The sequence below is a fragment of the Streptomyces sp. NPDC001889 genome (genome assembly GCF_053594535.1).
In genome coordinates, this window is the sequence record NZ_JBSFER010000005.1 from 127,598 (window position 1) to 185,268 (window position 57,671).

The window sequence follows — 57,671 nt, forward strand, 5'->3', positions numbered from 1 at the left end:
GGTGCTGCTGCTGGGCGATCCGGACGACGGCGGGTCCTGGGGCGGGGCCGCCGCCGGGGTGGGGCTGCTCGGGGTCGCGGCGCTGGTGTGGCGGCGGGTGCCGCTGCTCTCCCTGGGGATCGCCCTCGCGCTGACCGCCGCGCGGAACACGGAGCTGTTCGCCTCCGAGTACGTGCTGTCCATGGCCGCGTTCGGCTACCTCGCCGGCCGGCGCTCCCCCCGCGCCCGGCCCGCGCTCGTCTTCTTCGGGAGCGTCGCGGCGGCGGGTCTGGTGGCGCTGCTCCTCCTCGACCGCGACCCCTGGGCCTGGCCCGCGCAGCTCGGCTCGCTGCTCTTCACCGTCGTCGTCCCCTGGCTGGTGGGACGGTATGTCCTCCAGTACGCGGAGCTGATCCGCACTGGCTGGCAGCTGGCGGAGCGGATGGAGCGCGAGCAGCGGGCCGTCGCCGACCGGGAGCGGATGCGGGAGCGGTCCCGGATCGCCGGGGACATGCACGACTCGCTCGGCCACGATCTGTCGCTGATCGCGGTGCGGGCCGCCGCCCTGGAGGTGGACCCGGCGCTGAGCGAGAGCCGGCGGGCCGCCGCCGGGGAGCTGCGGCGGGCGGCGGCCGACGCCACCGCCCGGCTGCGGGACATCGTGGGGGTGCTGCGCGCCGACGACGAGCGGGCGCCGACCGCGCCGGCGGACGAGAGCGTGCGGGAGCTGGTGGAGCGGGCCCGGGAGTCCGGGATCGCGGTGCGGCTGCGGGAGGACGGCGTACCGCGGGCGCTGCCGGGGATGACGGACCGGGCGGTGCACCGCGTCGTCCAGGAGTCCCTGACCAACGCGGCGAAGCACGCGCCCGGCGCGGCCGTGGTGGTGGGGGTGGAGCGGGCGGCCGGTTGGGTGCTGGTCGTGGTGGAGAGCGGGCGGGCCGAGGGGCCGCCGTCGGGGCAGGCGAGCGGCGGCAGCGGGCTGGTCGGGCTGGACGAACGGGTCCGGCTCGCGGGCGGCACCCTGGACCACGGGCCGCGCCCGGACGGTGGGTTCACCGTCACCGCCCGCCTCCCGGTGACGGCCGGCGCGACGCCCCCGCCGCCGGAGCCGAGGGTCCCGTCGACCGCCTCCGGCCGGGCCCTGCGCCAGGCGCGCGGACGGGTGCGGCGCGGTCTGGCGCAGGCGATCGTGATCCCGGTGGCGGGGGTGGGGGTTCTGGCGGTGCTGCTCTTCGCGGCCGACCAGTACACCCGCGCCCGGTCCGTGCCGGACCGGGCGCAGTACGAGCGGATCGGCGTCGGCGACACCCGTGCCGAGGTGTCGGCGCGACTGCCGGAGCACGCCCTGGACGGCCGCCCCGCCGGGGTCGACCCGGAGCCGGCGGGCGCCGGCTCCTGCGTCTACTACCGGGTCGGCCGGTTCAGCGACGCGCCCGCCTACCGGCTCTGTTTCCGGGACGGCCGGCTGGCGTCCAAGGCGGTGGTGACCGATGTGGCCAACGAGGAGGACCGGCCCTGACGCCGGCCGTGTCCCTCATCGGCGCGGCACCCCCGCCCTCTCCCCCGCCGCCCCGGCGGGCAGGGTCACCAGGCCCGGGTCCGTGCCGGTCGCCAGGAGCGGATGGGCGGGCAGCACCCGGACGGTGTAGCCGAAGGGGCCCGTGCGGTCGAGGGCGAGGGTGCCCTCGAAGGTCCAGCGGCCGTCCAGGTCGGGGCCGCCGACGGGCTTGAGGGCGAAGGCGCGGGCGCCGGAGAGGGTGTCGTCCGCGTCGACCGGGCCGGCCACCGCCTGGACCTCGATGTCCTCGGGGGTCAGCTCGCCGAGCGCCACCCGGGCCCGCAGGGCGAGGTTCGCGCCCAGCTCGGCCGTACCGCGCGGCGCGAACTGTTCCGCCGTCTCGACATGGTCGACGGCCACCCGGGGCCAGACGGCGCGCACCCGCGCCTTCCAGGAGGCGAGTTCCCGGGCGGTGGCGGGGTCCAGCGCCCGGTGGGCGCCGGCGGCGGGGGCGTACAGCCGCTCCACGTACTCCCGGACCATCCGGCCCGCGAGCACCTTGGGCCCCAGCGACGCCAGGGTGCGGCGGACCATCTCGATCCAGCGCTGGGGCAGTTCCTGGGCGTCCCGCTCGTAGAAGCGGGGGGCGACCCGGTTCTCGATCAGCTCGTACAGGGCCGCCGCCTCCAGGTCGTCGCGGCGCTCCTCGTCGGTGGCGGAGCCGTCGGCGGTGGGGATCGCCCAGCCGAAGTCGGGCTCGTACCACTCGTCCCACCAGCCGTCGAGCACGGAGAGGTTGAGTCCGCCGTTGAGCGCGGCCTTCATGCCGCTGGTGCCGCAGGCCTCCAGGGGGCGCAGGGGGTTGTTGAGCCAGACGTCGCAGCCGGGGTAGAGCTTCTGCGCCATGCCCATGCCGTAGTCGGGGAGGAAGACGATCCGGTGGCGCACCCGGGGGTCGTCGGTGAACCGGACCAGCTCCTGGACCAGGCGCTTGCCGCCGTCGTCGGCGGGGTGGGCCTTGCCGGCGACGACGATCTGCACCGGGCGGGTGGGGTGGAGCAGCAGTTCGGTGAGGCGGTCGCGGTCGCGGAGCATGAGGGTGAGGCGTTTGTACGAGGGGACCCGGCGGGCGAAGCCGATGGTGAGGACGGAGGGGTCGAGGACGCCGTCGACCCAGCCCAGTTCGGCGGCGCCCGCGCCGCGCTGCCGCCAGGAGGCGCGCAGCCGCCGTCTGACCTCGTCCACGAGCTGTTCGCGCAGCTCGCGGCGGAGCTGCCAGAGGTCGGCGTCCGGGATGTCCACGACCGCGTTCCACAGTGCGGAGCCGCCGACGGTGAGGGCCTCCTCGGCGCGGCCCGCGCCGATCCGGCGGGCGCCCAGGCGCAGCACCTCGGGGGCGATCCAGGTGGGGGCGTGGACGCCGTTGGTGATGGAGGTGATCGGCACCTCCTCGGCGTCGAAGCCGGGCCACAGACCGGAGAACATGCCCCGGCTGACCGCCCCGTGGAGGGTGGAGACGCCGTTGGCGCGCTGGGCGAGCCGCAGGCCCATCACGGCCATGTTGAAGAGGTGGGGCTCGCCGCCGGGGTAGGTCTCGGCGCCGAGCCGCAGGATCTTCTCGACGGGGAGGGAGGGGAGTTCGGCGCGCTCGCCGAAGTGGCGGCCGACGAGTTCGCGGTCGAAGCGGTCGATACCGGCGGGGACGGGGGTGTGGGTGGTGAAGACCGTCCCGGCGCGGACCGCTTCGAGCGCGGCGTCGAAGTCCAGGCCGGGGCCGTCGGCGCGCTCGCCCAGTTCGCGGATGCGCTCCAGGCCGAGGAAGCCGGCGTGGCCCTCGTTGGTGTGGAAGACCTCGGGCGCGGGGTGGCCGGTGAGCCGGCAGTACGTCCGTACCGCGCGCACTCCGCCGATGCCGAGCAGCATCTCCTGGAGCAGCCGGTGCTCGCTGCCGCCGCCGTAGAGCCGGTCGGTGACCTCGCGTTCGCCCGGTCCGTTCTCCTCGACGTCGGAGTCGAGCATCAGCAGGGGTACGCGGCCGACGCGGGCGATCCAGATCCGGGCGTGCAGGGTGCGGCCGGCGGGCAGCGCCAGGGTGACCTGGGCGGGGGTGTCGTCCGCCTCCCTGAGGAGGGTGACGGGGAGTTCGTTGGGGTCGAGCACCGGATAGTGCTCCAGCTGCCAGCCCTCGGGGGAGAGGGACTGGCGGAAGTAGCCGTGGCGGTAGAGCAGGCCCACGCCGATGAGGGGGACGCCGAGGTCGCTGGCGGCCTTGAGGTGGTCCCCGGCGAGGATGCCGAGGCCGCCGGAGTACTGCGGGAGGGCGGCGGTGACGCCGAACTCGGGGGAGAAGTAGGCGATGGCGTCGGGGAAGGGCGGGTCGCCGGGCCGGCGGCTCTGGTACCAGCGGTCGCCGTGGAGGTAGTCGTGCAGGTCGGCGGCGGCGGCGGTCAGCCGGCGCAGGAAGTGCCGGTCCTCGGCGAGTTCCGCGAGCCGGGCGGCGGGGACGGAGCCGAGCAGCCGGACCGGGTCGGCGCCCGCGGCCCGCCATCCCCCGGGGTCGACGGCCTGGAAGAGGTCACGGGTCTCGGTGTGCCAGGACCAGCGGAGGTTGCGGGCGAGGGGGGTGAGGGGGTGGAGGGGTTCGGGGAGGACGGGGCGGACGGTGAATCGACGAATGGCCTTCACGGGTTCCACCTTCGCAGGGGAGGGAGGCATTCGAGGGGACGCACGGCGGTGTGTGCGTCTCCCCGTCACTGGAGGACGTTAGTGGGAGGGGGTGGGGTGCGGCCACGGCGCGCGCCGGTGCGGCGTGTGCTCCCACCGCCTCGCATGCGGGCGCGCCGCCCGTGCCCACCTGCGCTTTCCCGAGCGCCCCCCTCCGGCGCGGAGCCCCTCCGCTCCCTCCCCCGACCGCCTCCCTCACCCTCCCCGAGGCACGGCGTCCACGTCCCGGAGGGGTCTCCCTGCCGGGGGGCTCGGGCGCGGCTGGAGGCGCCGTACGGGGCCCTGCGGCACAGGGTCCGTCCTCAAGCGCCGGAGGGGCTGGGTCTGCTCGGGCTACCCATAGCGCGGGGTCCGTCCTCAAACTCCCCCAGAGCTGCCTCCGGGAGGTGCCCCCAGACCGGCTGAGCGGTCCAGCCCCTCCGGCGAACTGAGCCGCACCACCCAGCCCCTCCGGCGAACTGAGCCGCACCACTCAGCCCCTCCGGCGATTGAGGAGCGGGGGCTCGGGGGCCGGCCCCCGACCGAGGCCCGCACCATGCGGGGTCCCGTCGCACAGGGTCCGCCCTCAAACGCCGGACGGGCTGGGTGTGCTCGGGCTCGGGCACCCCGGTGCGGGGGCCGTACTCAGGTGCCGGACGGGCGGAAACGCACAGGCTCGGGGGGCTTCAGGGGGCGGGAGCGGAGGGGATCGAGGTGGAGCGGTACTCCCCGGGGGTCATCCCATACCACTTGCGGAACGCCAGATGAAACCCCACCGTGCTCTGATACCCCACCCTCCCCGGCACCGCCGACTGCGGCAACGACGTCTCCCCCAGCAACCGCGCCGCCTCCTGCATCCGGCGCCCCGTCAGATGCCGCGCGGGCGCCTCCCCGACCAGCTCCCGGAAAGCCGCCGTGAACGCCGACCGCGACATCCCCACCTCGCGGGCGAGCGACTCGATCGTCCACGACTCGGCGAACCGCGTCGCGATGATCACCATCGCCCGGCGCACCCCGGGGTGCCGCAGCACCGGCAGCGACGACGGGTCGGCCACCAGGTCCCGCAGCAGATTGCGCATGGCGAGCACCAGCGCCATCTCGAAGGCCCGCAGCGTCACCAGCCGGTCCCCCGGCCCGGCCGGCCGGTCCTCGGCGGTGGCGAGCAGCCGCAGGGTGTCCCGGAGCAGCGGCTCCTGGTCGACCTGGGCGCGGTCGAGCACCAGGGCCCAGGGCAGCGCCTGGTAGAGGCCGGTCGCCGCGGACTCGTCGTAGTGCAGCCCGGCACAGAGCAGCCCGCTCTCCACCCCGCCGTCGCCGCCGACCACCGCCCCGCCGGGATTCCCCTGGCCGGCACGCGGCCGTACGGCCCCGAGGACGACGCCCCCGCGCCGCTCGGGGTGGTCCGCGAGCCGGTGGGCCGCCCCGGTGGGTAAGACGGCGAGGTCCCCGGCGCGCAGCCGGATCGGGGTGCGGCCCTCGGCCGTGAGCCAGCCCCCGCCCCGGGTGACGAAGTGCAGCACCGCGCACCGCTGATCCGCGCCGCCCTCGATCGCCCAGGGCGCCCGGACATGCCAGCGGCTGTCGAAGACACCGGTCAGCCGCAGCGGCTTGAGCAGCTCGCTGAGCAGGTCGTCGGCGCCGGGCACGGGTGTGCGCGGCGTCACCACCGGGGCGGGTGCGGCAGTGGTCACAGCGGCATCAGTGGTCATAGCGGTCACAGCGGTCACAGGGATGCCAACGGGGGTGATGGTTCATGGACGATCCTTCAACCTCCGACCCGGTTTGTTAATTGATCGGCCGAAGCCGTCGGGGCAAGCCTTGAAGAGCCGTATCCGGCAGCCAGCACACCCTATCGAAGGGCTCTTCAGACATATGTCCGATCACATTCCGATGCGCGTGGCGGTCGTGGGGGCGACCGGCTTCCAGGGAGGTGCCACGGCCCGTCTGCTGGTCGAACGCGGCCACCGCGTCCGCTCCCTGAGCCGCAGACCCGCCGCGGACCGCCCGGAGCTGCCCGGCGTCTCGTTCGGGACCGGGGATCTGGGCCGGTACGGCGATGTGCGGCGGCTCTTCGACGGGATGACGCACGCCGCGGTCGCGCTGCCGCTGGTGTACCGGGCGGAGCGGGTGCTGCGGTACGCCCAGCATCTGACGAAGGCGGCGGCCGAGACGGGGCTGCGCCGGGTCGTTCTCAACACGGGCACCCGGATTCCCGTGGAGACCACCGGTGTCGCGGCCTTCGAGACCCGCCGGCTGGCCGAGACGGTCTTCCGCGAGGGGCTCGCGCACAGCGGCGTGGAGCTGGTGGTGGTGCGTCCGCCGGTCTATCTGGACAGCCTGTTCACCGCCTGGACCGCGCCCGGCCTGGTCGACGAGGGGGTGCTCGCCCACCCGCTGCCCGAGGGGACCGGGGCCGCCTGGATATCGCACCGGGATCTCGCCGAGGCCGTCCACGCGGCGCTCACCACGCCCGGTGCCGCCGGCCGCCGCTTCGACATCGGCGGCGCCCGGACGCTGACCGGACCGGCGCTGGCCGCCGCCGTCGGCCGGGGGCTCGGCTGCCCGGTGCGGTACGCACCGCTGGGGACCGGGGTGTTCGAACGGGAGCTGGCGCGGACCCTGGGACCGGAGTCCGCCGCCGGGCTGACCGGGATCTTCCAGTACCTGGCCACCGGCTCCGGCGCCGGGCTGCTGGCCGGCGACGGCGGCGTATCGGCCTCGGCGCTGTCGCTGACGCCCGCGCCGGTGGAGGAGTGGGTGGCGCGACAGCCGTGGCAGCTGTGGTCGGGGGCGCTGGCATGAGCGCGGCCCGAGGCACATCCGGGAACCGGTCCGAGGACGAGCCGAGCTGGGGCGCGTAGGGGGCGCGAACCGCGGCGAGCGGGAGCACAGGAGTCATCGAGGGCGTGGGCCCCGGCGCGCGGCGCGCCGGGGCCCACGCCCTCGCCCGGCCCCGCACCGGGACGGCCCGCCCGTGGCCGCCGGGCGCCGCCCGGCCGCGCGGACCAGCGGCGCGGACCGCCGAGCGCCCGGCCCCGCCGCCGCCCCCGGAGTGCCGGACCCCTATGCCACCGGCATAAGGCCCCGCCCCGTGCCGTGGCCCTGTGCCACCGTGCCGTGCCGGTCCCGCGCGCCGCCCTCGCGTACCGGCGCAACTCTTGTGCGCACAGCGGCGCCCCAGTAGGCAGGAATACACCGGATTGCCCGCCCGGAGGGCAGGGGAAGGCTCCCCCGGTACGCGTCCTCACCCGCGTCCCGGGATGTCCGCGCCGACCGGCCCGACCCGGCCCGACCCGGCCCGGCCGGCCACCCGCTCTCCGCCGGCCGCCCGGCCGCCGTCGCGCCAGCTGTTCCGCCCGTACCGCCAGCCGTCATCCGCCCACCCGAGTGAACGCGGACAGGAGCGGTCATGCCCCCAGCCCGCCAGCCTTCGACCAAACCGTCACAAATATCAGGTAAAACTTTCAAAGCATCACCTTTGTCTCAACCTGCCCTGCCCGCACAGCCCTCAGGTGAGCCCATGATCGGTCGCATTCCCGTCCTGGACGTCCGCCCCCGAATCGACTGCGGAAGGAGGCCGGCGAAAGCTGTCGTCGGCGAGACCTTCGAGGTCAGCGCCACTGTCTTCGGCGAGGGACACGATCCTGTCGCCGCCAATGTCGTCCTGCGGGACCCCAGCGGCCGGCCCGGCCCCTGGACCCCCATGCGGGAACGGGACCCCGGCACCGACCGCTGGAGCGCGGAGATCACCCCCGGCGCGGAGGGCCACTGGAGCTTCGCCGTCGAGGCGTGGAGCGACCCGGTCGCCGGCTGGCTCCGCACCGCCCGGCTCAAGATCCCGGCGGGCATCGACACCGCGCTCGTCCTCGCCGAGGGCGCGGGGCTGTACGAGCGGGCGGCCGAGGGCGTCCCCAAGAGCGACGGCCGGGAGGCGGTGCTCGCGGTGGTGGACGCGCTGCGCGACCCCGGCCGCCCCCCGGCCGCCCGGCTGGCCGCCGCGCTCGCCCCTGACGCGACCGAGGCGCTCGACCGCCATCCGCTGCGGGAGCGGGTCACCCTCTCGCGCCCGCTGCCGCTCCTGGTGGAGCGCGGCCGGGCGCTCTTCGGATCGTGGTACGAGCTGTTCCCGCGCTCCGAGGGTGCCGTGGTCACCCCGGGCGCCCCGCCCGTCTCCGGCACCTTCCGCACCGCCGCCCGGCGGCTGCCCGCCGTGGCCGCGATGGGCTTCGACGTGGTCTATCTGCCGCCGGTCCACCCCATCGGCACCACCTTCCGCAAGGGCCCCGACAACTCCCTCTCCCCCGGCCCCCACGATGTCGGCGTGCCCTGGGCGATCGGCTCCCCGGACGGCGGCCACGACGCCCTCCACCCGGATCTCGGCACCTTCGAGGACTTCGACCACTTCGTGGCGACCGCCCGCTCCCTGCGGATGGAGGTCGCCCTCGACTTCGCGCTCCAGTGCTCCCCCGACCACCCCTGGGTGAGCGAGCACCCCGAGTGGTTCCGCCGGCGCCCCGACGGCACGGTCGCGTACGCCGAGAACCCGCCCAAGAAGTACCAGGACATCTACCCCCTCGCCTTCGACCGGGACATGCGGGGCCTGGTGCGCGAGTCGGTGCGGCTGCTGCGGTTCTGGATGGACCGGGGGGTGCGGATCTTCCGGGTGGACAATCCGCACACCAAGCCGGTGGTCTTCTGGGAGCAGGTCCTCGCGGACATCGCCCGCACCGACCCGGATGTGATCTTCCTGGCGGAGGCGTTCACCCGGCCGGCCATGATGCGGACGCTGGCCGCCGTCGGCTTCCAGCAGTCGTACACCTACTTCACCTGGCGCAACGGCAAGCGGGAGCTGACGGAGTACCTCACCGAGCTGTCCGGCGAGACCGCCGCGTACCTGCGCCCCAACCTCTTCGTGAACACGCCCGACATCCTGCACGGCTATCTCCAGCACGGCGGCCGGCCGGCGTTCGAGGCGCGCGCGGTCCTGGCCGCCACCCTGTCCCCCAGCTGGGGGGTGTACGCCGGTTACGAACTGTGCGAGAACACCGCGCCCCGGCCGGGCAGCGAGGAGTATCTGCACTCGGAGAAGTACGAGCTGCGCCCGCGCGACTGGGAGGCCGCCGAGCGGACCGGACGCACCATCGCGCCCCTGATCACCGCCCTCAACCGGATCAGAAGGCGGCACCCCGCGCTCCAGCAGCTCCGCTCGCTGCACTTCCACCACACCGACAACGACGCGGTCATCGCGTATTCGAAACGTTCCTCCTCGAACACGGTCATCGTCGTCGTGAACCTCGACCCCCACCACACCCAGGAGGCGACGGTCTCGTTGGACATGCCGCGACTCGGCCTCGCTTGGCACGAGACCGCCCCGGTGCGCGACGAGCTCACCGGCGAGACCTATCACTGGGGCAGATCCGCGTATGTGCGTCTGGAGCCGGGCCGTACGCCCGCGCACATCGTGGTTCTGCGACCGTCCCCGCCGATCGGAGGGTCACCCACATCATGATCGTCAATGAGCCCGTCCACGACCTGTTCGAGGACACCCCCGCCAAGGACCGCGATCCCGACTGGTTCAAGCGGGCGGTCTTCTACGAGGTCCTCGTGCGGTCCTTCCAGGACAGCAACGGGGACGGCGTCGGAGACCTCAAGGGCATCACCGCCAAGCTCGACTACCTCCAGTGGCTGGGGGTGGACTGCCTCTGGCTGCCGCCGTTCTTCAAGTCACCCCTGCGGGACGGGGGTTACGACGTGGCGGACTACACCTCCGTACTGCCGGAGTTCGGCGATCTCGCCGACTTCGTGGAGTTCGTCGACGCCGCCCACCAGCGCGGGATGCGCGTGATCATCGACTTTGTCATGAACCATACGAGCGATCAGCACGAGTGGTTCCTCCAGTCGCGCGGCAACCCCGAGGGCCCCTATGGCGACTACTACGTCTGGGCCGACGACGACAAGCAGTACCAGGACGCCCGGATCATCTTCGTCGACACGGAGACCTCCAACTGGACCTTCGACCCGGTGCGCAAGCAGTACTACTGGCACCGGTTCTTCTCCCACCAGCCCGATCTCAACTACGAGAACCCGGCGGTGCAGGAGGAGATCATCTCCGCCCTGCGGTTCTGGCTCGACCTGGGCATCGACGGCTTCCGCCTCGACGCGGTGCCCTACCTCTACCAGGAGGAGGGCACCAACTGCGAGAACCTCCCGGCCACCCACTCCTTCCTCAAACGGGTCCGCGGGGAGATCGACGCCCACTACCCCGACACCGTGCTGCTCGCCGAGGCCAACCAGTGGCCCGAGGACGTGGCCGCGTACCTCGGGGACTTCGGGGCCGGCGGCGACGAGTGCCACATGGCGTTCCACTTCCCGGTGATGCCCCGCATCTTCATGGCCGTGCGGCGCGAGTCCCGCTACCCGGTCTCGGAGATCCTCGCCAAGACCCCGGCGATCCCCCGCAACTGCCAGTGGGGCATCTTCCTGCGCAACCACGACGAGCTGACCCTGGAGATGGTCACCGACGAGGAGCGCGACTACATGTACGCGGAGTACGCCAAAGATCCGCGCATGCGGGCCAACATCGGCATCCGCCGCCGGCTCGCGCCCCTGCTGGACAACGACCGCAACCAGATCGAACTCTTCACCGCGCTGCTGCTGTCGCTGCCCGGCTCGCCGATCCTCTACTACGGCGACGAGATCGGGATGGGGGACAACATCTGGCTCGGCGACCGCGACGCGGTGCGCACCCCCATGCAGTGGACCCCCGACCGGAACGCGGGATTCTCCTCCTGCGACCCCGGGCGGCTCTATCTGCCGACCATCATGGACCCGGTCTACGGCTACCAGGTGACCAATGTCGAGGCGTCCATGAGCAGCCCCTCCTCGCTGCTGCACTGGACCCGGCGGATGATCGAGATCCGCAAGCAGAACCCCGCCTTCGGGCTCGGCTCGTACAACGAACTGCCCTCGTCCAACCCCGCCGTGCTCGCCTTCACCCGCGAGCACAAGGACGACCTGGTGATGTGCGTCCACAACTTCTCGCGGTTCGCCCAGCCCACCGAGCTGGATCTGCGGCAGTTCACCGGACGGCACCCGGTCGAGCTGATCGGCGGGGTGCGCTTCCCGCCGGTCGGCCAGTGGCCCTATCTGCTCACCCTGGCGGGCCACGGCTTCTACTGGTTCCGCCTCAGGAAGAGCACCACGGCGGCCTGACACCGGAGGGGCGGGCGGCCCTCCCGGTGCGCCCCGGGACCCCCGGTGCCCCTGGTACCCCGGTCCCGGGACGGACCCCCGTGCGGGGCGGTTTCCACCGCCCCGCGCCGGGCACTCGCCCCCCACCCCCGCGCGCCGCCGGACAGTCAACGCCATGATCCGGAACACTCTGCGCATTCGGCGCAATTTATGTGTACCCGGAGAAAGGACGCGATTCCATGTCGGAGGCTGCATCCACCCGGACCTCCACCGGTCTGCTCCCGTCCCTCGCGCCGCTGCTGCACGCCTGGCTGCCCCGCCAGCGCTGGTTCGCCGGCAAGGGACAGCCGGTCACCGGCTTCTCCCTGGTCTCGGCCACCGAACTGCTGCCGGTTTCCGGCACCGGCGCCGGCCCCGGACTGCTCCATCTGCTGATCGCCGTCCGGCAGCCCGGCACCGCCCGGCGGGCCGCCCGGGACTGCTACCAACTCCTCCTGGGCGTGCGCCGCACCCTGCCGCCCCCGCTCGCCCCCGCCCTCATCGGCCGCCCGGCGGACGGACCGCTCGCCGGACGGACGGTGTACGAGGGGCTGTACGATCCCCGGCTCGCCGAGCTGATCCTGGAGCGGCTGCGCACCCCGGGCGCGCTCGGACCGCTGCGCTTCGACCGCTTCGACGGCGGCCCGGCCGTCCCCGGGGGGCTGCGCGCCCGGCCGCTGGCCACCGAGCAGTCCAACACCTCGCTGGTGTACGGGGACGCGTACATCCTCAAGGTCTTCCGGCGCGTCCAGCCGGGCCCCAACCCCGACCTGGAACTGCCGCTGGCGCTGGCCCGCGCCGGGTGCGCCCGGGTCCCGGTGCCGGTCGCCTGGTACGAGTCCGCCGCGCCGCGCCCGTACACCCTCGGCGTGCTCCAGCCCTATCTGCGCGACTCCCGGGACGGCTGGCTCCTCGCGCTGGAGGCGCTGGCCGGCGGGGCGCCCTTCACCGACGAGGCGCGGGCGCTCGGCCGGGTCACCGCCGAGGTGCACACCGCGCTCGCCGCCGAGCTGCCGACCGTCGCGCTCGGCCGGCCGCACACCCAGCGGCTCGCCGACGGCATGAGCCGGCGGCTCGACGAGGCCGCCCGCGCGGTGCCCGCGCTGCTGCCGTACGCGCCCCGGCTGCGGGCCGCGTACGGGGCCGTCGCCGAACTCGGCGGCACGGGGCGCGCCCGGCGGGCCCAGCGGGTGCACGGGGATCTCCACCTCGGCCAGGCGCTGCACGACACCTCGCCGGCCGCCGGCGGCGGATGGTCGCTGATCGACTTCGAGGGCGAGCCCGCCCGCCCCCTCGCCGAGCGGCGCCGCCCGCAGCCCCCGGTCCGGGACATCGCCGGGATACTCCGCTCCTTCGACTACGCGGCCCGCACCCACCGCCCCTGGAACCCGGCCTGGGCGGAGCGCTGCCGGGCCGCGTACTGCGAGGGATACGCCGAGACCTCGGGCGCCGACCCGCGCGAGGAGCCCGAGCTGCTGCGCGCGTACGAGACGGACAAGGCGGTGTACGAGGTCGTCTACGAGGCCCGGCACCGCCCCGACTGGCTGCCGGTGCCGATGGCCGCGATCGACCGGCTGGCCGCGTCGGCGCTGCTCCGCCCCCGGGACTGACACCCCCGCCCCCGGCACCCTGGCTCCGGCACCCCGAGACCGAGAGCGGGACCGGGACCCGGGACCCGGGCGCACACCCCGAGACCCGGCCCCGACCCCACTGCCCCGCCCCGCCCGCCTAGGAGGCCCGACCCCCGTGACCGCCCGCCCCCCGTCCCGCACCTCCTCCTCGCCCGTACCCGCCCCGGCCCCGGCTCCCGCGCCTGCCCCGGCGGCCCCCGAGCCCCGGGCCGCACCCGCCCCGGACCCCGGCCCGGCTCACGCCGCCGCGCGCCCGGCGCCGCCGCTCGACCCGGGCGAACGGGAGCGGCTGCTCTCCGGCGGCCACCACGACCCGCACTCCGTCCTCGGCGCGCACCCCGGCGACGGCGGGGTGGTGGTGGTGCGGGTGCTGCGGCCCTTCGCCCGCGCCGTGACCGTCCTCGCTCCGGGGCTGACGGCCGGGGGGCTGCACAGCGAGGGCGATGGGCTCTTCGCCGGGGTGCTGGCGCTGCCGCCGCTCTCCGCCGCCGCGCCGGAGTACCGGCTGCTCGTGGCGTACGACGACGGCGACGGCGGCGGGGGCCGGTGGGAGACCGAGGCGCACGATCCGTACCGCTTCCCGCCCGCGCTCGGCGAACTCGACCTGCATCTGATCGGCGAGGGCCGGCACGAGGAGCTGTGGCGGGCGCTGGGCGCACGGCCGATGACCCATCAGCGGGTCACCGGGACCCGGTTCACCGTCTGGGCGCCGAACGCGCGCGGCGTGCGGGTCACCGGGGACTTCACCCACTGGGACGGCACCGGGTGCCCGATGCGCTCGCTGGGCTCGTCGGGGGTGTGGGAGCTGTTCCTGCCGGGGGTCGGCGAGGGGGCGCTGTACAAGTTCCAGATCATGCGCCCGGACGGCTCGCTCACCCTGCGCGCCGACCCGATGGCCCGCCGGACCGAGGTGCCGCCCGCGACGGCGTCGGTGGTGACCGAGTCCCACCATGTGTGGCGGGACGAGGAGTGGATGGCGCACCGGGGCGACCGCCCGGTGCACGAGTCGCCCTTCTCGGTCTACGAGGTGCATCTGGCCTCCTGGCGGCCCGGGCTCACCTACCGCCAGCTCGCCCGTCAGCTCCCGGACTACGTACGGGACCTCGGCTTCACCCATGTGGAGCTGATGCCGGTGGCCGAGCATCCGTTCGGCGGCTCCTGGGGCTACCAGGTCACCGGCTTCTACGCGCCCACCTCCCGGCTGGGCACCCCGGACGACTTCCGGTACCTGGTCGACGCGCTGCACCGGGCGGGCATCGGGGTGATCGTGGACTGGGTGCCCGCGCACTTCCCGCGCGACGACTGGGCGCTGGCCGAGTTCGACGGGCGCCCGCTGTACGAGCCGGCCGATCCGTCCCGGGCGGCCCACCCGGACTGGGGCACGCTGGAGTTCGACTACGGCCGCACGGAGGTGCGGAACTTCCTGGTGGCCAACGCGGTCTACTGGTGCGAGGAGTTCCATGTCGACGGGCTGCGGGTGGACGCGGTCGCCTCGATGCTCTACCTCGACTACTCGCGCGAGCACGGCCAGTGGACGCCCAATGAGCACGGCGGCCGGGAGAACCTGGACGCGGTGGCCTTCCTCCAGGAGATGAACGCCACCGTCTACCGGCGCTGCCCGGGGGTGGTGACCATCGCGGAGGAGTCCACCGCCTGGGACGGGGTCACCCGCGCCACCCACCATGTGGGCCCCGGGGGCTTCGGCGGGCTGGGCTTCGGGCTGAAGTGGAACATGGGGTGGATGCACGACTCGCTGGGCTATGCCGCGCACGAGCCGGTGCACCGCAAGTTCCACCACCACGAGATGACCTTCTCGATGGTGTACGCGTACAGCGAGAACTACATCCTGCCGATCTCGCACGACGAGGTGGTGCACGGAAAGCGTTCGCTGGTGAGCAAGATGCCCGGCGACTGGTGGCAGCAGCGCGCCAACCACCGGGCGTATCTCGGCATGATGTGGTCCCACCCCGGCAAACAGCTCCTTTTCATGGGGCAGGAATTCGCGCAGGGCGCGGAGTGGTCGGAGAGCCATGGCCCCGACTGGTGGCTGCTCGACCCGTCCTACGCGGCCGAGCCGGACCACCGGGGTGTGCGGCTGCTGGTCACCGAGTTGAACGCGGTGTACGGACGGACCCCGGCGCTCTGGCAGCGCGACGGCGCCCCGGAGGGGTTCTCCTGGGTGGACGGGGACGCCGCCGACGACAATGTCTTCGCGTTCCTCCGGTTCGACGCCTCGGGCGGGCCGCTGCTGTCGGTGAGCAACTTCTCGCCGGTGGTGCGGCACGAGTACCGGATCGGGGTGCCGGAGCACGTGGAGTGCTGGGCGGAGCTGCTCAACACGGACGAGGTCCGGTACGGGGGCGGCGGGGTGGGCAACGCCGATCCCCTGAAGGCCGAGCCGGTCCCGGCGCACGGCCGGGGCTCCTCGCTGCGGCTCGCGCTGCCGCCGCTGGCGACCCTCTGGCTGCGGCCGGTGTGAGCGCGGGGCGCGCCGGGCGCCCGGCCGTTCACCGCTCCGCGGCGGGGGCCGGGGTGAGCGCCCGGGGCAGCTCACCGGTGTGGACGATGCCGAGGCGCTGGGTGGCCCGGGTGAGCGCGACATAGAGATCGCTGGTGCCGAGGAGCGCGGGCTCGACGACGATCACGGTGTCGAATTCGAGGCCCTTGGCCTGCCGGGGGTCGAGCAGCACCACGGGGCGGGTGAGGTCGACGGGGCCCTGGAGGGGGCGGAGCAGGCCGTGGAGTTCGCGCGGGGCGATGACCGCGAGCCGGCCGCCGCCCTCTCCGGGGCCCGCGGCCTCCCCGGCCGCGGCGGTCTCCCCGGCCACGGCGGCGAGGACCGCGTCACCGAGGGTCTCCCGGTCCTTCGCCCGCACCGTGCGGGGGACGGCTCCGGTGGAGCGGACGGAGCGCGGCGGCTCGAAGCCCGGGTGGCCCTCCCGGCGGACGGCCGCCGCCAGCTCCATGATCTCGGCGGGTGTGCGGTAGTTGACCCCGAGCCGGGTGTGCTGCCAGCGGTCGCCCACATACGGCTGGAGGATCTTCTCCCAGGAGCCGAGGCCGGCCGGGTCTCCGGTCTGGGCGGGGTCGCCGACCAGGGTCATGGAGCGGGTCGGGCAGCGGCGCATCAGCAGCCGCCAGGCCATCGCGGACAGCTCCTGGGCCTCGTCGACGATGATGTGCCCGAAGGCCCAGGTGCGGTCGGCCGCCGCGCGCTCGGCGGCGCTGCGCTCATCGCTCTCGTCGTGGCGCTCGGCCATCCGCTCGGCGTCGATGATGTCGTGCGCCGAGAGCAGCTCGGACTCCTGGTCCTCGAACTCATAGGTCTTGGAGCCCTCGGAGAGGTCGAGCACGCCCTGCGCGTAGGCGATCCGCTCCTGGCGCGCGGCCTCGGCGGCGGCGCGCTCGGCGGTGTCGTCGTGGCCGAGGAGTTCGGCGGCCTCGTCGAGCAGCGGCACATCGGCGGGGGTCCAGTCGCCGCCGGAGCGGCGGATCAGGGCGGCCTCGGCCTCCGGGAGCTGCCGCTCCGGCTCCGCGAGAAAGCCGGTGACCAGTTCCTCGGGGGTGAGGGCCGGCCAGAGTTCCTCGATGGCGGCGTGGACGGCGGAGCTGGTGGCGATCTCCTTGCCGAGCTGGGCGAGGTCGTCGGGGCCGAGCAGATTGGGCCCGCCGTAGGGGTCGGCGCCCAGCCGGTCGGCGAGCTGCGCGGTGAGGGCGTCGATGATCCGGAACGCGAAGGCGGGCCGGGCGAGATTGTGCGGCAGCCCGGTGGCGCGGGCCCGGTCGCGGGCCTCGTACGCCATCTCCCGGTACAGCAGGAGGCCGCCGTACTGCTCGTGGTCGATCTCCAGGGCGGCCTCGGGGACCGTGCCCTCGTCCTCGAAGTCGACATCGGGGAAGGACTCGGGGAGGGTCTGGCGGCCCCGTACGGCGGCGGCGAGCGCGCCGGCCATGGCGGCGCGGCCCTTGACCTCGGCGGCGGCGGGGGTGTCGGTGCCGGTGGCCCGTACGCCGGGGAAGAGCTCGGCCAGGGTGGCGAGGAGCACGCCGGTCTCGCCGAGGGCGGGCAGCACTTCGCCGATGTAGCCGAGGAAGGCGGGGTTGGGCCCGACGATGAGGACGGCGCGGCGGGCGAGCTGCTCGCGGTGGGCGTAGAGGAGATAGGCGGCGCGGTGCAGGGCGACGGCGGTCTTGCCGGTGCCGGGGCCGCCCTCGACCACCAGGACGCCGTGGCGCGGGGCGCGGATGACGCGGTCCTGCTCGGCCTGGATCGTGCGGACGATGTCGGCCATCCGGCCGGTGCGGGCGGCGCCGAGCGCGGCGAGGAGGACGGCGTCGCCGCCGGGGTCCTCGTGTCCGGTGCGGGAGTCGTCGCGGAGGTCGAGCAGTTCGTCGTGGAGCGCGGTGACGGTGCGCCCCTCGGTGGTGATGTGGCGGCGCCGGCTCAGCCCCATGGGTTCATGGCCGGTGGCGAGGTAGAAGGGGCGGGCGACGGGGGCGCGCCAGTCGATGAGCAGCGGGGTGCGCTCGGGGTCGTCCGCGCGGATGCCGATGCGGCCGATGTGGTGGCGGACGCCGTCGCGCAGGTCGAGGCGGCCGAAGCAGAGGCCGCTGTCGACGGCGTTGAGCGCGGCGAGATGGGCGGAGCGCTCGGCGACGCCGACATCGCGTTCGACGCGGGCCTGGTGGCCCGTGCCGGTCTGCCGGACGGTGGTGCGCACGCTCTGCTCGGCCCGCTCCCGGAGGGCGTCGAGGCGCTCATAGAGGAGGGAGACGAATTGCTGTTCGTTCCGCAATTCCACGCTTGACAATTCAGCTCCAGACGCGTTATGGTCTCACCAGTGAGTACGTCCATGCCCAGAGAAAATCTGAACATGGAAACACCCAATATACCCAGTGCGCACCCCCATCCGTCCATTCGGTGGGGTTATTTTTATGCCCGGATTCGGAGGCCGGGGGTGAGGGCCGGGTGGCCCGCCCCGGAATCCGGAGGCGGGCCGGCGGCTCCGGGGCCGGGGCTGTGCCGGTGGAGCAGCCGGGGCCGTCCCTCAGGTCGGCGTGCACCGCGCCCTTCGCGCTACCCCGCCGCCACCGCCTCGTCCCGCTCCCGCGCCGCCCGCGCCACCGTGTCGAACACCTGCGTCAACCGCTCCCGCCGGGCCTCCTTGTGCCCCGCCACGGGCTCCAGATCGTCGATGCTCCCCTCCCAGGCCCGCATGTACCGCTCCCGCCACTCCTCCACCACACCGGCCTCCGGCAACAGCGCCCCGACATACCCCTGCCGCGCGATCAGCCCCAGCAGCTCCAGATTGCAGGGCACGACCGTCCCCCCGTACTCATCGGCCTCCAGCTCGACGGGGTCACCCGCCATGAACTCCGTGATCTCGGCGATCAGCCCCCCGGTGAGCCCGGAGAGATGATCGGCGGCCGTGTCACTGTCGAAATTGCCACTGCCCCAGGTGCCCATGGGGTTCCTCCTGCTGGTGGGTGCGCCGTGCCGGTGCCTCCTTTCTACCAACGGGCACTGACACCGCCGGGTCCGCCGGGTCCGGGGACCCCGCCGGCCCATCGCCACCCCCGGGTTGAACCAGCACCCGGGTCAGCCGCGCGGTGACCGTGCCGTCGGCGCCGCCGCGAATCTCGACCCGGTCGGCGAGGGCACTCACCATGCCCGGTCCCCGTCCGCGCGTGTTCTCCCCGTCGGGGCACTGGACGCGCGGCACTCCGGCCGACGCTCCGGTGCCGGCGACCGCGGTCAGGATGTGGCGCCCGGTGGGCGTGAAGCGGACCTCGAAGGTTCCGGCTTCGGCACCGCTCCCCGTGTGGAGGACGGCGTTCGCGCTCGGCTCCGAGCGCGAACGCCGTCCAGCTGCGCCTCCTGGCGGAGGCGATGGGCATCGCGACCCGGTCAGGCGGTCAGCACCGCGTCCAGTTCGCGCAGCAGCCGGGCCTTCGGGCGGGCGCCCACCAGGGAGTGGACGGGTTCGCCGGCGCGGAAGACCATCAGGGTCGGCGTGGAGAGGACTCCGTACCGCACGCTCGTCTCCGGGTTCCGGTCCACGTCGATCTGGACCACCTTGAGGCGGGCGGCCTCCTCCTTCGCCACCGCGCTCAGGACCGGGGCCAGTTGGTGGCAGGGGCCGCACCAGGCGGCGGTGAATTCGACCAGGACCGGGTGGTCGGCCTTCAGTACCTCCGCGGCGAAGTCAGCGTCCGTCACCATGGCGACGCCTTCTGCTCTGATCATCCGTCATCCTCCGAATGCGCATCGTGGTTCCGGGCCGGCGGTCAGCTCCGACTCGGCCCGGGCGAGCTGCGAACCGAGCTGGTCACGGACGGACCGGAGCTGCTCGATGAGCGTGTCCAGTTCGCCGAGCTTGGCCCGGTAGACGGCGAGCGAGGCGGGGCAGGAGTCGCCCGACGGGTGGCCCGCGCGCAGGCACTCCACGAACGGGCGGGTCTCCTCCAGGTCGAACCCGAAGTCCTGAAGGGTCCTGATCTGCTGGAGCAGCCGCAGATCGCTCTCGTCGTAGGCGCGGTATCCGTTCGCCGCGCGCCGCGCGGGCAGCAGCCCGCGTGACTCGTAGTAGCGCAGGGTGCGGGTGGTGGTGCCGGCCCGCCGCGCCAGCTCGCCGATTCGCATGGAGGCGACCGTAGACCTTGACGTCGGCGGCAGGGCAAACGGACGGGCACGGGGGAGGCCGGGGACGGACGATCGCCTCGTGGGCGCTCGCCCGGTCGTCCTGCGCGTGACCCCGCCCGATGGCCCGGCCGGTCACCCTCCTGATGCCCTGTGACCGCGCTGTGTCCGGCGGCCCCCGGCACGCGCGACCCACGGGTCGTGCCCGGCTGACGCGGCCGTGTCCCGGGGCCGGCCCCCGTGCGGCGGGGTCAGGGGAGGTCGCTCCGGCCGCCCAGGTTGTCGATCATCCGGCGCAGCACCTGGAGCGCGGCGACGTACTCCGCGGTGTCGATGCCCTGGTGGATCAGCCGGGTCGTCGCCGCCGTCCGCTCCCGGGCGCGGGCCCGGCCCGCCTCCCCCTGGTCCGTGAGGGCCAGCTCGCCGCTCTCCGCCTCGGTGAGCCAGCCGCGCGCCACCAGGTCGTCGAGGACGGCGGGGAAGTCGGTGTCCTGGTCGTCGAAGGTGACCAGCCAGGCGGCGAGGGGAGCGCGCCGCCAGTGGCCCGGGCGGCCCGAGACATGGTTGAGAATCCACCAGTGGGGCTGGGTGAGCCGCTCCTCGGCGAGTCCGGCGCGGATGCGGGCGACGATCGTGCGGTACGCCTCCCCGGTCCAGTAGCCGACGGGCTGGGCGGCCAACTGCCGCTCTGTGTAGGTCTTCATGGGAACGACCGTAGAAGCTCGACCAAGGTTGAGGTCAAGTGGTCGCACCCGCACCCCGCACCCGGCACCCGCCCCCGGCCCCGGGAACGCGAAGGCCCGCCCGCCCCCGGGACCCCCGGGGAGCCTCCGGGACCCTCGGGGAGCCTCCGCCCGCCCCCGCGCACCGCGCGAGACCCCGCGCCGGCCGCACCGCGAAAGCCCGCGCCCACCCTCCGCCGTGGGGGGAAGCGGAGGGTGGACGCGGGCGTCCCGGGGAGCGGGCCGGGCCCGGATCAGACCTTGGTGGTCACGACCTTCTTCTTCTCCGGGCCGGGAGCGGGCTCCGCCGCCCCGGGCGCGGCGGACTCCACCGGCCCGCCGTGCCCGTCGTCCAGCAGGGTCTCCTCGTCGAACGGAATCCGCCCGGCCAGCACCTCGCGGACCCGCTCCTTGTCGATCTCCTTCGTCCAGGTGCCGACCAGCACCGTCGCCACCGCGTTGCCCGCGAAGTTGGTCAGCGCCCGCGCCTCGCTCATGAAGCGGTCGATGCCGACGATCAGCCCGACCCCGTCGACCAGTTCCGGCCGGTGCGACTGGAGGCCGCCCGCGAGGGTCGCGAGCCCGGCGCCCGTGACGCCCGCCGCGCCCTTCGACGCGATGACCATGAAGATCAGCAGCGAGATCTGCTCGGAGGCGCTCAGCGGGTCGCCCATCGCGTTGGCGATGAAGAGCGAGGCCATCGTCAGATAGATCGCCGTGCCGTCGAGGTTGAAGGAGTAGCCCGTCGGCACGGTGATGCCGACCACGGGCTTGCTGACGCCCATGTGCTCCATCTTCGCGATCAGCCTCGGCAGCGCCGACTCCGACGACGAGGTGGAGACGATGAGCAGGAACTCCCGGCCCAGGTACTTCATCAGGGCGAGCAGATTCACCCCGGAGACCAGCTTCAGCAGCGCGCCCAGCACCACGAACACGAAGAGCGCGCAGGTCACATAGAAGCCGATCATGATCACCGCGAGCGACTTCAGCGCGTCCATCCCGGTCTCGCCGACCACGGCGGCGATGGCGCCGAAGGCGCCCACCGGAGCGGCCCACATGATCATCGCCAGGATGCGGAAGACCAGCCGCTGGATGTGCCCGATCCCGCGCAGCACCGGCTCACCCGCCGCCCCCATCGCCTGGAGCGCGAACCCGGCCATCAGCGCCACCAGCAGCGTCTGGAGCACCTCGCCCTCGGTGAAGGCGGAGACCATCGTCGTGGGGATGATCCCCAGCAGGAAGTCGGCGGTGGACTCGCCGCCCGCGCCCTCGGCGGCCTTGTCGCCCGCCGCCTTCGCGGCCTCGGTGATCTGGAGCCCGGAGCCCGGCTCCACGAAGTTGCCGACCAGCAGACCGATCGCCAGCGCCACGGTCGACATCACCAGGAAGTACCCCAGCGCGAGACCGCCGACCGCGCCGACCTTGGCCGCCTTGCGGACCGACCCGATCCCCAGCACGATCGTGCAGAAGATCACCGGCGAGATCATCATTTTGATGAGGTTGACGAACCCCGCGCCGATCGGCTTCAGCTCGACGGCGACTCCCGGTGCCACGAAGCCCACGGTGATGCCCAGCACCACCGCCGCGATAACGGCGATGTACAGATAGTGCGTACGGTCCCTTCTGCCTGCAACAGCAGCCACGGGGGTCCCTCCTCATACAAAAGAAAGCCGGTCCATGTCCCATATGGATTTCCGCGACTATCCATCACCCTGTGACCCCGGTCACGCTTACGTGCGTTTCGTTCATACGAAATCCGGCAGGCAGACTTAGGCCATGCGCATACCCCGCCCCCGCAGCCTCGCGGGACAGCTCTTCGCGATGCAGGTTGTCCTGGTCGCCGCGATCGTGGCGGTCTGTGCCCTCTTCACCTACCTCACCGACCGCACCCAGGCCGAGGAGACCGCGCGGCTCCAGTCCAGGGCCGCGGCGACCGCCGTCGCCCACTCCCCCTCGGTCATCGCCGCCGCCGGCTCCCCCCGCCCCACCGAGGCGCTCCAGCCGTACGCGGAGGGGCTGCGCCGCGACGCGGGCGTCAACTTCATCGTGGTCATGGCCCCGGACGGCACCCGCTGGACCCACCCCGAACCCGGGGAGATCGGGCGCACCTATCTCGGCCACACCGAACAGGCCCTGAACGGCGAGATCCACAGCGAACGGCATCCGGGTGTGCTCGGCCCCTCCATCCGTACGGTGGTACCGGTGTACGGCGACGGCGGGCGCATCGTCGCCCTGGTCAGCGCCGGGATCACCATCCAGAAGATCACCGAGCAGGTGCGCGAGCAGGTGGCGGCGCTGCTCGTGGTCGCGGGCGGGGCGCTGGCGCTCGGCGGACTCGGCACCTATGTGATCAACGCACGGCTGCGGCGGCACACCCACGGCATGAACGCGTCCGAGCTGAGCCGGATGCACGACTACCACGAGGCCGCGCTGCACGCGGTCCGCGAAGGGCTGCTGATGCTCGACGGCCGGCGCAGGATCGCCCTGGTCAACGACGGCGCGCGGGAGCTGCTGGGCCTGGGCCCGGACGCGGTCGGCCGCCCGGTGGACCAACTGGGGCTGCCCGCCCCGCTCACCGGCGCGCTGCTGGCCTCCGAACCCCGGGTGGACGAGGTCCATCTCACCGCCGACCGGGTCATCGTCGTCAACACCAGCCCGGTGGTCGGCGGCGAGCAGCGCGGCACGGTCGCGACCCTGCGCGACCACACCGAACTCCAGGCGCTCTCCGGGGAGCTGGACTCCGAGCGCGGATTCAGCCAGGCGCTCCGCTCCCAGGCCCACGAGGCGGCGAACCGGCTGCACACGGTGGTGTCGCTGATCGAGCTGGGCCGGGTCCCGGAGGCCGTCGAGTTCGCGACGGCGGAGCTGGAGCTGGCGCAGGTGCTGACCGACCGGGTGGTGGGTGCGGTCGGCGAACCGGTGCTGGCGGCGCTGCTGCTGGGCAAGGCGGCGCAGGCCAACGAGCGGGGGGTGGAGCTGGTGCTCGCCCCGGACAGCCGGATCGACGACGGGGTGCTCCCGGCCTCGCTGCCCGCCCGGGACCTGGTGACGATCCTCGGCAATCTGATCGACAACGCGGTGGACGCGGCGGCCTGCCAGGAGCCGCGCCCCGGGCCCGGTGACGGAGCGGCGGCCGCGCCGAGGGCCAGGGTCACCGTCACCGCCCGCGCCGACGAGGACGGGCTGCTGATCCAGGTGTACGACACGGGCGCGGGCGTCGACCCGGCGCGCGTGGACGAGGTGTTCCGCCGGGGCTGGTCCACCCACGGCGCCGGCCGGGGCCTCGGCCTCGCGCTGGTGCGGCAGGCGGTGCACCGGAGCGGGGGCGCGGTGGAGCTGGACCGGGGTCCGGACGGCGGCGCGCGGTTCAGCGTACGGCTGCCGCTGCGCGCGGAGGTGTCCGCGTGAGCGCGCCCCGTCCGCCGGCCGGCCCCGGCGGCGAGGACCCCGAGGCGATCCGGGTCCTGGTGGTGGAGGACGATCCGGTGGCCGCCGACGCCCACGCGCTCTACGTCGGCCGGGTCACCGGCTTCCGGGTGGCGGGCGTGGCCCACTCGCGCTCGGAGGCGGTACGGGTGCTGGAGCGGACCCGGGTCGATCTGCTGCTGCTCGATCTCTATCTCCCGGACGGGCACGGGCTCCATCTCGTGCGGTCGCTGCGCGCGGCCGGCCACCACGCCGATGTCATCGCCGTCACCTCCGCCCGCGATCTGGCGATCGTGCGCGAGGGCGTGTCGCTGGGGGTGGTGCAGTACGTCCTGAAGCCGTTCACCTTCGCGACCCTGCGGGACCGTCTCGCGCGGTACGCGGAGTTCCGCGCGGCGGCCGGGGAGGCCAGCGGGCAGGACGAGGTGGACCGGGCGCTGGGGGCGCTGCGGGCACCGCAGGGGGGCGCGCTGCCGAAGGGGCTGAGCAGTCCCACGCTGGAGTCCGTCACCCGTACGCTGCGGGACGCGCCGGGGGGTCTGACGGCGGCGGAGGCGGGCACGGCGGTGGGGATCTCCCGGATCACCGCCCGCCGTTATCTGGAGCACCTGGTGGGCGAGGGCCGGGCGGCGCGCAGTCCGCAGTACGGCCAGATCGGCCGGCCGGAGCTCCAGTACCGATGGATTCCCGCCACTCGCTGAACCACCCGCCGGGCCACGCGCCGAACCACCCGCCGGGCGCGGACGGGAGCCCGCGCCCGGACGGGCGGCCGACGCACTGACGACCTCCCTGCACGGGGATTGACCCCCTCAGCGGGCCGGACCTACGGTCGCACGGCAGCCCTCCGAGGCCCCGCGGCCCGGAGCCCGGCTCAGAGGAGGTCGTGCCTGTGCGCCCCACCGCCCCACTGGCCCTCGTCATCGCGCTCACCGTCTCGGGATCGGCGCTCACCGCCTGCGGCAGCGGATCGGACCGCGATCCCGACACCGTGAAAGTGGTCTACAAGCGCTCCACCGACAACAAGAACCGTTTCATGGACCGCCATCTCGACACGGTCCGGGAGGAGTTCGAGAAGGCCAACCCGGGAAAGAGGGTTGAACTCATTCCGGTGCAGGCCCCGGACAGCGACTACGGCACCAAGGCGCAGCAGATGATGCGCTCCGCGAAAACCGCGCCGGATCTGGTGTACGAGGACACCTTCCGCGTCAACTCCGATATCGAGGCCGGGTATTTGAGACCGCTGGACGGCTATCTCTCGAACTGGAAGGAGTGGGCGCAGTTCGAGGACGGCGCGAAGGCGGCGGCCGGGGGCGGCGACGGAAAGACCTACGGCGTCCCGGACGGCACCGACACCCGGGGGCTCTGGTTCAACAAGGCGATCTTCGCCAGGGCCGGTCTGCCCGCCGACTGGCAGCCCCGGAGCTGGGCGGAGCTGCTGGAGGCCGCCCGTACCGTCAAGGAGAGGGTCCCGGGCGTCATCCCGCTCAATGTCTACACCGGCAAGGGCCCGGGCGAGGCGGCGGTGATGCAGGGCTTCGAGATGCTGCTGTACGGGACCGGGGCCGATCCGCTCCACCACGACGGCAAGTGGGTCGCCGGCGGCCGGGGCTTCAGGGACGCCCTCGACTTCGTCCGGACGGTGTACGCGGAGAAGCTGGGCCCCGAGGTCTCCGACGCCCTCGACCCGAACGTGGGCACACGGGTCGCCACCGAGTGGCTCCCGGAGGGGAAGCTGGCGATCGCGCTCGACGGCTCGTGGATGGGCCAGCACTGGATCGCGTCGGGTGCGAGGAAGTGGCCCGGCTGGAGCGAGGAGCTGGGCCGGGCGGCGATGCCGACGCAGCGCGGGCAGGCACCCGGGAAGGTCTCGATGTCCGGCGGCTGGGCCTGGTCGATCCCGCGGAGGGCGAGCAACGCCGATCTGGCCTGGCGGTTCATCCGCACGCTCCAGAGCAGACGGAACGCGACCCGCTGGTGCGTGGTCGGCGCGCAGATCGCGGTCCGGAGGGATGTCGCGGCCGACCCGGCGTATCTCTCCTCCATGCCGGGCGTCGGCTTCTTCACCGGACTGGTCCGGTACACCCACTACCGGCCGGCGCTGCCCGTCTACCCGCGGGTGTCGTCGGCGATCGGGGAGGCGTTGGAGAAGGTGACGACGGGCGACGCCTCGGCGGCCGAGGCGGCCCGGGCGTACGACGACGAACTGAGGACGATCGCCGACGGCGCGGTCACGACCGGGTGAGCGCCACCGGGGCACCCGGGGCGGCGCCGGTCCGCGCCGCGCTGCGGCGGTGGGCGCCGGTGACGCCCGCCACCGTCCTGCTGCTGCTCTTCCTGGCCGGGCCGATCGGGTACTGCGTCTGGATCGCCTTCACCGATATGCAGCTGACGGGCTCGTCGGGGGCGGAGTTCGTCGGGTTCGACAACTTCCGCCGGGCCTTCGCGGACGACGGGTTCCGCGACGCCGTGTGGCTGACGCTGGTCTTCACCTTTGTCTCCGCCGTCGTCGGGCAGAACACCCTGGGTCTCGCGCTGGCGGCGCTGATGCGCTCGGCGTCCCGTCCGGTGCGCACGGTCACCGGGGCGCTGGTGGTCACGGCCTGGGTGCTGCCGGAGATCGTCGCGGCGTTTCTGCTCTATGTCTTCTTCCGCCGCGAGGGAACGCTGAACGCGCTGCTGGAGTGGCTCCATCTCCCCGCGCAGAACTGGCTGTACACCCTGCCGATCCTGGCGGTCTCCCTCGCCAATGTGTGGCGCGGCACGGCCTTCTCGATGCTGATCTACTCGGCCGCGCTCTCGGACATCCCGCGTGAGGTGGTGGAGGCGGCCGAGGTGGACGGGGCGAGCGGGGTGCGCCGGCTGTGGCACATCACCCTGCCGATGATCCGCCGCTCGATCGGCACGAATCTGATGCTGAACACGCTCTCCACGCTCTCGGTCTTCGGGCTGATCTGGGCGATGACCCGGGGCGGCCCCGGGAACCGCAGCCGGACGCTGCCGGTGTTCATGTACGACCAGGCCTTCCTGAAGAGCCTGATCGGGTACGGGACGGCGGTGGCGCTGCTGCTTCTGCTGGTGGGCGCGGTGTTCTCGGCGGTGTATCTGCGGCTGCTGCGGGCGGAGGTCTGATGCGCCCCGGAGCCGGCCCGGCCCGGGCCCGCCGGGCACGGCGGGCGGCGGACGCCGCCCTGCTGCTGACCGCCTGCGCGTTCGCCGTCCCGCTGGTGTGGCTGGTGCTGGCGTCGGTGGACCCGGCGGCGGACATGCGGGTCCGGCTGCCGTCGTCGGTCGGCGGGGAGAACTTCGGAGCGGTGCTCACGGAGGAGATCACCTTCACCCCGATGCTGAACAGTCTGCTGCTGTGCGGCGGGGCGACGGCGCTGACGGTGGGGTGCGCCGCGCTCGCCGCGTATCCGCTGTCGCGGCACGGCGGGCGGTGGGGGCGGGCCTATCTGCTGACGATCCTCTTCACGACCTGTCTGCCGGTGACGGCCGTGATGGTCCCGGTCTACGGGCTCTTCGTCCAGGTGAACCTGATCGACACGATGTACGGGACGGGGCTCTTCCTGGCCGCCTCCCAGCTCCCCTTCTCCATCTGGCTGATGAAGAACTTCATGGACTCGGTCCCGGTGGCGCTGGAGGAGGCGGCGTGGACGGACGGGGCGTCGGGGAGGCAGGCGCTGGTGCGGGTGGTGCTGCCGCTGATGGGGCCGGGGGTGGGGGTGGTGACGATCTACACCTTTATCCAGCTGTGGGGGAACTTCTTTGTTCCGTTCATGCTGATCCTGACTCCGGACCGGCTGCCCGCGTCGGTGTCGATCTTCACGTTCTTCGGGAATTACGGGACGGTGGTGTACGGGCAGCTGGCGGCGTTCTCGATGCTGTACTCAACCCCGGTGCTGCTGCTGTACCTGCTGATCGCCCGCCGCCTGGGGGCAGGGTTCGCGCTGGGCGGGGCGGTCAAGGGGTAGTCCGGGTGCCCCGGCCCGTTCGAATTCCTGCCCGCCGCCCACCCCAGCCCCTCCGGCAAGCTGAGCGAGCCCAGCCCCTCCGGCGCTTGAGACGCCCCACCCCAGCCCCTCCGGCGCTTGAGGCACGCCACCCCAGCCCCGCCGGCGATTGACGCGCGGGGGTTCGGGGGCTGGCCCCCGACCGCGACCCGCAGCATGCGGCCACCTGTGGACCAGGGTCCGTCCTCAATCGCCGGACAGGCTGGGTTTGCTCGGGCCACCTGTCGCACAGGGTCCGTCCTCAACCGCCGGACAGGCTGGGTTTGCTCGGGCCACCTGTAGCGCGGGGGCCGTCCTCAACCGCCGGACAGGCTGGGTTTGCTCGGGCCACCTGTCGCACAGGGTCCGTCCTCAATCGCCGGACAGGCTGGGTTTGCTCGGGCCACCTGTCGCACAGGGTCCGTCCTCAATCGCCGGACAGGCTGGGTTTGCTCGGGGCACCTGTAGCGCGGGGGCCGTCCTCAAATGCCGGACGGGCCGGGTGTGCCGGGCCACCTGTGGCGCCGGGGCCGCCCGGGGCGGGCTAGAAGACGGACTCCGCCTCGTACATGCGCTCCGTCGGAACCGTCTTCAGACGGGTCACCGCATCCGCCAGCGGAGCCATCACCACATCCGTCCCCCGCAACGAAGTCATCTTGCCAAAGTCCCCCCGGTGCGCCGCCTCCACCGCATGCCACCCGAACCGCGTCGCCAGCACCCGGTCGTACGCCGTCGGCACCCCTCCGCGCTGGACATGCCCGAGGATCACCGGCTTCGCCTCCTTCCCGAGGCGGTGCTCCAGCTCGGTCGCCAGGCGGTTGCCGATCCCCTCGAAGCGCTCGTGGCCGTACTGGTCGATCTCCCCCTTGCCGTACTCCATCGACCCCTCGGCGGGGTGCGCCCCCTCGGCGACGCAGATCACGGCGAACTTCTTGCCCCGGGAGAACCTCTCCTCCACCATCTTCACCAGATCCTCGACCTGGAAGGGCCGCTCCGGCAGGCAGATCCCGTGCGCCCCGCCCGCCATCCCGGACTCCAGGGCGATCCACCCGGCGTGCCGGCCCATGACCTCGACGACCATCACGCGCTGGTGCGACTCGGCGGTGGTCTTCAGCCGGTCGATCGCCTCGGTGGCGACCGTCACGGCGGTGTCGAAGCCGAAGGTGCGGTCCGTGGCGGAGATGTCGTTGTCGATGGTCTTCGGCACGCCGACGACCGGCATCCCCGCGTCGGAGAGCATCCGGGACGCGGTGAGGGTGCCCTCCCCGCCGATCGGGATGAGCACATCGATCCCGTACCGCCGCTGGATCTCCCCGCAGTTCTCGGCGGCCTCGCGGAGCCGGTTGCGCTCCAGCCGGGCCGAGCCCAGGATCGTGCCGCCACGGGCGAGAATCCCGCTGACCGCGTTGAGGTCGAGCGGGCGGTAGTGCCCGTCGAGGAGGCCCTTGAAGCCGTCCTCGAAGCCGATGACCTCGTCCCCGTGTCCCGTCATCGCCCGGTGCACGACCGACCGGATCACTGCGTTCAGTCCGGGGCAGTCGCCCCCTGCGGTGAGAACTCCGATACGCATCGTGCTGTGTCTCCTGCTCGTCGGGTGGTACACGTGACCCTGGGGCCAATTGTTCCATGGGCCACGGGGCGCTGCCCTACCGCCCGGGTGCCCCCTCCGTCCCCGATGACACCGGTCCGGCAGGCGCCTTATCCAGCCTCGGAGGTATTGTCAAGAGGTAAAGCCGCCGACCAGCGGTTTTTTTGTACGGCCGTTTGTGCGAGCGGTCGCACGGTAGAGGTGTCCGTACGGGACCCGTACGACAGCACCAGCGAGCGAAGACGGACAGGAGAGCACGCGTGACGCGCAGCGTGTACGTGACCGGGATCGACCGGGGGGACGGCCGGCAGGTCGTCGAGCTGGGAGTCATGGAGCTCCTCACCCGCCAAGTGGACCGGGTCGGGGTCTTCCGCCCCCTGGTGCACGACGGACCCGACCGGCTGTTCGAACTGCTGCGGGCGCGGTACCGGCTCACCCAGGACCCGGCTTCCGTCTACGGCCTCGACTACCACGAGGCCTCCGCGCTCCAGGCCGAGAAGGGCACCGACGAGCTGGTCTCCCGGCTGGTCGACCGCTTCCACCAGGTCGCCAGGGAGTACGAGGTGGTGCTGGTCCTCGGCACCGACTTCGCCGCCACCCAGCTCCCCGACGAGCTGGCGCTCAACGCCCGGCTCGCCAATGAGTTCGGCGCCTCCGTGATCCCCGTCGTCGGCGGCAAGGGCCAGACCGCCGAATCGGTGCGGGCCGAGGCCCGCAACGCCCACCGGGCGTACGAGGCCCTGGGCGCCGAGGTGCTCGCGATGGTCGTCAACCGGGTCTCCCCCGCCGACCGCGCGGTCATATCCGAGCGGCTCGCGGCGCGGCTCCCCGTCCCCTGCTACGTACTCCCCGACGAGCCGGCGCTCTCCGCCCCGACCGTCGCCCAGATCACCCACGCCCTGGGCGGCACCGTGCTGCTCGGCGACGACTCCGGGCTCGCCCGGGACGCCCTGGACTTCGTCTTCGGCGGTGCGATGCTGCCGAACTTCCTCAAGGCGCTGACCCCCGGCTGCATGGTGGTCACCCCCGGCGACCGCGCCGATCTGGTGGTCGGCGCGCTGGCCGCCCACTCGGCCGGCACCCCGCCGATCGCGGGCCTGCTGCTCACCCTGGACGAGCGCCCCGGCGACGAGGTCCTCACCCTCGCCTCCCGGCTCGCGCCCGGCACCCCGGTGATCTCGGTGCCCTCCACGAGCTGGCCCACGGCGGCCGAGCTGTTCGGCCTCGAAGGGAAGCTGAACGCCTCGACGCCGCGCAAGGCCGAGACGGCGCTCGGCCTCTTCGAGCGCCATGTCGACACCGGTGAGCTGCTGGCCCGGCTGGCGGTGGCCCGCAGCGGCCATGTCACCCCGATGATGTTCGAGCACGAGCTGCTGGAGCAGGCCCGCGCGGACCGGCGGCGGGTGGTGCTGCCCGAGGGCAGCGAGGAGCGGGTGCTGTGGGCCGCCGATGTGCTCATCCGCCGGGACGTCTGCGATCTGACCCTGCTCGGCGACATCGAGCTGATCCGCAAGAAGGCCGCCGACCTCGGCATCGACCTGGGCGGCGTCCAGCTCATCGACCCGAACACCTCCGAGCTGCGCCAGAGCTTCGCCGAACGGTACGCGGAGCTGCGCGCCCACAAGGGTGTGACGGTGGAGCTGGCGTACGACGTGGTCGCCGACGTGAACTACTTCGGCACGCTGATGGTGCAGGAAGGCCTCGCGGACGGCATGGTCTCGGGCTCGGTGCACTCCACGGCGGCCACCATCCGCCCGGCGTTCGAGATCATCAAGACCAAGCCCGACGCCAAGATCGTGTCGTCGGTCTTCTTCATGTGCCTGGCGGACAAGGTGCTGGTGTACGGGGACTGCGCGGTCAACCCGGACCCGAACGCCGAGCAGCTCGCCGACATCGCCGTCCAGTCGGCGGCCACGGCGGCCCGGTTCGGCGTGGAGCCGAGGATCGCGATGCTCTCCTACTCCACCGGCACCTCCGGCTCGGGCGCCGATGTCGACAAGGTCCGGGAGGCCACCGAGCTGGTCCGCCGCTCCCACCCGGAGCTGCGCACCGAGGGCCCGATCCAGTACGACGCGGCGGTGGAGCCGACCGTGGCCGCGACCAAGCTGCCGGACTCCGAGGTGGCGGGGCGGGCGACCGTGCTGATCTTCCCCGACCTCAACACCGGCAACAACACCTACAAGGCCGTGCAGCGCTCGGCGGGCGCGGTGGCGGTGGGCCCGGTGCTCCAGGGGCTGCGCAAGCCCGTGAACGACCTGTCCCGGGGAGCGCTGGTGAGCGACATCGTGAACACGGTGGCGATCACCGCCATCCAGGCCCAGCCGGAACCCCGGCCCTGATCCGTATCCGTATCCGTATCCCGGTCCTCATCCCATGACCTCCGCAGCACACCCGCACCACACAGAAGGCCCCATGACAGCGACCCGAGTCCTCGTCCTCAACTCCGGCTCCTCGTCGGTGAAGTACCAGCTTCTCGACATGAGGGGCGGCGCGCGGCTGGCCGTCGGCCTGGTCGAGCGGATCGGCGAGGAGACCTCCCGGCTCGTGCACACCCCGCTCACCGGCGGCGCGGGCGGCGGCAAGCGGGAGCGCACGGCCCCGATCGCCGACCACGGCGCCGCGCTGAAGGCGGTCGCCGGCGAGCTGGCCGCCGACGGTCTGGGGCTGGACTCGCCCGAGCTGGCGGCGATCGGCCACCGGGTGGTGCACGGCGGACTGCGGTTCACCGAGCCGACGGTGATCGACGACGAGGTGCTCGCGGAGGTGGAGCGGCTGGTGCCGGTGGCGCCGCTGCACAACCCGGCGAACATCACCGGCATCCGCACCGCGCGGGCGCTGCGGCCCGATCTGCCGCAGGTGGCGGTCTTCGATACGGCGTTCCACACGACGATGCCGGAGTCGGCGGCCCGCTACGCCATCGACGTGGAGACGGCGGACGCGCACCGCATCCGCCGCTACGGCTTCCACGGCACCTCGCACGCCTATGTCTCCCGGGAGACGGCACGGCTGCTGGGCAAGGCGCCGGAGGACGTCAATGTGATCGTGCTGCACCTGGGCAACGGCGCCTCCGCGTCGGCGGTGGCCGGCGGGCGGTGTGTGGACACCTCGATGGGGCTGACCCCGCTGGAGGGGCTGGTGATGGGCACCCGCTCCGGCGACATCGACCCCGCCGTCACCTTCCATCTGATGCGGGTGGCGGGGATGTCGGCTGATGACATCGACGTACTGCTGAACAAGAAGAGCGGTCTCGTCGGCCTCTGCGGCGACAATGACATGCGGGAGATCCGCCGCCGGATCGACGAGGGCGATGAGCGGGCCCGGCTCGCTTTCGACATTTACATACACCGTCTGAAGAAATACATCGGCGCGTACTACGCGGTACTGGGCCGGGTCGACGCAATCGCGTTCACGGCCGGGGTCGGGGAGAACGCGGCGCCGGTGCGCGAGGCCGCCGTGGCCGGTCTGGAGGAGCTGGGGCTCGCGCTGGACGGCGCGCTGAACGCGGAGCGGTCGGACGAGGCCCGGATCGTTTCCGCACCGTACGCACGGGTCGCGGTGGCGGTGGTGCCGACGGACGAGGAGCTGGAGATCGCCCGTCAGACGTTTGCGCTGGTGTCCGATGGGCCACTCGGCTGAGCGGAGTCCCGCCCATTTGTCCATTCCATCGGCCTGAATATTCCGACTCGAAACAAACGGATAGGATCAGCCTTATGCGCCGTTCCAAAATCGTCTGCACACTGGGCCCCGCCGTCGACTCGTATGAGCAGCTGAAGACGCTCATCGAGGCCGGAATGAACGTGGCCCGCTTCAACATGAGCCATGGCTCCCACTCCGAGCACGAGGACCGCTACCACCGCGTCCGCAAGGCATCCGCGGACACCGGCCGCGCGGTGGGCGTGCTCGCCGACCTCCAGGGCCCGAAGATCCGCCTGGAGACCTTCGCCGAGGGGCCCGTGGAGCTGATCCGCGGCGATGAGTTCACCATCACCACGGAGGACGTGGCGGGCGACAAGTCGATCTGCGGCACCACCTACAAGGGGCTGCCGGGCGATGTCTCCAAGGGCGACCAGGTCCTGATCAACGACGGCAATGTCGAGCTGCGCGTGGTCGGGGTCGAGGGCCCCCGGGTGAAGACGATCGTGGTCGAGGGCGGTGTCATCTCCGACCACAAGGGCATCAACCTGCCCGGCGCGGCGGTCAATGTCCCCGCGCTCTCCGAGAAGGACATCGAGGACCTGCGCTTCGCCCTGCGGATGGGCTGCGACATGGTGGCGCTCTCCTTCGTCCGGGACGCCCATGACATCAAGGACGTCCACAAGGTGATGGACGAGGTGGGCATCCGGGTCCCCGTCATCGCCAAGGTGGAGAAGCCGCAGGCCGTCGCCCACATGGAGGACGTCGTGATGGCGTTCGACGGTGTGATGGTGGCCCGCGGCGACCTGGCGGTGGAGTACCCGCTGGAGAAGGTCCCCATGGTGCAGAAGCGTCTGATCGAGCTCTGCCGGCGCAACGCCAAGCCGGTGATCGTGGCGACCCAGATGATGGAGTCGATGATCACCAACTCCCGTCCGACGCGCGCGGAGGCCTCCGATGTGGCCAACGCGATCCTGGACGGCGCGGACGCGGTGATGCTCTCCGCCGAGTCGTCCGTGGGCGCCTACCCCATCGAGACGGTCAAGACGATGTCGAAGATCGTCACGGCGGCGGAGGAGGAGCTGATGTCCAAGGGCCTCCAGCCCCTGGTCCCCGGCAAGAAGCCCCGTACCCAGGGCGGTTCGGTCGCCCGCGCCGCCTGTGAGATCGCGGACTTCCTGGACGGCAAGGCCCTGATCGCCTTCACCAAGTCCGGCGACACGGCCCGCCGGCTCTCCCGCTACCGCGCGTGTCAGCCGATCCTGGCCTTCACGACCGAGGAGTCGACACGCAACCAGCTCTCGCTGAGCTGGGGCGTGGAGTCCTTCGTGGTGCCGCATGTGGCGAACACCGACGAGATGGTCGACCTGGTCGACGCCGAGCTGCTGAAGCTCCAGCGCTACAACGACGGCGACACCATGGTGATGACGGCCGGCTCGCCCCCCGGCGTCCCCGGTACGACGAACATGGTGCGGGTGCACCACCTGGGCCGCGAGGCGTAGCCGCCGCGCACGTCCGCCGTGGGCCGTGTCCTCCCCGTACCGCCGGTACGGGGGTGGCCACGGCCCACTGGTCTTCCCGGCGCCCCGCGGCTCAGCGGCCCGCGTCACCGCCCGTGAGGTGGTTGCTCAGCCCCGGCACCGTCAGCGTCCCCCCGAACTGTCCGGCCTGCACCACCCGGACATCGGTGAAGAAGGCGAAGGGGACATTGACGGGCGGCGGGGTCCGGGGGCTGAAGGTGACCGGGATCAGACCGAAGAGATTGCCCTTCAGCTCCTCGGTGTACATCGTCACCGTGCTGTCGCGGATGGTCGAGGTGGAGCCCTTGCGGGCCTCGACGTGGATGGTGGTGCCGATCGGGCCCCTCACCAGCTGGTGCAGATCCTTGATGTCGACGGCGCGCGCGGTGAACTTGAGGGCCTTCTTGACCTTGCCGCCGCCCGTGGTGACCTCCACGATGCCGTGGTAGTCCAGGCCGGTCAGGGTGAGCAGGGAACTCTCCAGCACCCAGGGGTCGTCGGGGACCAGGGGGATGCCGGGTTCGGCGCGGGCGTCGGCGAGCGCCTGAGGGTCGGGGGTGGGGCAGGGGAAGCGGGGCTTGGCACCCTCGGGGATGGCCTCGTCCTTCCTGGGCTCGGTGCCCCTGGCCTCCTCGGGCAGCTCCTCGACGGTCGCGCCCGCCGCGCCGGCGGCGTCCTCGATGGCCTTCCGGGTCTTCTCCGCGGCCTCGTCGGTCCCCGGCCGCCCGGAGGACGCGGCGGAGGGCTTCGCCGACGGACTCGGGGAAGGACTCCCGGAGGGATTCCGGGACGGGCTCGGGGCGGGTTTCCCGGGCGGCTTCCCGGTGGCGGGGGCGGTGGACGGGGAGGAGGCGGGGGGCGGCTGGCCGCCCGGGCGGCCGAGGATCTCCCCGAGCGCCTCGCCCGGATCGAGCGGGTCGCGGGGCCGTTCCCCGCCGGGCTCCGCCCCGGCGGCGGACGGGGAGCGGGCCGGTGCCGCCGAGGCCGCCCCCGGCCGGCCGGGGGCGGGGTCCCTCGCCGGGTGCTCCGGCCCCGCGCCCCCGGACCGCGACGCGGAGGGGCTCCCGGCGGGCTCCGGCTCCCCGGCCGCGGTCGGCCCGCCGGACGGTTCGCCCGACGGCCCGCCGGACGGCTCACCCGGGGTCGGAGCGGGAGGAGAAGCGGTGGGGGTGGCGGACGGCGACGGCGAAGGGCTCTGCGAGGGCTTCGCCGAATCCGGCGGGGACGCCGGCGCGGACGGCTCGTCGGAGCGGGTCACACAGGGGCCGGGCGCGTAGGGGATGTCCTTGTCCTCCGCGAGCGCCAGCCGGGGTGTGAGCCCCATGCCCACCAGGACCGCGGTCGGCATCGCCGCCAGGGCTATCGCCTTGCCGGCCGGGCGCTGGAGCTTGGCGAGCAGGGACTTGCGGGGGGCCGCGTGCCGTGGACCTCTTCTGGTGCGGGCGCCGTCGTCCCCGGTGTCCGCCGACCGTGTGGGCTCACCCTGCACTGTTCCTCCCGCCGTCGGGTTCGGTGGTGGTCCCGGGTGTTCTCGCGTCGGACCCGGTCGCGTCCCACGGCCGGGCCGGGCCGGCCTGCGCTCTGTTCCCCGGTTCGGCGGGCCGCTCCCCGCCGGGCGCCCAGGAGATCGAGAGGGCACCGCCCACCAGCGAGAAGAGGAAGCCGACGATGAATCCGCCCAGATTGGCGATGGGAATCGAGACCAGGGCGAGCAGGATCGACGCGACCCCCGCGAAGACCCGCACGATGTGGTGGAACCACATCGTCAGCCCGAGGGTGACCAACAGCACACCGATGATCAGCGCGCCCGACCCCGTGGTGGTCGTCATGGAGAGCGTCAGATTGCCGAACTCCATGCTCGCGTAGGGGAAGTAGGCGATCGGGATGCCGCCGAGGAGGGTGAAGAGGCCCGCCCAGAAGGGCCGTTGGCCCCGCCAGTCACGGAACCGACGCCGGAAGACGCGGAGAAAGTGCTCGTTCTGCTCCGTGGCCATGGACTCGGCGCTCATGAAAACAGCTCCCTGGAACTGGTGTTGCTGTGTGAGGAGGTGAGCGGGTGGGTGGGGAGCGCTCCCCGCCCACCCGCGACGGGGTCACCGTCAGAAGCACTCGACACCTTCACCGCTGCCGCGGTGGAGGCGCATGCTCAGACCGTTGAGGGTGAAACTTCCGGCCGTGGTCGCCCACGCCTTCTGCTTGACGCCCCACAGCTGGGCCCGGTCGGCCTGCTGGGCGAAGCCGTTGCCGGTGCCATCGGCCACGGCGGGACCCTTGCCGGTCCCGGGCTTGTCGGTGTCCTTGGCGGCGACACCGATGTCGATGTTCGTGAACTTGGCGTCCGCGTCCAGCTGCGAGATGTCCAGGTAGAGGTTCTCCGCGCGGACGGGCTTGGCCCGGTCCTCGCCCGCCTTCAGCTTGAGGGTGATCTTCCCGAGAATCGGCACGTCGGTGACGACCGACTGACACATGTCCTCGATCTTCGCGCTCCTGAAGGTGGAGACGGCCACCGCGCGCGGGACCTTCTCGTCTCCCTCCATCTCCTTGTAGCCGACGTCGACGCCGCCGTACTGGGAGAACCCGGCACCGTCGAGGTACCCGGTCGAGACCTTGAACTCCTGGCCCGACACCGCGAACGACGCTGCCAGCGCCCCCTGTGCCAGACCGATGCCTATCGCGGCCGTCGCGGCCACACTCGGCACCATGACCAGGGCGAACCGCTTCCATCTGGTTCCGCCACGAGTCACAGACTCCATGACTTTCCTCCTTCTCGGACGTACATCTCCGGTCCGGACGCGGACGTCCGTCCTGGGATGGGAGAAGTGCTACGTCCTCGGGAAGGAGAGCGCCCGCGCTTTCAGCCACGTACCGCGTCCGAAACACCGGCGATCACCCCCGAGCGACAACCACTGGTCGCGCCTGACGCATCACGCACAACCGAATCGGACAGGCCCCGCCCGGTTCGGCGGGAACCCCCCTGTCCACGGCCCGCGTCACTGGCGCCGGCCGGCCCGGTGGGGACCCAGGACCGCGGGCGCGGCTGGGTGCCGGGCTGGTGCGGAAGTGGACCGAGCGTCACCGATCGTGGTCCATTCCCGGCCGGGGCACAAGGGGGGTCGTTACCCACTGGTAACGGGTCGATCACCACGCCACCGACGACAGTTGCCGAGCGGCCACACAGGGTGAAGCCGAGTGTGGCACCAGAAGGGGCCAATGCCATCGATAAACGGACAGAGAAATCCTGTTGACTTACCACGAGTAACAGGGACCGGAATGATCAAATCCGGAGAAAGAGCGGGCGCCCGGTGTCACCCTTTCGCCAGAACGGCGGTGGTGCCCGATCAGCACCACCGCCGTGAATCACCACACTCCCGACAGAACGGAACGTCCGCGCGGGAGTTGAGGAATATGGCTCAGAACAGCACCCTGGCGAGCGCCTGCCGGGCCGCCGTCACCCGGGGATCGTCGGGGCCGATCACCTCGAAGAGTTCGAGCAGCCGCACCCGCGCCGCGTCCCGGTCGTCGCCCGCCGTGCGGCGTACCGTCTCGACCAGCCGGCCGAAGGCGTCCTCCACATGGCCGCCGACCAGGTCCAGATCGGCGGCGGCGAGCTGCGCGGCCACATCGGCCGGCTTCCCGGCGGCCTCCTCGCGGACCTTCTGCTGATCCATGTCGCGCACCCGGCCGAGGAGTTGGGCCTGCGCCAGACCGAGCTTGGCCTCGGTGTTGCCGGGGTCGTCGGAGAGCACATTCCGGTACGCCTGGACCGCGCCGCCGAAGTCTCCGGCGTCCAGGGCCGCCACGGCGGCCTCCAGGAGCGCGTCGTAGGGACCGGCCGGGACGGGGGCCTCGTCGGCGGCACCGGACTCGGCGCCGGCCGCCTCCGGGTCCACCGCGATCCCGGTCAGGCCGAAGCGCTCCTCGGCCACCTGGATCAACTGGTCGAGCGTCTGGCGGATCTGCTGCTCGGGTGCCGCGCCCTGGAAGAGGGGCAGCGCCTGGCCGGCGACCACCGCGAAGACGGCGGGAATTCCCTGGATGCCGAACTGCTGCATCAGCATCTGATTGGCGTCGACATCGACCTTGGCCAGCACGAAACGGCCGTTGTACTCCTGTGCCAGCCGCTCCAGCAGCGGGCTGAGCTGCTTGCACGGACCGCACCACTCGGCCCAGAAGTCGAGGACGACCGGGACCTCGGCGGACCGCTGGAGCACCTCGCGCTCGAAGCCCGCCTCATCGACGTCGATCACCAGACTGGCGGGCGACACGGCGGGGGCACCACCCGTGCGGGCGGACTCGGCGCGGGCCGCTTCCGCCTTCGCCTTGGCCTCTCCGGCCGCCTTCACTGCGGCGAGGTCGACGACGCCGCTCATGGACATGTTCCTAGGCTGCATGAGTACATCCTCCCCCTTCCGCGCGCGCATGGGAAAAGTGCGGCCACCGGGCCGGACAGTCGTGCTCCGGCGGCGCGGGGTCCCCACCCCGCGCCCAGTGGTTGTCGCGGAGCCGGTGAGGGCTTTCGCTACGCCTCGTAGCGTAACTCCCCCGCCCCCGCGACCTGTGAGATCCCCCCGGTGAACTGGCTCACACCGGGGGGCGTACCCACCGGTATGGTCGCCGTCATGCACAGCCAGCCCGCTCGTGAACCGACGCGCACCGGACTCCCGGGGCGGCCCCGCAGCGCCGGGGCCGACGGCGCCATCCTCGACGCGACCCGGGCCGCACTGGTCGAACTGGGCTGGTCGAAGCTGACCATGGGCGATGTGGCCACCCGGGCCGGGGTCGCCAAGACCACCCTCTACCGCCGCTGGCCGGGGAAGAGCGAGTTGGTGGTGGACGCCGTCGCGGTGCTCTTCGACGAACTCGCCCTGCCCGACCTCGGCAGCCTCACCGCCGAGGTCGAGGCCATGGTGCTCCAGTTCGCCGCGCTGCTCCAGCGCCCCGAGGCGCGCACGGCGCTGATGGCGGTGGTCGCCGAGGCCACCCGGGACGAGGCGCTGCGCCGGCGCATCCGCTCGGCGATCGTGGACCGGCAGAAGCGGCTGGTCCTCCAGGGCCGGGAACGGGCGCAGGCGCGCGGCGAGCTGCCGTACGAGGACGATCCGGCGGCGGCCGAGCGCAACGCGGATCTGGTCTTCGATGTGATCGCGGGCGCCGTCGTCCACCGGACGCTGGTGAGCGCGGAGCCGGTGGACGCTGCCTGGGCCCGGGCCTTCACCCTGCTGCTGCTGTCGGGGCTCACGTCCCCGCGGTGGTGAGCCGGGCCCCCGGCCGCGGGCCTCAGAAGCCGGGCGGCTCGGTGTAGGTGCCCCACTCCACCCGCAGCGCGTCGCAGATCTCGCCGAGGGTCGCCTCCGCGCGGACCGCCGCCAGCATCGGCTCGATCATGTTCGTCCCGTCCCTGGCCGCCGCGAGCATCGCCTCCAGCGCCGAGCGGACGGCCGAGTCGTCGCGGTGCTGCCGGCGCTCCGCCAGCGACCGGACCTGCTCGCGCTCGACCTCGTGGCTGACCCGCAGGATCTCCAGGTCGCCGGTGACCGAGCCGTGGTGGACATTGACGCCCACCACCCGCTTCTCGCCCTTCTCCAGCGAGCGCTGGTAGCGGAAGGCCGATTCGGCGATCTCGCCGGTGAACCAGCCGTCCTCGATGCCGCGCAGGATGCCTGAGGTCATCGGCCCGATGGGGTGCCGGCCGTCGGGGTGGGCCCGCTCCCCGCGCTCCCTGATCCGGTCGAAGATCCGCTCGGCGTCCGCCTCGATCCGGTCGGTGAGCTGCTCGACGTACCAGGAGCCGCCGAGCGGGTCGGCGACATGGGCGACGCCGGTCTCCTCCATCAGCACCTGCTGGGTGCGCAGGGCGATCTCGGCGGCCTGCTCGCTGGGGAGGGCGAGGGTCTCGTCCAGGGCGTTGGTGTGGAGCGAGTTGGTGCCGCCGAGGACGGCGGAGAGGGCCTCGACGGCGGTGCGCACCACGTTGTTGTAGGGCTGCTGCGCGGTGAGCGAGACCCCGGCGGTCTGGGTGTGGAAGCGGAGCCACTGCGCCTTGTCGGTCTTCGCGCCGTAGACATCGCGCATCCACCGGGCCCAGATGCGGCGGGCCGCGCGGAATTTGGCGATCTCCTCGAAGAAGTCGAGATGGGCGTCGAAGAAGAAGGAGAGACCGGGGGCGAAGGTGTCCACCGGCAGGCCCCGGCTGAGCCCCAGCTCCACATAGCCGAAGCCGTCGGCGAGGGTGTACGCCAGCTCCTGCGCGGCCGTCGCCCCCGCCTCGCGGATGTGGTAGCCGGAGACCGAGAGCGGTTTGTACGCGGGGATGGCGCGGGTGCAGTGCTCCATCAGGTCGCCGATGAGGCGCAGATGGGGCTCGGGCTGGAAGAGCCACTCCTTCTGGGCGATGTACTCCTTGAAGATGTCCGTCTGGAGGGTGCCGTTGAGCACGGCGGGGTCGACGCCCTGGCGCTCGGCGGCGACCAGGTACATGCAGAAGACGGGGACGGCCGGGCCGCTGATCGTCATGGAGGTGGTGACCTCGCCGAGCGGGATGCCCTGGAAGAGGATCTCCATGTCGGCGGCGGAGTCGATGGCGACCCCGCAGTGGCCGACCTCGCCGAGCGAGCGGGCGTCGTCGGAGTCGCGGCCCATGAGGGTCGGCATGTCGAAGGCGACGGAGAGCCCGCCGCCGCCGGCCGCGAGGATCATCTTGTACCGCTCGTTGGTCTGCTCGGCGTTGCCGAAGCCGGCGAACTGGCGGATGGTCCAGGTGCGGCCCCGGTAGCCGGTCGGGTGGAGTCCCCGGGTGAAGGGGTACTCACCGGGCCAGCCGATGCGCTCGAATCCCTCGTAGGTGTCGCCCGGCCGGGGGCCGTAGACGGGCTCCACCGGGTCGCCGGAGAGCGTCGAGAAATCGGCGTCCCGCTTCCGTGCCGTGTCGTAGCGGGCCTGCCAGCGCCGGCGGCCTTCCTCCATCGCTTCAGCGTCCATGGAAACAAATTTACTAGGACGTCCTAGTAAATGTCGATGGAAACGCGCCGTGGGAGTGGCGGGAGGGGCGGACGATCACCACAGGGATCGCTCCGCCGCAGGCCGTGCGCCTGCGGCGGCGGGAGCCCGCGCGGGCCGGACCACCGGGTCCGCCGGGGGGGCCGGGGTGCCCGGGGCCGGGTTGTCGGGAGTCCGGGATGCCGCGGGTCCGGGGTGCCGGGGCCCGGGGTCCGGGGTCCGCTCGGGACCCCTACGCCCCGGCCTTCACGGCGCTGCCGTCCGCGATCAGCGCGCGCGCCTCACGGGTGATCTTCGGCTCGACGAAGAACGAGGCCACGGGGATGCAGCCGGCGGCCAGCACCCAGAGCAGCTTGCCGAAGGGCCACTTCGCCTTGGAGCCCAGATCGAAGGCGAAGATGACATAGACGATGAAGAGAACACCGTGGATCTGCGAGATCATCATGGTGTCGCCGGTCTCGAAGCCGTACTTCAGCACGATGGCGACGGTGAAGACGAGCAGCCAGACGGCGGTGATGTACGCCATCACCCGGTAGCGGGTCAGCACGGTTTGTTTCATGGCCCCGAGCGTAACGGGACGTACCGGCCGTCCCGCGCCCGGGGCGGCACCGGCCGGGGGCGCGCTAGCGCTCCTCGAAGTCCTGCGCCGAGACCCGCAGCGGGCGGAGCATCGCGAAGATCTCCGCGCACTCCTCGGCGTCGTAGGCGCCGAGTCCGAACTCCATCTCCATCAGGTCCCGGGTGGCCGCCTCCACGACCTCCCGCCCCTTGTCGGTGATGGCGGCGAGGGTGCCCCGGCCGTCGTTGGGGTTGGGCCGCTTGCCGACGAGACCGGATCTGACCAGCCGGTCCACGGTGTTGGTCACCGATGTCGGATGGACCATCAGCCGCTCGCCGATCTTGGACATGGGCAGCTCACCGGCCTTGGAGAAGGTGAGCAGCACCAGCGCCTCGTACCGCGCGAAGGTCAGTCCGTACGGCTTGACCACGGCATCGACCCCGGCCAGGAGGATCTGGTGCGCGCGCATGATCGAGGTGATGGCGGCCATGGAGGGGACGGGGCCCCAGCGCTGCCGCCACAGTTCGTCGGCGCGGGCGATGGGGTCGAAGGCGAGGCTGAGCGGCTTGGACACGCGTCGACCCTACCCAGCGACCACGTGCCGGTACGCCTTGTCTCGCCCTTCGGTCCTCCCCGCCCCACGGGCACGGCGGCGGACATGCGTACGGGCGTGAGCGCGGGCCGCCCCGCTCACGCCCGTACCGGGAAGTGCGCCGGTTACGCGGTGGCGTTGCCGACCTGGCGGGCGCGCGAGGCGATCACCTCGTCGTCGGCGGCGCGCTTGAGCTTGCGCTCGGCCACGAAGCCGCCGAAGGGGATGACGGAGAGGATGAAGTACAGCGCCGCCGTCTTCAGGTCCCACTTGGTGCGGTTCCAGGCGTCCAGCCAGAACAGCACGTAGATGACGAAGAGAATGCCGTGGATCATGCCGAGCGCCGGAACCGCGTTGAACTCCGTCGTGCGCTTCAGCACCGAGGCGATCATCAGCAGGATGAAGGAGATGGCCTCCGGGGCGGAGACCAGACGGAGGCGGTGGAGGGACGAGGCGGTCTTGATGTCCACGGAGGCACCTTCGGAGGGGACGACGGGAGACGATCTTGTGAATGCGCTCACAAGCGCCTCGCCATTGTCTCAGCCGCCTTTGCCAGGGCTTTGTGCGGGGTCGGCATCGACCGGTTACCTTCGCTGGGTGGCAACGTTCCGGCTCCAGGGGAGCAAGGTGCTCGCGGTCGGCATGACCGGCGACGCCGTCAAAGCGAAGAACGGGTCGATGGTCGCCTACGACGGCCGGATGGCCTTCAAGAAGCTGTCCGGCGGCGGTGAGGGCATCCGCGGCATGGTCACCCGCCGGATCACCGGCGAGCAGATGACGCTGATGGAGGTGAAGGGGGAGGGCACCTGCTGGTTCGCCGACCGCGCCTCGGAGATCAACCTGGTGCGGCTGGACGGCGACAGACTCCATGTCGAGTCCAGCAACCTCCTCTGCGCGGACGCCGCGCTGCGCACCGGCACCAGCTTCACCGGGCTGCGCGGCGGGGCGAGCGGGAACGGCCTCTTCACCACCACCGTCGAGGGCAGCGGCCAGGTCGCGATCATGTCCGACGGCCCGGCGGTGGCGCTCCGGGTGACCGAGCGGTACCCGCTCTCGGTGGACCCCGGCGCGTACATCGCCCACCAGGGCGGTCTGCGGCAGAGCTTCCAGTCCGGTGTGACCTTCCGCACGCTGATGGGCGAGGGCGGCGGCGAGGCGTTCCAGATCCGGTTCGAGGGCGAGGGGCTCGTCTACGTCCAGCCGAGCGAGCGCAACACGGTCGGAGGGGAGGTCTGATGCCGTTCCGCGAGATCAACTCCCGGATGGTGGAGGCGACGATCACCCCCGGGCAGCGGCTGTACAGCCAGCGCGGCGCGATGCTGGCGTACCGGGGCGAGGTCTCCTTCACCCCGAACACCCAGGGCGGCCAGGGCGGTCTGGCGTCGATGATCGGCCGCCGGGTGGCGAACGAGGCGACACCCCTGATGACCGTGGAGGGGGCCGGCACCGTTCTCTTCGGCCACGGCGGCCACCACATCCAGCTCATCGGCCTCACCGGTGACACCCTCTGCGTGGAGGCGGACCGGCTGCTCGCCTTCGACGGCTCGCTGGAGCAGGGGACGCTGTTCCTGGGCTCGCAGGGCGGGGTCATGGGCATGGTGCGCGGACAGGTGAGCGGCCAGGGGCTCTTCACCACCACGCTGCGCGGCCACGGCACGGTCGCGGTGATGGCGCACGGCGGGGTGATCGAGCTGCCGATCCGGCCGGAGCGCCCGGTCCATGTCGATCCCCAGGCGTATGTGGCCCACCACGGCGAGGTGCGGAACAGGCTCTCCACGGCGCTGGGCTGGCGCGACATGGTGGGGCGCGGCTCGGGCGAGGCGTTCCAGCTGGAGCTGAGCGGCAGCGGTGCGGTGTTCGTCCAGGCGTCGGAGGAGAAGCTGTGAGCACACCGGTGATCTGGGACCCGATGACCCTGCCGAGTGACGACAACGTCAACCCGTACACCTTCTGTGTGGAGTTGAAGGGCGGGCAGTGGTTCCTCCAGAAGGGGAAGATGATCGCCTATTACGGGCGGATCGACTTCAACGGCATCGGCCACGGCCGGCTCGACCGGCTGCTGCGGACCTCGTTCCACTCGCCGCTGCACGCCGGGGACTGGGTGGTGGCGGAGGGCAGCGGGAAGATGCTGCTCGCGGACCGCGCGTTCGATGTGAACTCCTTCGACCTGGACGAGGGGAATCTGACGATCCGGGCCGGGAATCTGCTGGCGTACCAGCCCTCGCTGGCGCTGAAGCAGTCGATCGTGCCGGGCTTTCTCACCCTGATCGGGACGGGGAGGTTCGTGGCCGCCTCGAACGGCCCGGTGGTGTTCATGGAGCCGCCGATCCGGGTGGACCCGCAGGCGCTGGTGGGCTGGGCGGACTGCCCCTCCCCCTGTCATCACTACGACCACGGCTATATGACCGGGGTGATGGGCGGGGTGCGGGCGCTGACGGGGCTCGGCGGGGCCTCCGGGGAGGAGCACCAGTTCGAGTTCGCGGGCGCGGGGACGGTGCTGCTCCAGTCGACGGAGGCGCTGCTGCCGGAGACCGCGACGGGCGCGCCGCCCGGGCAGCCGGGGGTGCCCGGGGGAGCCGGGGGCGGGGCGGGTCATCCCGGGGCGGCGCCCCGGCTCCCGGGCCAGCTGGGTGATCTCCAGCGCCGCTTCGGCCTGTGAGCGGTAATCTGCGGAGTGTGACGTCGAACGCCTGCGCCCCCAGTACGCTGCGGGCACCGTACTGAGCCCCTGTGCAGGCGGCCGGGCGGTCCCGCCATCGCGGGCGTCCGGCGCGGCACCCTCGGAGATCCCCGAGCCTCCGAAGTTCTCCTCCCCAATTTTGTCCGCATTTCAACTTCTTAGGTAGAATCCATATATGGAGACCGAGACGGCCACTCGCTGGCTGAGCGAAGACGAGCAGTGCACCTGGCGCGCCCACCTGGACGTCAGCAGGCTGCTGATGCACCAGCTCGAAAAGGACCTCCAGCCATTCGGCCTCACCAACAACGACTACGAGATCCTGGTGAATCTCTCCGAGTCGGCCGAGCACCGGATGCGGATGAGCGACCTCGCCGCCGCCACCCTCCAGTCCAAGAGCCGGCTCTCCCACCAGATCACCCGGATGGAGAGCGCCGGTCTGGTCCGCCGGGAGAACTGCGAATCGGACCGGCGCGGCCTCTACGCGGTCCTCACCGACGACGGCATGACGACCATGCGGAAGGTGGCACCGCACCATGTGGCATCCGTACGGAAACACTTCATCGACCTGATGACGCCGGAGGCGCTGGCCGATCTGCGCCAGTCGCTCGCCCCGGTCGCCGACCACCTCCGCGGCAAGCGCGGCAAGAGCTAGGGTCTTCCGTCCGGAGCGGGCGGGCCGGGCCGGCGGGCCGGGCGAGATCCGGACGGGAGGTCGTGGGAACCTTCCTCCGGCCCGGGCCCGGCGGGGGCGGCGGCGGGCAGGCGGAGCTCGAAGAGCGCGCCGCCGGCCGCCGCCCCGCCCACGGTGAGGCTGCCGCCGTGCCGCTCGGCCACATCGCGGGCGATCGCGAGGCCGAGCCCGGCGCCGCCGTCGTCCCGGGTGCGGGCGTCGTCGAGCCGGACGAACCGCTCGAAGATCCGCTCCCGCTCCGCCTCCGGCACCCCCGCGCCGTCGTCGGCGACCGCGAGCACCACCTGCCGGCCGTCCCCGCGGACCGTCGCGGAGACGGCGGTGGCCGCGTGCCGCTGGGCGTTGTCCAGCAGATTGCCGAGCACCCGGGCGAGCTGGGAGCGCGAACCGCTCACCTCCAGGCCCGGAACCGCCTCCACCGTCACCGGAATCCGGTCGCTCATCCGCTGTGACGCCTCCTCGGACACCAGCGCCCCCAGATCCAGCCGGGCCAGACCCGGCTTCTCCCCGGCGTCCAGCCGCGCCAGCAGCAGCAGATCGGCGGCGAGCTGCTGGAGCCGTACGGTGTCCTCCACCGCGCCCGGCACATCCAGCAGCTCGGGGTGGGCCGCGCCCACCTCCAGCTGGGTGCGGAGCGAGGCGATGGGGCTGCGCAGCTCGTGCGAGGCGTCCGCGACAAAGCGCCGCTGGCGCTCCTCGGAGGACTCCAGGGCGGCGAGCGTCTCATTGGTCGTACGGGCGAGCCTGGCCACCTCGTCCCGGGAGCCGGGCACCGGGACGCGCCGGGAGAGATCGGCGGAGGCCGTGATGGCCGCCATCTCGGCGCGGATGCCCTCGACGGGCCGCAGCGCGCGCCGGGTCACCAGCCAGGTCACCGATCCGACGACCAGGAGCAGCACCGGGAGGCCGACCAGCATGGCGTCGCGCACGGTCTCCACCGCGCCCTGCTCGGTGGCGAGGGGCGCACCCGCGTAGACGGTGGCGGTGGTCCCGTCGTCGCCCCGGGTCGCCTCGACGGCGGCGAAGCGGTACGAGGCGGTGTCGCCGCGCACCGTGGCGCTGCCGCTGGTGAAGGCGGCCGGGCCCGCCTCGATCTGGCCGGGATCGGGCTCGTCGTCGTTCCGGTCGTCCTCGCCCCGGTCGTCGTCCCGGTCCCCGTCGCCGGAGTCGTCGCCCCGGTCGCAGGACTGTGCGCGCGGCTGGTCGCTGCCGGTGCCGGAGATCTTCTCCAGGCCCCGGCTCGCGGCGAGCACACAGCCGTTCCCGGCCACGATCTGGAGGGGCCGCTCCTCCCCGTCGGAGAGGTCGGGCTCGCGGTCGAGAGCGAACCGGGAGGCCGTCTCGCGGGCGGTGACCTCGGCCTGGAGGTCGGCGGCGCCGATGAGGTTGGACCGGAGCAGCAGCAGGACGGAGAGGCCGGCGGCGATCAGCGCGACGGCGACCACCACGGTGGCGCCGAGCGCGGCCCGGGCGCGTACGGATCTCATCGCGCGGCCACCAGCCGGTAGCCGGCCCCGCGCACGGTCTGGATGCGCGGGGCGCCCAGCTTCCGGCGCAGGGCGCTGATGTAGACCTCGATGATGTTGGGGTCGCCGTCGTAGGCGAAGTCCCAGACGTGTTCGAGGATCTGGGCCTTGCTGACCACGTCCCCGGCGCGCACGGCGAGTTGTTCGAGCACCGCGAACTCCTTGGCGGTGAGGGCCACCTCGTCCTCGCCCCGGAAGACCCGGCGGGCGGAGGTCTCCACCCGCAGATCGCCGACGGTCAGCACGGGCGAGCCGCCGGAGCGGCCCCGGCGGCGCAGCAGGGCCTTGACCCTGGCGACCAGCACGACATACGAGAAGGGCTTGGTCAGATAGTCGTCGGCGCCGGTGTCGAGCCCCTCCGCCTCGTCGTACTCGCCGTCCTTGGCGGTGAGCATCAGGATGGGGACCTCGTCGCCGGCGGCGCGCAGGGCGGCGCAGACGCGGTAGCCGTTCATGCCCGGCAGCATGATGTCGAGGATGAGGAGGTCGTAGGAGCCCTCGGAGGCCCGGTGGAGCCCTTCGAGCCCGTCGTGGACCACGTCCACGGCGTAGCCCTCGGCCGTCAGCCCCCTGGCGAGGGAGATGGCGAGCCGCTTCTCGTCCTCCACGATCAACAAACGCATGTGCACAGGGTCGCAAACCGAAGCTGAAGATCGCTTCAGGTGGCTTCAGGTTGCGTTCAGCCTCGCCCGGCCAGATTGGTCCCCGTCGAAGCAACCCGATCCGGGAGGACCCCTCATGAAGCGCAAGATCGCCGTCGCCGTCGCCGTCGCCGCCCTGGTGGGCGGGGGTGCCTTCACCGCCGTGGCGGCGTCCGGGGACGGCTCGGCGCCCACCTCGAAGATCACCGCGGCCGAAGCGGTGAGCGCCGCGCTGGAGAAGAAGTCGGGCGTGGTGGAGTCGGTCGGCCGGGACGACGACGGCGACGGGCAGTGGGAGGTCGAGGTCGTGGACACCCGGGGCCGCGGCCACGAGGTGCGGGTCGACGCGGAGAGCGGCAAGGCCTCGGCGCCGGTCCAGGACGACGACCGCGACGACGACCGGAACGACAAGGACGACCGGGACGACAGCCGGGACGACCGCGACGACGCGGTGCGCGAGGCCGGCGTGGACGCCGAGCGGGCCAGTGCGGCGGCGCTCTCCTTCCGCCCGGGCACGGTGACCGAGGTCGAGTTCGACGACGGCCACTGGGAGATCGAGATCCGCGGCGAGAAGGGCGGCGAGCACGAGGTCCGGGTCGACGCGACCACGGCGAAGGCGACGCTGGCGCGGGACGACGACCGCAACGACGGCGCGGACGACCGGGACGACAGCCGCGACGACCGTGATGACCGGGATGACCGGGACGACCGGGACGACGACCGCGACGGCAAGGACGACCGGGACGACGACCGCGACGACCGCGACGACAAGGACGGCGACGACCGGGACGACCGCGATGACGCGGACGACCGGAACGACGACCGCGACGACAGCTGATCAGCGCACCCACCGCGCCCCGGCGGCCCGGCCCGGACACGATTCCCGGCCGGGCCGCCGGGGCGCGGTGCGTCAGCGCACGCTCAGGAGCCGGTCACCCCCGCCACCAGCTCGTCCGCCGCCCGGTACGGATCGAGCTCACCGGCGACGATCCGGGCCGCCAGGGCGTCGAGCCTGCGGTCGCCGTGGAGGTCGCCGATGCGCTCCCGCAGGGCGGTGACCGCGATGGTCTCCACCTCGCCCGCCGCACGGCGGGTGCGGCGGGCCGTGAGCGCGTCGTGCTCCTCCATCCAGGCCCGGTGCTTCTCCAGGGCCTCGACCACCTCGTCCATGCCCTCGCCCCGCGACGCCACCGTCTTCACGATCGGCGGGCGCCAGTCACCGGGCGCGCGGGCCTCGCCCAGGCCCAGCATGTGGTTCAGCTCCCGGGCCGTCGCGTCCGCGCCGTCCCGGTCGGCCTTGTTGACCACATAGACATCGCCGATCTCCAGGATGCCCGCCTTCGCGGCCTGGATGCCGTCGCCCATCCCGGGCGCGAGCAGCACCACCGAGGTGTCCGCCTGGGCGGCGATCTCCACCTCCGACTGCCCCACCCCGACCGTCTCCACGAGGATCACCTCGCAGCCGGCCGCGTCCAGCACGCGGATCGCCTGCGGGGCGGCCCAGGCGAGACCGCCCAGGTGCCCCCGGGTGGCCATCGAGCGGATGTAGACCCCCGGGTCGGACGCGTGCTCCGACATCCGCACCCGGTCGCCGAGCAGCGCCCCGCCGGAGAACGGCGAGGACGGGTCGACGGCCAGCACCCCGACCCGCCGGCCCGCCCCGCGGTACGCGGTCACCAGCGCCGAGGTGGAGGTGGACTTGCCGACGCCCGGCGAGCCGGTCAGGCCCACCACGTACGCCCCTCCGGTCAGCGGGGCCAGGGCCGCCATCACCTCGCGCAGCTGGGGGGACGCCCCCTCCACCAGCGAGATCAGCCGGGCCACCGCCCTCGGCCTGCCCTCTCTCGCCTGGGCGACCAGCTGGGGGACGTCCACCATCTCGCTGCTCCTTAACCCTTGGCCGGTACGCGCAGGATCAGGGCGTCGCCCTGGCCGCCCCCGCCGCACAGGGCGGCCGCGCCCACACCGCCGCCCCGGCGCCCCAGCTCCAGCGCCAAGTGGAGCACGAGCCGGGCGCCGGACATGCCGATCGGGTGCCCCAGCGCGATGGCACCCCCGTTGACGTTCACTCTTTCCGGGGACACCCCGAGGTCCTTCATGGACTGCGCGGAGACCGCCGCGAAGGCCTCGTTGATCTCGATCAGGTCGAGGTCGCCGACGCCGATGCCCTCCTTGCCCAGGGCGTGCAGGATCGCGTGGGACGGCTGGGAGTGGAGGGAGTTGTCCGGGCCCGCCACATTGCCGTGCGCGCCGATCTCCGCGATCCACTCCAGGCCCAGCTCCTCCGCCTTCGCCCGGCTCATCACCACGACCGCGGCGGCGCCGTCGGAGATCTGCGAGGAGCTGCCCGCGGTGATGGTGCCGTCCTTCGCGAAGGCGGGCCGGAGCCGGGCCAGCGACTCCGCGGTGGTGTCGGGGCGGATGCCCTCGTCCCGGTCGAGGACGACCGGCTCGCCCCGGCGCTGCGGGATCTCCACGGGGGTGATCTCCTGGGCGAAGAGGCCGTTCTTCTCCGCGGCGGCGGCCCGCTGGTGGGAGAGGGCGGCCAGTTCGTCCTGCTCCTGGCGGCCGAGGCCGAGCCGGGTGTTGTGCGCCTCCGTCGACTCGCCCATGGCGATGTTCTCGAAGGCGTCGGTGAGCCCGTCGTGGGCCATGGAGTCGAGCATCTCGACGGCGCCGTACTTGAAGCCCTGGCGGGACCCGGGGAGCAGATGCGGGGCGTTGGTCATGGACTCCTGGCCGCCGGCCACGATCACATCGAACTCACCCGCCCGGATCAGCTGGTCCGCCAGCGCGATGGCGTCGAGCCCGGAGAGGCAGACCTTGTTGACCGTGAGGGCGGGGACGCTCAGCGGGATGCCGGCGGCGACGGCGGCCTGGCGGGCCGGGATCTGCCCGGCGCCCGCCTGGAGCACCTGGCCCATGATCACGTACTGCACCTGGTCGGGGGCGACCCCGGCCCGGTCCAGCGCCGCCTTGATGGCGAAACCTCCCAGGTCGGAGCCGGAGAAGGATTTGAGCGATCCGAGGAGCCGTCCCATGGGCGTCCTGGCGCCCGCGACGATCACCGAGGTGGTACCGGTCGTTCCAGACATCAGACACGATCCCCTTCCGGCCCGGGGGCCGAGGAGTGAACGAGGGTTTACTTCAAATGTACTGAGCGGTTCGGCCACGGGTCACCGGCCCGTCGGTGTGATCGCGCGCACGTTGCGTAACCGGCCCGGCGGCGCTCCACTGGGCGGATGCTGACGCGAATCGACCACATCGGGATCGCCTGTCACGACCTCGACACAACTGTCGAGTTCTACCGGGCCACGTACGGCTTCGAGGTCTTCCACACGGAGGTCAACGAGGAGCAGGGCGTACGGGAGGCCATGCTGAGGATCAACGGCACCTCGGACGGCGGAGCCTCCTGGATTCAGCTGCTCGAACCGGTCCGGGAGGACTCCCCGGTGGGAAAGTGGCTGGCCAGGAACGGCGAGGGAGTCCATCACATCGCCTTCGGCACGGCGGACGTGGACGCGGACGCGGAGGCCGTGCGCGGCAAGGGCGTACGCGTCCTCTACGACGAGCCGAGGACCGGTTCGATGGGCTCCCGGATCACCTTTCTGCACCCCAAGGACTGCCATGGGGTGCTGACCGAACTCGTCACCTCTGCAACAGAGCACTGACCTGAGGATTCCCGGCCCGGTAGAGTGGGCGATTCCGGGCCGGGGCCGGGTCGGGGCCGTTGCGTGGCCTCTCACAGTGATCTGTCACCATTCCCCGGGGGGCCGTTCGCGGGCGAACGGTGCTTGTGTGGAGTCAGTTGCGACCAGGGGACGGATGGGACCGCGCAGTGCGGGGCTACGAACGCCAGGAGAGCCACCGAGCTGACGACGACCACCTCTCGCGGTTCGAAGCCGAGATGGACCGGCTGAAGACCGAGCGGGAGAAGGCCGTCCAGCACGCCGAGGACCTCGGCTACCAGGTCGAGGTGTTGCGCGCGAAGCTCCATGAGGCGCGCCGCAACCTCGCGTCCCGCCCCGCGTACGACAGCGCCGACCTCGGGTACCAGTCCGAGCAGCTGCTCCGTAACGCCCAGGTGCAGGCCGACCAGATGCGCCAGGACGCCGAGCGGGAGCTGCGGGAGGCGCGCGCCCAGACCCAGCGCATCCTCCAGGAGCACGCCGAGCACCAGGCCCGGCTCCAGGCGGAGCTGCACGCCGAGGCGAACCAGCGCCGCCAGCGGCTCGACCAGGAGCTGGCCGAGCGCCGCCACACCGTCGAGGCGCATGTCAACGAGAACGTCGCCTGGGCCGAGCAGCTCCGCGCCCGCACCGAGTCCCAGGCCCGCCGGCTGCTCGACGAGTCCCGCGCCGAGGCCGAGCAGTCGCTCGCGCAGGCCCGCACGGAGGCCAAGCGGGCCGCCGACGAGACCCGCCGGAGGATCGGCGCCGAGACCGAGGCGGCCCGCTCCGAAGCCGAAGCGATCCTGCTGCGCGCCCGCAAGGACGCCGAGCGGATGCTCAACGCCGCCTCCAGCCAGGCGCAGGAGGCCGCCACCCACGCCGAGCAGCTGCGCTCGTCGACCGCCGCCGAGTCCGACCAGGCCCGTGCGCAGGCGACGGAGCTGAGCCGGGCCGCCGAGCAGCGGATGCAGGAGGCCGAGGAGCGGCTGCGCGAGGCGCGGTCGGAGGCCGAGAAGGTGCTCACCGAGGCCCGGGACGCCGTCACCAGGCAGCTCACGGCCGCCGAGTCCGACACCGAGCAGCGCACCCGCACCGCCAAGGCGGAGATCGCCCGGCTGGTCGCCGAGGCCACCAGCGAGACCGAGGCGCTCAAGACCGAGGCCGAGCAGGTCCTGGAGGACGCCCGCGCCGAGGCCGAGAAGCAGCTCGCCACCGCCGCCGAGAAGGCCCGCACGGTCGCGGCCGAGGACTCCGCCGCCCAGCTCGCCAAGGCGGCCCGGGCCGCCGAGGAGATCCTCACCAAGGCCTCCGACGACGCCCGGGAGACCACCCGCAAGGCGGGCGAGGAGGCCGAGCGGATCAGGGGCGAGGCCGAGGCGGAGGCCGACCGGCTGCGCGGCGAGGCCGCCGAACAGGCCGACGAGCTGAAGGACACGGCCAAGGACGACACCGAGGAGTACCGCGCCAGGACCGTCGAACTCCAGGAGGAGGCGCGGCGGCTGCGCGGCGAGGCGGAGCAACTGCGCTCCGAGGCCGTCGCCGAGGGCGAGCGGATCAGGGGCGAGGCCCGCCGGGAGGCCGTCCAGCAGATCGAGGAGGCCGCGAGCACCGCCGAGGAGCTGCTCACCAAGGCCCGTACCGACGCCGATGAACTGCGCTCCTCCGCGAACGCCGACAGCGAGCGCAAGCGCACCGAGGCGATCGAGCGGGCGACCGCGCTGCGGCGGCAGGCCGAGGAGACCCTGGAGCGCACCCGCGCCGAGGCCGACCGGCTGCGCGAGGAGTCGCGGGAGCAGGCCGACGAGGTGCGCGAGGCCGCCGACCGGGCCGCCGCCGAGGCGCGCGAGGAGACCGAGCGGGCCGTGGCGGCCCGTCAGGAGGAGGCCGCGCGGGAGCTGTCCAGGCTCCAGGGCGAGGCCGAGTCCCGGCTGGAGGCGGCCGAGCGGAGCCTCGCCGAGGCCCGCGCCGAGGGCGAGCGGCTCCGCCGGGAGGCCGCCGAGGAGAACGAGCGGCTGCGCGGCGAGACCGCCGAGCGCGTCCGTGTGCTCCAGGCGCAGGCCGACGAGGAGGCCGACCGGCTCCGCACCGAGGCGGCGGCGGACGCCTCCACCGCCCGCGCGGAGGCCGAGAGCCTCGCCGTGACGCTGCGCAGCGACGCCGCGAACGAGGCCGAGCGGCTCAGGAGCGAGGCCCAGGAGACCGCCGGCCGGCTGCGCGCCGAGGCCGCCGCCGCCGCCGAGCGCATCGGCGCCGAGGCCGCGGAGGAACTGGCCGCCGCGCAGGAGGAGGCGCTGCGCCGCCGCCGGGAGGCCGAGGAGATTCTCACCTCGGCGCGCGCGGAGGCCGACCAGGAGCGGGAGCGGGCCCGCGAGCAGAGCGAGGAGCTGCTCGGGTCCGCGCGCCGGCGGGTCGAGGAGGCCCAGACCGAGGCGCACCGGCTGGTCGAGGAGGCCGACGGCCGGGCCACCGAGCTGGTGACGGCCGCCGAGCAGACCGCCCGTCAGGTGCGGGAGTCGGTCGCCGGGCTGCACGAGCAGGCCGAGCAGGAGATCACCGGGCTGCGGTCGGCGGCCGAGCACGCGGCCGAGCGCACCCGCGCCGAGGCGCAGGACGAGGCGGACCGGGTCCGCTCCGACGCCCACGCCGAGCGCGAGCGGGCCGCCGAGGACGCGGCCAGTGTGCGGGCCCGTGCCCAGGAGGAGGCCGAGGCGGCGAACGCGCTCGCCGAACGGACCGTCGGCGACGCCATCGCGGAGACGGACCGGCTGCGCGCGGACACCTCCGAGTACGCCCAGCGGATGCGGACGGAGGCGTCCGACGCGGTCGCCTCCGCCGAGCAGGACGCGTCCCGCACCCGGGCCGACGCCCGGGACGACGCCAACCGCATCCGCTCCGAGGCCGCGGCCCAGGCGGACCGGCTCGTCGGTGAGGCCACCACCGAGGGCGAGCGGATGCGCGCCGAGGCCCAGCAGGTCCTCGACGAGGCGCGCCAGGCCGCAGACAAGCGGCGCTCGGACGCCGCCGAGCAGGCCGACCAGCTCATCGCCGAGGCGAGCGGCGAGGCCGAGCGGCTCGTGGGCACGGCCACCGCCGAGGCCGAGCGGCTGGTGACCACCGCGACCGCCGAGGCCGAGCGGCGGGTGACCACCGCCACCACGGAGGCCGAGCGGCTCGTGGGCGAGGCGACGGCGGAGTCCGAGCGGATCAGGACCGAGAGCGCGCGCACCCTCGACGAGGCGCGGCAGGCCGCCGGGAAGCAGCGTTCGGACGCGGCGGAGCAGGCGGACCAGCTCATCGGCAAGGCCCGCACGGAGGCCGAGCGGATCGGCACCGAGGCCCGCGCCGGGGCCGAGCGGCTCGTGGCCGACGCGACCGCGGAGGCGGAGCGGCTGCGCGCGGACGCCACCGAGGCGGTGGGCGCGGCCCAGCAGGCCGCCGAGCGCATCAGGGCCGAGGGCCGCAGGGCCGGGGCGGACGCCGAGGCGGCGGCCGAGCGGCTGGGCGCCGACGCGCGCGCGGCGGCCGACCGGACCGTGGACGAGGCCCGGGAAGCGGCGGCCAAGCTCCGCAAGGACGCCGCCGAGCAGGCGGACCAGCTCGTCAACAAGGCCCAGGAGGAGGCGCTGCGCGCCGCCCTGGAGGCGGAGGAGCAGGCCGACACCATGGTGGGCGCGGCCCGCCAGGAGGCCGAGCGGCTGGTGGCCGAGGCGACCGTCGAGGGCAACACCCTGGTGGAGAAGGCCCGTACGGACGCCGATGAGCTGCTCATCGGCGCCCGCCGGGACGCCACGGCCATAAGGGAGCGCGGCGAGGAGCTGCGTACCCGGGTCGAGAGCGAGGTCGAGGAGCTGCACGAGCGGGCCCGCCGGGAGACCTCCGAGCAGATGCGGACCACGGGCGAGCGCGTCGACCATCTGATGAAGGCGGCGACCGAGCAGCGCGAGGAGGCCGAGCAGAAGGCCAAGGAGCTGCTGGCGGACGCCAACTCGGAGGCGAGCCGGGTGCGGATCTCGGCGGTCAAGCGGGCCGAGGGCCTGCTGAAGGAGGCCGAGCAGAAGAAGGCCGGGCTGACCCGCGAGGGTGAGACCATCAAGGCCGAGGCCGAGGCCGAGGCCAGGCAACTGGTCGAGGACGGAAAGCGCGAACTCGACGTACTGATGCGGCGCCGCGAGGACATTCAGGCCGAGATTTCCCGCGTACAGGATGTATTGGAGGCGCTTGGATTTGAAGCGCCGCCTGTCGGCGGCAAGCCGTCCGGCGGTTCCGGAAGCGGCGTCAAAGCCGGTGCCACAGCCGGGGTTACACGTTCCAGCGGCAAGTCCTCCGGCGGCTAGCCACTCAAAAGGCTGGACATTCTCCAGATCAAACCGGTATCCGCTCGATGACACGCCGTTCCGGCCCCTAGGATTCCCTCTATCACCTCACCGGTCTCATTCGACAGGAACCCCATGAGCGACACTTCCTCCCCCTTCGGCTTCGAGCTCGTGCGGCGTGGTTACGACCGCGGCCAGGTGGACGACCGCATCACCAAGCTCGTTGCCGACCGTGATAGCGCTCTGTCCCGGATCACCTCCCTGGAGAAGCGCATCGAGGAGCTCCACCTCGAAACGCAGAACGCCCAGGCCCAGGTCTCCGACGCCGAGCCGTCCTACGCCGGCCTCGGTGCGCGCGTCGAGAAGATCCTCCGCCTCGCCGAGGAGGAGGCGAAGGACCTGCGCGAGGAGGCCCGCCGCGCCGCCGAGCAGCACCGTGAGCTGGCCGAGTCCGCCGCTCAGCAGGTGCGCAACGACGCGGAGTCGTTCGCCGCCGACCGCAAGGCGAAGGCCGAGGACGAGGGCGTCCGGATCGTCGACAAGGCGAAGGGCGAGGCCCAGCAGCTGCGCAGCGAGGCGCAGAAGGACGCGCAGTCCAAGCGCGAGGAGGCGGACGCCCTCTTCGAGGAGACCCGCGCCAAGGCGGCCCAGGCCGCGGCCGACTTCGAGACCAACCTCGCCAAGCGGCGGGAGCAGTCCGAGCGCGATCTGGCGTCGCGTCAGGCCAAGGCCGAGAAGCGTCTCGCGGAGATCGAGCACCGCGCCGAGCAGCTCCGTCTGGAGGCCGAGAAGCTGCGGACGGACGCGGAGCGCCGGGCCCGTCAGACCGTGGAGACGGCCCAGCGCCAGTCCGAGGACATCGTGGCGGACGCCAATGCCAAGGCCGACCGCATCCGCAGCGAATCGGAGCGCGAGCTGGCGGCGCTCACCAACCGCCGCGACTCCATCAACGCCCAGCTGACCAACGTCCGCGAGATGCTGGCCACGCTGACCGGTGCCGCGGTCGCCGCGGCGGGCACCCCCGCCGACGACGAGCCGATCTCCCGCGGCGTCCCGGCCCAGCAGTCCCGCTGAGCCTGCGCCCCGGGCGCGGCGCCCCGTCCCTCCGGGGCCGGGCCGCGACAGAAAAATTTACGCCGAGCCCCCCGCCGGTCAACTGGCGGGGGGCTTCGCGTGCCCTTACCGTGGCCGCATGATCGAGCTGGATGGCCTCACGAAGCACTTCGGCGACAAGGTAGCCGTCGACCGTCTCTCGTTCCAGGTCAGACCCGGGGTGGTGACCGGGTTCCTCGGCCCGAACGGCGCCGGGAAGTCCACCACGATGCGGATGATGCTCGATCTCGACAATCCGACGAGCGGCAGTGTGCGGATCGACGGCAAGCACTACCGCGATCTGGAGGAGCCGCTCAAGTACATCGGCGCGCTGCTGGACGCCAAGGCGAT

The 57,671-nt window shown here is 72.7% G+C and carries 45 protein-coding genes (2 of these 45 running past the window's edge); 24 read left to right on the forward strand and 21 right to left on the reverse strand.

Features of this window, described 5'->3' with window-relative positions:
• Positions 1-1,498: the 3' portion of a sensor histidine kinase gene (locus tag ACWCRA_RS07225; RefSeq protein ID WP_351548692.1), read on the forward strand. Its footprint begins 65 nt before the window's first position; only the last 1,498 of its 1,563 coding nucleotides appear in the window; its start codon lies beyond the left edge, outside the window; it ends in the stop codon at positions 1,496-1,498.
• Between the two features lie 15 nt (positions 1,499-1,513).
• On the opposite strand, the gene glgP is transcribed toward ACWCRA_RS07225, so the two are convergent.
• Positions 1,514-4,162, reverse strand: a complete 2,649-nt coding sequence (glgP, locus tag ACWCRA_RS07230) for an alpha-glucan family phosphorylase (RefSeq protein ID WP_351548689.1) — start codon at positions 4,160-4,162, stop codon at positions 1,514-1,516.
• A gap of 704 nt (positions 4,163-4,866) precedes the next feature.
• Positions 4,867-5,871, reverse strand: a complete 1,005-nt coding sequence (locus ACWCRA_RS07235; protein ID WP_351548686.1) for an AraC family transcriptional regulator — start codon at positions 5,869-5,871, stop codon at positions 4,867-4,869.
• A 181-nt stretch (positions 5,872-6,052) separates the two neighbouring features.
• On the opposite strand from ACWCRA_RS07235, the gene ACWCRA_RS07240 reads away from it, so the two are divergent.
• The 5 genes from ACWCRA_RS07240 to glgB all read left to right on the forward strand — a co-directional run bounded on the left by ACWCRA_RS07240 (position 6,053) and on the right by glgB (position 15,520).
• Entirely contained in the window at positions 6,053-6,982 is a 930-nt protein-coding gene (locus tag ACWCRA_RS07240; protein WP_351548683.1) for an SDR family oxidoreductase, read from the forward strand.
• A gap of 718 nt (positions 6,983-7,700) precedes the next feature.
• Positions 7,701-9,689 carry an alpha-1,4-glucan--maltose-1-phosphate maltosyltransferase gene (locus tag ACWCRA_RS07245; protein ID WP_451067002.1) on the forward strand — a complete coding sequence of 663 codons (1,989 nt, stop codon included), beginning with the start codon at positions 7,701-7,703 and terminating at the stop codon, positions 9,687-9,689.
• The gene (treS, locus tag ACWCRA_RS07250; protein ID WP_351550082.1) at positions 9,686-11,392 is read left to right on the forward strand and encodes a maltose alpha-D-glucosyltransferase; all 1,707 of its coding nucleotides are present in this window, start codon (positions 9,686-9,688) and stop codon (positions 11,390-11,392) included. Before ACWCRA_RS07245 ends, treS begins: the two co-directional genes overlap by 4 nt.
• A 218-nt stretch (positions 11,393-11,610) precedes the next feature.
• A complete protein-coding gene (locus tag ACWCRA_RS07255; protein ID WP_351550084.1) occupies positions 11,611-13,020 on the forward strand; it encodes a maltokinase N-terminal cap-like domain-containing protein in 1,410 nt (469 codons plus the stop codon).
• Between the two features lie 136 nt (positions 13,021-13,156).
• Entirely contained in the window at positions 13,157-15,520 is a 2,364-nt protein-coding gene (gene glgB / locus ACWCRA_RS07260) for a 1,4-alpha-glucan branching enzyme (protein WP_451067003.1), read from the forward strand.
• 28 nt (positions 15,521-15,548) lie between these two features.
• Here glgB and ACWCRA_RS07265 read toward each other — a convergent pair whose 3' ends face one another.
• The 6 genes from ACWCRA_RS07265 to ACWCRA_RS07290 form a co-directional block, all read right to left on the reverse strand.
• Positions 15,549-17,837, reverse strand: coding sequence for a HelD family protein (locus ACWCRA_RS07265; RefSeq protein WP_451067043.1), 2,289 nt, complete (start codon positions 17,835-17,837; stop codon positions 15,549-15,551).
• A 281-nt stretch (positions 17,838-18,118) separates the two neighbouring features.
• On the reverse strand, positions 18,119-18,508 hold the full coding sequence (locus ACWCRA_RS07270; protein WP_451067004.1) for a DUF4259 domain-containing protein: 390 nt from the start codon (positions 18,506-18,508) through the stop codon (positions 18,119-18,121).
• Between the two features lie 441 nt (positions 18,509-18,949).
• Positions 18,950-19,288 carry a thioredoxin gene (trxA, locus tag ACWCRA_RS07275; protein ID WP_351550089.1) on the reverse strand — a complete coding sequence of 113 codons (339 nt, stop codon included), beginning with the start codon at positions 19,286-19,288 and terminating at the stop codon, positions 18,950-18,952.
• Between the two features lie 3 nt (positions 19,289-19,291).
• Entirely contained in the window at positions 19,292-19,684 is a 393-nt protein-coding gene (locus ACWCRA_RS07280; RefSeq protein WP_351550091.1) for a MerR family transcriptional regulator, read from the reverse strand.
• A 248-nt stretch (positions 19,685-19,932) separates the two neighbouring features.
• Positions 19,933-20,385: a MarR family transcriptional regulator gene (locus ACWCRA_RS07285; protein ID WP_451067005.1), complete on the reverse strand. Its 453-nt coding sequence runs from the start codon at positions 20,383-20,385 to the stop codon at positions 19,933-19,935.
• A gap of 272 nt (positions 20,386-20,657) precedes the next feature.
• Entirely contained in the window at positions 20,658-22,046 is a 1,389-nt protein-coding gene (locus tag ACWCRA_RS07290) for a cation:dicarboxylate symporter family transporter (protein ID WP_351550096.1), read from the reverse strand.
• A 133-nt stretch (positions 22,047-22,179) separates the two neighbouring features.
• Between ACWCRA_RS07290 and ACWCRA_RS07295 the strand changes: the two genes are divergently transcribed.
• The 5 genes from ACWCRA_RS07295 to ACWCRA_RS07315 all read left to right on the forward strand — a co-directional run bounded on the left by ACWCRA_RS07295 (position 22,180) and on the right by ACWCRA_RS07315 (position 27,800).
• On the forward strand, positions 22,180-23,811 hold the full coding sequence (locus ACWCRA_RS07295; protein ID WP_351550099.1) for a sensor histidine kinase: 1,632 nt from the start codon (positions 22,180-22,182) through the stop codon (positions 23,809-23,811).
• The gene (locus ACWCRA_RS07300) at positions 23,808-24,530 is read left to right on the forward strand and encodes a response regulator (RefSeq protein WP_351550102.1); all 723 of its coding nucleotides are present in this window, start codon (positions 23,808-23,810) and stop codon (positions 24,528-24,530) included. The genes ACWCRA_RS07295 and ACWCRA_RS07300 overlap by 4 nt, the downstream gene beginning before the upstream one ends.
• A gap of 188 nt (positions 24,531-24,718) precedes the next feature.
• On the forward strand, positions 24,719-26,071 hold the full coding sequence (locus tag ACWCRA_RS07305; RefSeq protein WP_351550105.1) for an extracellular solute-binding protein: 1,353 nt from the start codon (positions 24,719-24,721) through the stop codon (positions 26,069-26,071).
• A complete protein-coding gene (locus ACWCRA_RS07310; RefSeq protein ID WP_351550108.1) occupies positions 26,068-26,958 on the forward strand; it encodes a carbohydrate ABC transporter permease in 891 nt (296 codons plus the stop codon). Before ACWCRA_RS07305 ends, ACWCRA_RS07310 begins: the two co-directional genes overlap by 4 nt.
• Entirely contained in the window at positions 26,958-27,800 is an 843-nt protein-coding gene (locus ACWCRA_RS07315) for a carbohydrate ABC transporter permease (RefSeq protein ID WP_351550111.1), read from the forward strand. The genes ACWCRA_RS07310 and ACWCRA_RS07315 overlap by 1 nt, the downstream gene beginning before the upstream one ends.
• Positions 27,801-28,362: 562 nt before the next feature.
• Here the strand turns inward: ACWCRA_RS07315 and ACWCRA_RS07320 are convergent.
• On the reverse strand, positions 28,363-29,388 hold the full coding sequence (locus ACWCRA_RS07320) for an ATP-dependent 6-phosphofructokinase (protein WP_351550114.1): 1,026 nt from the start codon (positions 29,386-29,388) through the stop codon (positions 28,363-28,365).
• A 278-nt stretch (positions 29,389-29,666) separates the two neighbouring features.
• Between ACWCRA_RS07320 and pta the strand changes: the two genes are divergently transcribed.
• The 3 genes from pta to pyk all read left to right on the forward strand — a co-directional run bounded on the left by pta (position 29,667) and on the right by pyk (position 34,541).
• On the forward strand, positions 29,667-31,745 hold the full coding sequence (gene pta / locus ACWCRA_RS07325; protein ID WP_351550117.1) for a phosphate acetyltransferase: 2,079 nt from the start codon (positions 29,667-29,669) through the stop codon (positions 31,743-31,745).
• A 73-nt stretch (positions 31,746-31,818) separates the two neighbouring features.
• Positions 31,819-33,042, forward strand: coding sequence for an acetate kinase (locus tag ACWCRA_RS07330; RefSeq protein ID WP_351550120.1), 1,224 nt, complete (start codon positions 31,819-31,821; stop codon positions 33,040-33,042).
• Between the two features lie 74 nt (positions 33,043-33,116).
• Positions 33,117-34,541 carry a pyruvate kinase gene (gene pyk, locus ACWCRA_RS07335; RefSeq protein ID WP_351550123.1) on the forward strand — a complete coding sequence of 475 codons (1,425 nt, stop codon included), beginning with the start codon at positions 33,117-33,119 and terminating at the stop codon, positions 34,539-34,541.
• A 91-nt stretch (positions 34,542-34,632) separates the two neighbouring features.
• Here the strand turns inward: pyk and ACWCRA_RS07340 are convergent, their stop codons facing one another.
• From ACWCRA_RS07340 to ACWCRA_RS07355, 4 genes are all read right to left on the reverse strand, one after another.
• Positions 34,633-36,048 (reverse strand): hypothetical protein, encoded by a 1,416-nt coding sequence (locus ACWCRA_RS07340; RefSeq protein ID WP_451067006.1) that lies wholly within the window; start codon positions 36,046-36,048, stop codon positions 34,633-34,635.
• Positions 36,038-36,568, reverse strand: coding sequence for a DUF6114 domain-containing protein (locus ACWCRA_RS07345; protein WP_451067007.1), 531 nt, complete (start codon positions 36,566-36,568; stop codon positions 36,038-36,040). The genes ACWCRA_RS07340 and ACWCRA_RS07345 overlap by 11 nt, the downstream gene beginning before the upstream one ends.
• 90 nt (positions 36,569-36,658) lie before the next feature.
• Positions 36,659-37,312, reverse strand: coding sequence for a DUF6230 family protein (locus ACWCRA_RS07350; RefSeq protein WP_451067008.1), 654 nt, complete (start codon positions 37,310-37,312; stop codon positions 36,659-36,661).
• 657 nt (positions 37,313-37,969) lie between these two features.
• On the reverse strand, positions 37,970-38,950 hold the full coding sequence (locus ACWCRA_RS07355; RefSeq protein WP_351550132.1) for a tetratricopeptide repeat protein: 981 nt from the start codon (positions 38,948-38,950) through the stop codon (positions 37,970-37,972).
• Between the two features lie 216 nt (positions 38,951-39,166).
• Between ACWCRA_RS07355 and ACWCRA_RS07360 the strand changes: the two genes are divergently transcribed.
• A complete protein-coding gene (locus tag ACWCRA_RS07360) occupies positions 39,167-39,814 on the forward strand; it encodes a TetR/AcrR family transcriptional regulator (RefSeq protein ID WP_451067044.1) in 648 nt (215 codons plus the stop codon).
• Positions 39,815-39,836: 22 nt separating this feature from the next.
• Here the strand turns inward: ACWCRA_RS07360 and ACWCRA_RS07365 are convergent, their stop codons facing one another.
• The 4 genes from ACWCRA_RS07365 to ACWCRA_RS07380 form a co-directional block, all read right to left on the reverse strand.
• Positions 39,837-41,537: an acyl-CoA mutase large subunit family protein gene (locus ACWCRA_RS07365; protein WP_351550138.1), complete on the reverse strand. Its 1,701-nt coding sequence runs from the start codon at positions 41,535-41,537 to the stop codon at positions 39,837-39,839.
• 250 nt (positions 41,538-41,787) lie between these two features.
• Positions 41,788-42,114 carry a DUF3817 domain-containing protein gene (locus tag ACWCRA_RS07370; RefSeq protein WP_351550141.1) on the reverse strand — a complete coding sequence of 109 codons (327 nt, stop codon included), beginning with the start codon at positions 42,112-42,114 and terminating at the stop codon, positions 41,788-41,790.
• Between the two features lie 64 nt (positions 42,115-42,178).
• Positions 42,179-42,688: a MarR family winged helix-turn-helix transcriptional regulator gene (locus ACWCRA_RS07375; protein ID WP_351550144.1), complete on the reverse strand. Its 510-nt coding sequence runs from the start codon at positions 42,686-42,688 to the stop codon at positions 42,179-42,181.
• Between the two features lie 143 nt (positions 42,689-42,831).
• Positions 42,832-43,176, reverse strand: coding sequence for a DUF3817 domain-containing protein (locus tag ACWCRA_RS07380; protein WP_351550147.1), 345 nt, complete (start codon positions 43,174-43,176; stop codon positions 42,832-42,834).
• Positions 43,177-43,303: 127 nt separating this feature from the next.
• Here ACWCRA_RS07380 and ACWCRA_RS07385 point away from each other — a divergent pair, with 127 nt between their 5' ends.
• The 4 genes from ACWCRA_RS07385 (at position 43,304) to ACWCRA_RS07400 (ending at position 46,038) form a co-directional block, all read left to right on the forward strand.
• The gene (locus ACWCRA_RS07385; protein ID WP_351550150.1) at positions 43,304-43,942 is read left to right on the forward strand and encodes an AIM24 family protein; all 639 of its coding nucleotides are present in this window, start codon (positions 43,304-43,306) and stop codon (positions 43,940-43,942) included.
• Positions 43,942-44,592 (forward strand): AIM24 family protein, encoded by a 651-nt coding sequence (locus ACWCRA_RS07390; RefSeq protein WP_351550153.1) that lies wholly within the window; start codon positions 43,942-43,944, stop codon positions 44,590-44,592. The genes ACWCRA_RS07385 and ACWCRA_RS07390 overlap by 1 nt, the downstream gene beginning before the upstream one ends.
• Positions 44,589-45,365: an AIM24 family protein gene (locus ACWCRA_RS07395; RefSeq protein ID WP_351550156.1), complete on the forward strand. Its 777-nt coding sequence runs from the start codon at positions 44,589-44,591 to the stop codon at positions 45,363-45,365. Before ACWCRA_RS07390 ends, ACWCRA_RS07395 begins: the two co-directional genes overlap by 4 nt.
• A 196-nt stretch (positions 45,366-45,561) precedes the next feature.
• Complete coding sequence (locus ACWCRA_RS07400) at positions 45,562-46,038, forward strand: MarR family winged helix-turn-helix transcriptional regulator (RefSeq protein ID WP_351550159.1); 477 nt, start codon at positions 45,562-45,564, stop codon at positions 46,036-46,038.
• On the opposite strand, the gene ACWCRA_RS07405 is transcribed toward ACWCRA_RS07400, so the two are convergent.
• Together ACWCRA_RS07405 and ACWCRA_RS07410 are read right to left on the reverse strand one after the other, a co-directional pair.
• Positions 46,035-47,564, reverse strand: a complete 1,530-nt coding sequence (locus tag ACWCRA_RS07405) for an ATP-binding protein (protein WP_451067009.1) — start codon at positions 47,562-47,564, stop codon at positions 46,035-46,037. The genes ACWCRA_RS07400 and ACWCRA_RS07405 overlap by 4 nt on opposite strands.
• Positions 47,561-48,226, reverse strand: a complete 666-nt coding sequence (locus ACWCRA_RS07410; RefSeq protein ID WP_351550164.1) for a response regulator transcription factor — start codon at positions 48,224-48,226, stop codon at positions 47,561-47,563. The genes ACWCRA_RS07405 and ACWCRA_RS07410 overlap by 4 nt, the downstream gene beginning before the upstream one ends.
• Positions 48,227-48,341: 115 nt before the next feature.
• On the opposite strand from ACWCRA_RS07410, the gene ACWCRA_RS07415 reads away from it, so the two are divergent.
• Positions 48,342-49,082, forward strand: a complete 741-nt coding sequence (locus ACWCRA_RS07415; protein WP_451067010.1) for a PepSY domain-containing protein — start codon at positions 48,342-48,344, stop codon at positions 49,080-49,082.
• A gap of 83 nt (positions 49,083-49,165) precedes the next feature.
• Here the strand turns inward: ACWCRA_RS07415 and meaB are convergent, their stop codons facing one another.
• Together meaB and ACWCRA_RS07425 are read right to left on the reverse strand one after the other, a co-directional pair.
• Positions 49,166-50,122, reverse strand: coding sequence for a methylmalonyl Co-A mutase-associated GTPase MeaB (meaB, locus tag ACWCRA_RS07420; RefSeq protein ID WP_351550170.1), 957 nt, complete (start codon positions 50,120-50,122; stop codon positions 49,166-49,168).
• Between the two features lie 11 nt (positions 50,123-50,133).
• Entirely contained in the window at positions 50,134-51,339 is a 1,206-nt protein-coding gene (locus ACWCRA_RS07425) for an acetyl-CoA C-acetyltransferase (RefSeq protein ID WP_351550173.1), read from the reverse strand.
• A gap of 147 nt (positions 51,340-51,486) precedes the next feature.
• Here ACWCRA_RS07425 and mce point away from each other — a divergent pair, with 147 nt between their 5' ends.
• The 4 genes from mce to ACWCRA_RS07445 all read left to right on the forward strand — a co-directional run.
• Positions 51,487-51,915: a methylmalonyl-CoA epimerase gene (gene mce, locus ACWCRA_RS07430; RefSeq protein ID WP_351550175.1), complete on the forward strand. Its 429-nt coding sequence runs from the start codon at positions 51,487-51,489 to the stop codon at positions 51,913-51,915.
• 167 nt (positions 51,916-52,082) lie between these two features.
• Positions 52,083-56,249, forward strand: a complete 4,167-nt coding sequence (gene scy / locus ACWCRA_RS07435; protein ID WP_351550177.1) for a polarized growth protein Scy — start codon at positions 52,083-52,085, stop codon at positions 56,247-56,249.
• Between the two features lie 114 nt (positions 56,250-56,363).
• Positions 56,364-57,302, forward strand: coding sequence for a coiled-coil domain-containing protein (locus tag ACWCRA_RS07440; protein ID WP_351550179.1), 939 nt, complete (start codon positions 56,364-56,366; stop codon positions 57,300-57,302).
• A 118-nt stretch (positions 57,303-57,420) separates the two neighbouring features.
• Positions 57,421-57,671 carry the start of an ABC transporter ATP-binding protein gene (locus ACWCRA_RS07445; RefSeq protein WP_351550182.1) on the forward strand. Its footprint extends 733 nt past the window's final position, so 251 of the gene's 984 nt are visible here — the first part of the coding sequence; it begins with the start codon at positions 57,421-57,423; its stop codon lies beyond the right edge, outside the window.

What these genes read in the sequence shown, in the direction of transcription:
- ACWCRA_RS07240 (WP_351548683.1), top strand. Translation starts at nt 6,053, where the DNA reads ATGTCCGATCACATTCCGATGCGCGTGGCGGTCGTGGGGGCGACCGGC.
- ACWCRA_RS07245 (WP_451067002.1), top strand. Translation starts at nt 7,701, where the DNA reads ATGATCGGTCGCATTCCCGTCCTGGACGTCCGCCCCCGAATCGACTGC.
- treS (WP_351550082.1), top strand. Translation starts at nt 9,686, where the DNA reads ATGATCGTCAATGAGCCCGTCCACGACCTGTTCGAGGACACCCCCGCC.
- ACWCRA_RS07255 (WP_351550084.1), top strand. Translation starts at nt 11,611, where the DNA reads ATGTCGGAGGCTGCATCCACCCGGACCTCCACCGGTCTGCTCCCGTCC.
- ACWCRA_RS07270 (WP_451067004.1), bottom strand. Translation starts at nt 18,508, where the DNA reads ATGGGCACCTGGGGCAGTGGCAATTTCGACAGTGACACGGCCGCCGAT.
- trxA (WP_351550089.1), bottom strand. Translation starts at nt 19,288, where the DNA reads ATGATCAGAGCAGAAGGCGTCGCCATGGTGACGGACGCTGACTTCGCC.
- ACWCRA_RS07280 (WP_351550091.1), bottom strand. Translation starts at nt 19,684, where the DNA reads ATGCGAATCGGCGAGCTGGCGCGGCGGGCCGGCACCACCACCCGCACC.
- ACWCRA_RS07285 (WP_451067005.1), bottom strand. Translation starts at nt 20,385, where the DNA reads ATGAAGACCTACACAGAGCGGCAGTTGGCCGCCCAGCCCGTCGGCTAC.
- ACWCRA_RS07295 (WP_351550099.1), top strand. Translation starts at nt 22,180, where the DNA reads ATGCGCATACCCCGCCCCCGCAGCCTCGCGGGACAGCTCTTCGCGATG.
- ACWCRA_RS07315 (WP_351550111.1), top strand. Translation starts at nt 26,958, where the DNA reads ATGCGCCCCGGAGCCGGCCCGGCCCGGGCCCGCCGGGCACGGCGGGCG.
- ACWCRA_RS07320 (WP_351550114.1), bottom strand. Translation starts at nt 29,388, where the DNA reads ATGCGTATCGGAGTTCTCACCGCAGGGGGCGACTGCCCCGGACTGAAC.
- ACWCRA_RS07330 (WP_351550120.1), top strand. Translation starts at nt 31,819, where the DNA reads ATGACAGCGACCCGAGTCCTCGTCCTCAACTCCGGCTCCTCGTCGGTG.
- pyk (WP_351550123.1), top strand. Translation starts at nt 33,117, where the DNA reads ATGCGCCGTTCCAAAATCGTCTGCACACTGGGCCCCGCCGTCGACTCG.
- ACWCRA_RS07345 (WP_451067007.1), bottom strand. Translation starts at nt 36,568, where the DNA reads ATGAGCGCCGAGTCCATGGCCACGGAGCAGAACGAGCACTTTCTCCGC.
- ACWCRA_RS07350 (WP_451067008.1), bottom strand. Translation starts at nt 37,312, where the DNA reads ATGGAGTCTGTGACTCGTGGCGGAACCAGATGGAAGCGGTTCGCCCTG.
- ACWCRA_RS07355 (WP_351550132.1), bottom strand. Translation starts at nt 38,950, where the DNA reads ATGCAGCCTAGGAACATGTCCATGAGCGGCGTCGTCGACCTCGCCGCA.
- ACWCRA_RS07360 (WP_451067044.1), top strand. Translation starts at nt 39,167, where the DNA reads ATGGTCGCCGTCATGCACAGCCAGCCCGCTCGTGAACCGACGCGCACC.
- ACWCRA_RS07365 (WP_351550138.1), bottom strand. Translation starts at nt 41,537, where the DNA reads ATGGACGCTGAAGCGATGGAGGAAGGCCGCCGGCGCTGGCAGGCCCGC.
- ACWCRA_RS07370 (WP_351550141.1), bottom strand. Translation starts at nt 42,114, where the DNA reads ATGAAACAAACCGTGCTGACCCGCTACCGGGTGATGGCGTACATCACC.
- ACWCRA_RS07390 (WP_351550153.1), top strand. Translation starts at nt 43,942, where the DNA reads ATGCCGTTCCGCGAGATCAACTCCCGGATGGTGGAGGCGACGATCACC.
- ACWCRA_RS07400 (WP_351550159.1), top strand. Translation starts at nt 45,562, where the DNA reads ATGGAGACCGAGACGGCCACTCGCTGGCTGAGCGAAGACGAGCAGTGC.
- ACWCRA_RS07405 (WP_451067009.1), bottom strand. Translation starts at nt 47,564, where the DNA reads ATGAGATCCGTACGCGCCCGGGCCGCGCTCGGCGCCACCGTGGTGGTC.
- ACWCRA_RS07410 (WP_351550164.1), bottom strand. Translation starts at nt 48,226, where the DNA reads ATGCGTTTGTTGATCGTGGAGGACGAGAAGCGGCTCGCCATCTCCCTC.
- ACWCRA_RS07415 (WP_451067010.1), top strand. Translation starts at nt 48,342, where the DNA reads ATGAAGCGCAAGATCGCCGTCGCCGTCGCCGTCGCCGCCCTGGTGGGC.
- meaB (WP_351550170.1), bottom strand. Translation starts at nt 50,122, where the DNA reads ATGGTGGACGTCCCCCAGCTGGTCGCCCAGGCGAGAGAGGGCAGGCCG.
- ACWCRA_RS07425 (WP_351550173.1), bottom strand. Translation starts at nt 51,339, where the DNA reads ATGTCTGGAACGACCGGTACCACCTCGGTGATCGTCGCGGGCGCCAGG.
- mce (WP_351550175.1), top strand. Translation starts at nt 51,487, where the DNA reads ATGCTGACGCGAATCGACCACATCGGGATCGCCTGTCACGACCTCGAC.
- ACWCRA_RS07440 (WP_351550179.1), top strand. Translation starts at nt 56,364, where the DNA reads ATGAGCGACACTTCCTCCCCCTTCGGCTTCGAGCTCGTGCGGCGTGGT.